The organism is Neobacillus sp. 19, assembly GCF_049463095.1.
Taxonomy (GTDB): domain Bacteria; phylum Bacillota; class Bacilli; order Bacillales; family Cytobacillaceae; genus Neobacillus.
In genome coordinates this window covers 57,672-101,142 of sequence record NZ_JBMPZU010000063.1, presented here as the reverse complement: position 1 = coordinate 101,142, position 43,471 = coordinate 57,672, and the positions used below count along the sequence as shown (strand labels likewise).

Annotated in this window: 38 protein-coding genes and 4 pseudogenes; 15 read left to right on the top strand and 27 right to left on the bottom strand. The window is 37.3% G+C overall.

Annotated features, from left to right (window positions below):
* Positions 1-24: 24 nt before the first annotated feature.
* Complete coding sequence (locus tag ACO1D1_RS21195) at positions 25-204, bottom strand: histidine phosphatase family protein (RefSeq protein WP_423337009.1); 180 nt, start codon at positions 202-204, stop codon at positions 25-27.
* Between ACO1D1_RS21195 and ACO1D1_RS21190 the strand changes: the two genes are divergently transcribed.
* Positions 196-492, top strand: coding sequence for a hypothetical protein (locus ACO1D1_RS21190; protein WP_423336998.1), 297 nt, complete (start codon positions 196-198; stop codon positions 490-492). The genes ACO1D1_RS21195 and ACO1D1_RS21190 overlap by 9 nt on opposite strands.
* A 660-nt stretch (positions 493-1,152) precedes the next feature.
* Here ACO1D1_RS21190 and ACO1D1_RS21185 read toward each other — a convergent pair.
* A pseudogene (locus ACO1D1_RS21185) lies at positions 1,153-1,594 on the bottom strand (VOC family protein).
* 914 nt (positions 1,595-2,508) lie between these two features.
* On the opposite strand from ACO1D1_RS21185, the pseudogene ACO1D1_RS21180 reads away from it, so the two are divergent.
* Positions 2,509-3,990 (top strand): annotated as a pseudogene (locus tag ACO1D1_RS21180) (Lsa family ABC-F type ribosomal protection protein).
* 7 nt (positions 3,991-3,997) lie between these two features.
* Positions 3,998-4,126, top strand: a pseudogene (locus ACO1D1_RS21175) (tRNA-binding protein); the annotation flags it as partial.
* A gap of 89 nt (positions 4,127-4,215) precedes the next feature.
* Here the strand turns inward: ACO1D1_RS21175 and ACO1D1_RS21170 are convergent.
* Complete coding sequence (locus tag ACO1D1_RS21170; RefSeq protein ID WP_423336997.1) at positions 4,216-4,746, bottom strand: hypothetical protein; 531 nt, start codon at positions 4,744-4,746, stop codon at positions 4,216-4,218.
* Positions 4,747-4,958: 212 nt separating this feature from the next.
* On the opposite strand from ACO1D1_RS21170, the gene ACO1D1_RS21165 reads away from it, so the two are divergent.
* Positions 4,959-5,294, top strand: coding sequence for a hypothetical protein (locus tag ACO1D1_RS21165; protein WP_423336996.1), 336 nt, complete (start codon positions 4,959-4,961; stop codon positions 5,292-5,294).
* 121 nt (positions 5,295-5,415) lie between these two features.
* On the opposite strand, the gene ACO1D1_RS21160 is transcribed toward ACO1D1_RS21165, so the two are convergent.
* The 5 genes from ACO1D1_RS21160 to ACO1D1_RS21140 form a co-directional block, all read right to left on the bottom strand.
* A complete protein-coding gene (locus ACO1D1_RS21160; RefSeq protein ID WP_423337008.1) occupies positions 5,416-6,777 on the bottom strand; it encodes an IS1182 family transposase in 1,362 nt (453 codons plus the stop codon).
* Positions 6,778-6,991: 214 nt separating this feature from the next.
* Positions 6,992-7,396, bottom strand: coding sequence for a flavoprotein (locus ACO1D1_RS21155; protein ID WP_423336995.1), 405 nt, complete (start codon positions 7,394-7,396; stop codon positions 6,992-6,994).
* 173 nt (positions 7,397-7,569) lie between these two features.
* Positions 7,570-9,357 carry a beta-N-acetylhexosaminidase gene (nagZ, locus tag ACO1D1_RS21150; RefSeq protein WP_423336994.1) on the bottom strand — a complete coding sequence of 596 codons (1,788 nt, stop codon included), beginning with the start codon at positions 9,355-9,357 and terminating at the stop codon, positions 7,570-7,572.
* Between the two features lie 193 nt (positions 9,358-9,550).
* Positions 9,551-10,792, bottom strand: a complete 1,242-nt coding sequence (locus ACO1D1_RS21145; RefSeq protein ID WP_423336993.1) for an MFS transporter — start codon at positions 10,790-10,792, stop codon at positions 9,551-9,553.
* A 24-nt stretch (positions 10,793-10,816) separates the two neighbouring features.
* Positions 10,817-11,749 carry an ArsR/SmtB family transcription factor gene (locus ACO1D1_RS21140; protein WP_423336992.1) on the bottom strand — a complete coding sequence of 311 codons (933 nt, stop codon included), beginning with the start codon at positions 11,747-11,749 and terminating at the stop codon, positions 10,817-10,819.
* Positions 11,750-11,849: 100 nt separating this feature from the next.
* Between ACO1D1_RS21140 and ACO1D1_RS21135 the strand changes: the two genes are divergently transcribed.
* Positions 11,850-12,071, top strand: coding sequence for a hypothetical protein (locus ACO1D1_RS21135; RefSeq protein WP_423336991.1), 222 nt, complete (start codon positions 11,850-11,852; stop codon positions 12,069-12,071).
* A 990-nt stretch (positions 12,072-13,061) separates the two neighbouring features.
* Here ACO1D1_RS21135 and ACO1D1_RS21130 read toward each other — a convergent pair.
* The 3 genes from ACO1D1_RS21130 to ACO1D1_RS21120 all read right to left on the bottom strand — a co-directional run bounded on the left by ACO1D1_RS21130 (position 13,062) and on the right by ACO1D1_RS21120 (position 16,214).
* The gene (locus ACO1D1_RS21130) at positions 13,062-13,727 is read right to left on the bottom strand and encodes a hypothetical protein (RefSeq protein WP_423336990.1); all 666 of its coding nucleotides are present in this window, start codon (positions 13,725-13,727) and stop codon (positions 13,062-13,064) included.
* A gap of 586 nt (positions 13,728-14,313) precedes the next feature.
* Complete coding sequence (locus ACO1D1_RS21125) at positions 14,314-15,600, bottom strand: IS110 family transposase (protein WP_423336989.1); 1,287 nt, start codon at positions 15,598-15,600, stop codon at positions 14,314-14,316.
* Between the two features lie 251 nt (positions 15,601-15,851).
* Positions 15,852-16,214 (bottom strand): hypothetical protein, encoded by a 363-nt coding sequence (locus ACO1D1_RS21120; protein WP_423336988.1) that lies wholly within the window; start codon positions 16,212-16,214, stop codon positions 15,852-15,854.
* 1,292 nt (positions 16,215-17,506) lie between these two features.
* Here ACO1D1_RS21120 and ACO1D1_RS21115 point away from each other — a divergent pair.
* Positions 17,507-19,327 carry a discoidin domain-containing protein gene (locus ACO1D1_RS21115; protein WP_423336987.1) on the top strand — a complete coding sequence of 607 codons (1,821 nt, stop codon included), beginning with the start codon at positions 17,507-17,509 and terminating at the stop codon, positions 19,325-19,327.
* A 22-nt stretch (positions 19,328-19,349) separates the two neighbouring features.
* A complete protein-coding gene (locus tag ACO1D1_RS21110) occupies positions 19,350-21,503 on the top strand; it encodes a discoidin domain-containing protein (RefSeq protein ID WP_423336986.1) in 2,154 nt (717 codons plus the stop codon).
* Positions 21,504-21,516: 13 nt separating this feature from the next.
* Here the strand turns inward: ACO1D1_RS21110 and ACO1D1_RS21105 are convergent, their stop codons facing one another.
* The 3 genes from ACO1D1_RS21105 to ACO1D1_RS21095 form a co-directional block, all read right to left on the bottom strand.
* Positions 21,517-21,726, bottom strand: a complete 210-nt coding sequence (locus ACO1D1_RS21105; protein ID WP_423336985.1) for a hypothetical protein — start codon at positions 21,724-21,726, stop codon at positions 21,517-21,519.
* A 605-nt stretch (positions 21,727-22,331) separates the two neighbouring features.
* Positions 22,332-23,231: a GNAT family N-acetyltransferase gene (locus tag ACO1D1_RS21100; RefSeq protein WP_423336984.1), complete on the bottom strand. Its 900-nt coding sequence runs from the start codon at positions 23,229-23,231 to the stop codon at positions 22,332-22,334.
* A 269-nt stretch (positions 23,232-23,500) separates the two neighbouring features.
* Positions 23,501-23,890 carry a YybH family protein gene (locus tag ACO1D1_RS21095; protein WP_423337007.1) on the bottom strand — a complete coding sequence of 130 codons (390 nt, stop codon included), beginning with the start codon at positions 23,888-23,890 and terminating at the stop codon, positions 23,501-23,503.
* Positions 23,891-24,239: 349 nt separating this feature from the next.
* On the opposite strand from ACO1D1_RS21095, the gene ACO1D1_RS21090 reads away from it, so the two are divergent.
* The 3 genes from ACO1D1_RS21090 (at position 24,240) to ACO1D1_RS21080 (ending at position 26,683) form a co-directional block, all read left to right on the top strand.
* Positions 24,240-24,338, top strand: coding sequence for a YjcZ family sporulation protein (locus ACO1D1_RS21090; protein WP_149872066.1), 99 nt, complete (start codon positions 24,240-24,242; stop codon positions 24,336-24,338).
* A 393-nt stretch (positions 24,339-24,731) separates the two neighbouring features.
* A complete protein-coding gene (locus tag ACO1D1_RS21085; RefSeq protein WP_423336983.1) occupies positions 24,732-25,010 on the top strand; it encodes a hypothetical protein in 279 nt (92 codons plus the stop codon).
* 317 nt (positions 25,011-25,327) lie between these two features.
* A complete protein-coding gene (locus tag ACO1D1_RS21080) occupies positions 25,328-26,683 on the top strand; it encodes a S8 family peptidase (RefSeq protein WP_423336982.1) in 1,356 nt (451 codons plus the stop codon).
* Between the two features lie 120 nt (positions 26,684-26,803).
* Here the strand turns inward: ACO1D1_RS21080 and ACO1D1_RS21075 are convergent, their stop codons facing one another.
* From ACO1D1_RS21075 to ACO1D1_RS21065, 3 genes are all read right to left on the bottom strand, one after another.
* Positions 26,804-27,100 (bottom strand): hypothetical protein, encoded by a 297-nt coding sequence (locus ACO1D1_RS21075; protein ID WP_423336981.1) that lies wholly within the window; start codon positions 27,098-27,100, stop codon positions 26,804-26,806.
* A gap of 116 nt (positions 27,101-27,216) precedes the next feature.
* A complete protein-coding gene (locus ACO1D1_RS21070) occupies positions 27,217-27,852 on the bottom strand; it encodes a lysozyme inhibitor LprI family protein (RefSeq protein ID WP_423336980.1) in 636 nt (211 codons plus the stop codon).
* Between the two features lie 286 nt (positions 27,853-28,138).
* On the bottom strand, positions 28,139-28,504 hold the full coding sequence (locus tag ACO1D1_RS21065; RefSeq protein ID WP_423336979.1) for a winged helix-turn-helix transcriptional regulator: 366 nt from the start codon (positions 28,502-28,504) through the stop codon (positions 28,139-28,141).
* Between the two features lie 183 nt (positions 28,505-28,687).
* On the opposite strand from ACO1D1_RS21065, the gene hxlA reads away from it, so the two are divergent.
* From hxlA to ACO1D1_RS21050, 3 genes are all read left to right on the top strand, one after another.
* Positions 28,688-29,320 (top strand): 3-hexulose-6-phosphate synthase, encoded by a 633-nt coding sequence (hxlA, locus tag ACO1D1_RS21060; RefSeq protein ID WP_149872072.1) that lies wholly within the window; start codon positions 28,688-28,690, stop codon positions 29,318-29,320.
* Between the two features lie 6 nt (positions 29,321-29,326).
* A complete protein-coding gene (hxlB, locus tag ACO1D1_RS21055) occupies positions 29,327-29,884 on the top strand; it encodes a 6-phospho-3-hexuloisomerase (RefSeq protein ID WP_423336978.1) in 558 nt (185 codons plus the stop codon).
* Between the two features lie 84 nt (positions 29,885-29,968).
* Positions 29,969-30,106, top strand: coding sequence for a hypothetical protein (locus ACO1D1_RS21050; protein WP_423336977.1), 138 nt, complete (start codon positions 29,969-29,971; stop codon positions 30,104-30,106).
* A gap of 39 nt (positions 30,107-30,145) precedes the next feature.
* Here the strand turns inward: ACO1D1_RS21050 and ACO1D1_RS21045 are convergent, their stop codons facing one another.
* From ACO1D1_RS21045 to ACO1D1_RS21035, 3 genes and pseudogenes are all read right to left on the bottom strand, one after another.
* Positions 30,146-30,586 (bottom strand): cell wall hydrolase, encoded by a 441-nt coding sequence (locus tag ACO1D1_RS21045; RefSeq protein ID WP_423336976.1) that lies wholly within the window; start codon positions 30,584-30,586, stop codon positions 30,146-30,148.
* 256 nt (positions 30,587-30,842) lie between these two features.
* Positions 30,843-32,006: a serine hydrolase domain-containing protein gene (locus tag ACO1D1_RS21040; RefSeq protein ID WP_423336975.1), complete on the bottom strand. Its 1,164-nt coding sequence runs from the start codon at positions 32,004-32,006 to the stop codon at positions 30,843-30,845.
* Between the two features lie 759 nt (positions 32,007-32,765).
* Positions 32,766-33,032 (bottom strand): annotated as a pseudogene (locus ACO1D1_RS21035) (arsenate reductase); the annotation flags it as partial.
* 89 nt (positions 33,033-33,121) lie between these two features.
* On the opposite strand from ACO1D1_RS21035, the gene ACO1D1_RS21030 reads away from it, so the two are divergent.
* Positions 33,122-33,340: a spore germination protein gene (locus tag ACO1D1_RS21030; RefSeq protein ID WP_423336974.1), complete on the top strand. Its 219-nt coding sequence runs from the start codon at positions 33,122-33,124 to the stop codon at positions 33,338-33,340.
* Between the two features lie 80 nt (positions 33,341-33,420).
* Here the strand turns inward: ACO1D1_RS21030 and ACO1D1_RS21025 are convergent, their stop codons facing one another.
* The 3 genes from ACO1D1_RS21025 to shc all read right to left on the bottom strand — a co-directional run bounded on the left by ACO1D1_RS21025 (position 33,421) and on the right by shc (position 36,941).
* A complete protein-coding gene (locus ACO1D1_RS21025; RefSeq protein WP_423336973.1) occupies positions 33,421-34,323 on the bottom strand; it encodes a TIGR01777 family oxidoreductase in 903 nt (300 codons plus the stop codon).
* Positions 34,324-34,368: 45 nt separating this feature from the next.
* Positions 34,369-34,971, bottom strand: a complete 603-nt coding sequence (locus ACO1D1_RS21020; protein ID WP_423336972.1) for an HXXEE domain-containing protein — start codon at positions 34,969-34,971, stop codon at positions 34,369-34,371.
* A gap of 65 nt (positions 34,972-35,036) precedes the next feature.
* Positions 35,037-36,941 (bottom strand): squalene--hopene cyclase, encoded by a 1,905-nt coding sequence (gene shc, locus ACO1D1_RS21015; RefSeq protein ID WP_423336971.1) that lies wholly within the window; start codon positions 36,939-36,941, stop codon positions 35,037-35,039.
* Between the two features lie 303 nt (positions 36,942-37,244).
* Between shc and ACO1D1_RS21010 the strand changes: the two genes are divergently transcribed.
* A complete protein-coding gene (locus ACO1D1_RS21010; protein WP_423336970.1) occupies positions 37,245-38,387 on the top strand; it encodes a DUF2515 family protein in 1,143 nt (380 codons plus the stop codon).
* Positions 38,388-38,651: 264 nt separating this feature from the next.
* Here ACO1D1_RS21010 and ACO1D1_RS21005 read toward each other — a convergent pair whose 3' ends face one another.
* From ACO1D1_RS21005 to ACO1D1_RS20990, 4 genes are all read right to left on the bottom strand, one after another.
* The gene (locus ACO1D1_RS21005; RefSeq protein ID WP_423336969.1) at positions 38,652-40,088 is read right to left on the bottom strand and encodes a YfcC family protein; all 1,437 of its coding nucleotides are present in this window, start codon (positions 40,086-40,088) and stop codon (positions 38,652-38,654) included.
* Positions 40,089-40,121: 33 nt separating this feature from the next.
* On the bottom strand, positions 40,122-41,303 hold the full coding sequence (locus ACO1D1_RS21000; protein ID WP_423336968.1) for an amidohydrolase: 1,182 nt from the start codon (positions 41,301-41,303) through the stop codon (positions 40,122-40,124).
* Between the two features lie 568 nt (positions 41,304-41,871).
* Entirely contained in the window at positions 41,872-42,417 is a 546-nt protein-coding gene (gene lepB / locus ACO1D1_RS20995) for a signal peptidase I (protein WP_423336967.1), read from the bottom strand.
* 183 nt (positions 42,418-42,600) lie between these two features.
* Entirely contained in the window at positions 42,601-43,092 is a 492-nt protein-coding gene (locus tag ACO1D1_RS20990) for a DUF6584 family protein (protein WP_423337006.1), read from the bottom strand.
* Positions 43,093-43,471: the final 379 nt, after the last annotated feature.

The window sequence follows — 43,471 nt, the reverse complement described above, 5'->3', positions numbered from 1 at the left end:
GTTAATTTACTATCAATCTCTACCTCAATGTTCCAATCTCTTTGCAAGTGGTTGAATAGATTCAATTGCACGTTTATATGGACTTGAAATAATTCGGTCAATTTTAATATTGGAAAAAAACTCGCATAAACCAATCGCTTGTTTAAGACCTCTATCCGTAAGTTGTGCTTCAGGCGGCTGTCCTGCAGCCTCACAATGCCTAATAACATAAATTCTCCTTCAAAAACGGCTGCAATATTATGTATAAAAGTCTTCTTCCACAGCAAAGCAAATCTGTTAATACCAGCGTATTTGCAAAAGGTTGCTGAATACCTTTTTCATCTGACGGCGTATGAAATTTTACTAGCTCTATCCATGCCTGACCATCTTGCATCCAATCCTACACATGCCGTTTTAACATCATTCAGTCCAACTGTTCTCCATCCAATTCCCATTCCGCTTGCCCTTCAAGTCCTCATTATTAACGCCTTATTCCTCATGATCTGTACGTAGAGGTGAAGCATATAGATTAATAAATAATATGTAAACAGGATACAGAATGACAGACCCATAAATCAGAAGGCTAAATCTCGGAAAAAGTGACTCCTGCATTTATAGGAAAAACAACAGGGAAAAAGGAGAAAAAAAGAATAAAATAGGGTGCCCACAAAAGGTATGACAAATAGCTGTATTTTCTACCTATAGTCCAATTTGTTAAGCAAATGAAGAAAATGGTCGAAAGTAGAAGTCCGAATAACATTAATAACAGCAATTACAAAGTAAACATTATCCCATTACCCCAGCCAGTTAACGTACTAATATGAGATACATTTACTATGAGTTCGATTGCAATATACAACGCTATAGCGTATAAGGCACTGATACGTCTTTAACTTTATTAAAAACTTCATCATAAACCTCCTTAATTAAGAAACAGCAGCACCTATGAGTTCAGTTCTTTATTTCAATTATATTCATTTTTAAAGTAAACTGCCCCTTTTATACATCAAAACAAAGGAGGGCTAACAGCAATCATTCCTGAACCTGCGAACGCCGTTAGTTATATAATAAAAAGCCGCCAATGAAGGCAGCCGGATCTTCCAGTATGGCACCCTTTAAGTTTAAGAAGAAATCTTTAAAGTTGGAGATTGAAATCATTTAAAGTGCCATTCCTTATTTATCGGATTTTTCAGCCAACTCTAAAATAATTCCCTCTGGACCACGAACGTAGCATAACTTATAACTTTCTTCATATTGCTGTATCTCGCTAAAAATTTCCGTGCCCTTCTTTTTCAATTTTGCAACAATAGCTTCAATATCTTCCACAGCAAAGCAAATATGTCGGATACCCAGCGTATTTGCAAAAGGTTGCTGCACACCTTCTTCATCTGACGGCGTATGAAATTTGACTAGCTCTATCGATGCCTGACCATCTGTCATTCGCAATCCTACACATGCCGTTTTAACACCATTTAGCCCAACAATTCTGTCCAGCTGTTCCTCCATCCAATTCCCATTCCGCTTGCACTTCAAGTCCTAAATCAAGAAAAAACGCTTTAGCAGCAGAAAGATCATTTACGTTTATACTCACATGATCTATCCTATTGATTCTCATATCTCATACCTCCTATATTCCTGTTATTTTCAATTGCCCTCTTTCGCTCTATTTCATCATCCCTCACCAAATGTTCCCTATTAGGCGAATGATCATTTTTGGTATAAACATTAAGATGTTCCAAACCACTTCAAATATAAACTCAAATAGGGTATACTTAAAAAAACCGTCTCTATTTCTTTTTTTATTTTTCATCTCATAACTCCCAATTACTGAATCTTCGTTTAACTATTCGGCTTTATTCATCAAACATATAATTAAATTTTTTCATCAGAATAAAGCCTTTAATTTTCATAATTACCAATGTATAGTTACAATCATATCATGATTAGGACTCCGGCCATTTATTTATTGATGACTAAGAAGATCAGAAGTCGTAATTCAATCATGTAAAATGAATTAGATATACCCTACTGTCAGTTCTCCTTTAAGTATCAGTGAGTTGGATATTGTAATCCGTAATAAAAATTGTTAATATGAAAATACAATTATGAGAGGACTGATGAATGAACAATGATTAACTAATCTATATTTTTATTTGAAATGAATAACTTCAAACTACAAAATATAGGATTTAGTCTATCCATTTTTATAAATCAGTTTTCACTTTATTTGTCACGATACAAATGGCAAAAAAGAACTTATTTTATATAAGTGAAAGACTAATCCTTCCAATTACAACTTGGGAGGATTTTTTATTCTTCCATCGATCAGAATGAAGGTATTTAACCTGTAACTTTAATCAAATAAAAAAGGAGCGAGAGAAATGAGCAATTCTGACCCTATTGTTACGCATGTAATACTCCGTATAAGTCGCTAATATCCATCAAACTTATGCGGAGTAATTTAGAATAATGAATGTGCCGACTTTGTATTAAAAGTCAAGAGTATTGATATACAAAGGAGGAATTATTATGTCAATGATACAAGTTCAAGACTTAACTTTTTCCTATCCAGGCAGCTTTGATACGATTTTTGAAGGTGTGAACTTTCAAATAGATACGGATTGGAAGCTTGGATTTATCGGTAGAAATGGACGAGGTAAAACAACATTCTTTCATTTATTATTAGGGAATTATGAGTATAGTGGGAAAATCATTTCTTCGGTAGAATTTAATTATTTTCCTTATCCAGTTTCGGATAAAAACAAGTATACTTATGAAATTCTTGAAGAAATTTGCCCCCAAGCAGAGGATTGGCAATTTCTTCGTGAAATATCCTATCTCAATGTTGATGCCGAAGTCATGTACCGACCATTTAACACATTATCAAATGGAGAACAAACAAAGGTGTTGCTTGCTGCACTTTTTTTGACTGAGGGTCAATTTCTATTAATTGACAAGCCAACCAATCATCTAGACACGGATGCACGAAAGACGGTCTCTGATTATCTAAGGGAAGAAAAAAGGGTTTATTTTAATATCACATGACAGAATTTTTTTAGATGGATGTGTTGACCATATTTTATCTATAAATAGAGCAAATATTGAAGTTCAAAGTGGTAACTTTTCTTCATGGAAGTTAAATTTTGATCGACAGCAGGAATACGAAGAGGCAACAAATCAGCGTCTACAAAAAGACATCGGGAGATTAAAACAGTCTTCAAAGCGTTCATCTGGTTGGTCTAACCAAGTGGAGGCCTCCAAAAATGGGACAACGAATTCAGGCTCTAAGTTGGACAAGGGGTTTGTAGGACATAAAGCGGCAAAGATGATGAAGAGAGCAAAGAACCTTGAATCAAGGCAACAAAAAGCTACTGAGGAAAAGTCAAAATTGCTAAAAAATGTGGAGAAAACCGAGTCATTAAAATTGAAACCACTGGAATTTCAGTCAAATGAATTGATTGTTTTAACTGATGTGTCTGTTAAGTACGATGACCAAATAGTGAATAAGCCAATTAGCTTTAATGTGGAACAAGGCGATCGAATTGTACTTGACGGAAAGAATGGAAGCGGAAAAAGTAGTATCCTCAAATTAATTATTAGGAAATCCGATACAGCATACAGCATGAGTAAATTTAGGCTCAGGTCTCATTATTTCCTATGTCCAACAAGATACTTCACATTTGAAGGGACTGTTATCAGACTTTATTGACATGCATAAGATTGATGAAACGTTATTTAAATCCATCCTGCGTAAGATGAATTTTTGACCGAATACAATTTGAGAAAGATCTATCCCATTATTCTGGTGGACAAAAGAAAAAGCTGCTCATAGCCAAAAGTTTATGCGAGAAACCGCATTTATATATTTGGGATGAACCGTTAAATTTTATTGATATTTATTCGCGCATACAAGTTGAAAAGCTTATTCAAAGTTTTAATCCCACAATGGTTATTGTTGAGCATGATCAGGCATTTCAACAAATAGTTGCAACAAAAACTATATCTATGTAAATAAGGTATAGTCGCAGTTGTAAATTTCCGACCTCGTCGAATTGTTGGATTCAAATCAGAGGTATTAGTAATTGGCGGTGTACCAGAAGAGGTAAAACCAGATGAGCCTGTTAAAAATGGTACACCGATTGCCTAAGTATGGATCGTCAAACGACGGTCTTTTATTATTTTCATCATCAAAAAAAGAACCGGTTCGGTCCTTTTTGTCCTTGCTGGTTAAATTGTTCAATTTCCCGCTCTTAACATATCCGTCAAGCCATTGTCATTCACGTATTGAAATCCCTCTATTTTCCCTTCATCCTTTGTAGAAAAACGGACATCCCCTTCTACATTAGCCGTTTTTTCCTCTTCTCCATTTTTCTGGCAACCGACCTCTGCAATGAAGCTATAACGATTTGAGGTATTCTCACTTTGCTCAATCGTGATATTCTTAAGACTCAGCTTATAGCCACTATCGTTAGCATATGTTGGGTATTGAGTGGCAAATGCAGCTACGAAGGAATCGAGCCCAGATTCTGTAAAGTAAGGTCCGTATACCTTTGCATAATACTTACCTAATTCTTGGATTTCCTCTTTATTATTCAGCTCGATAAACTCCTCATCTGGACCAGTAAACTGATGTTCAAGAACCTTTTTAATCGCTGTCTTATGCTGATCTTCCTCCTCTTTTTGAGAGCACGCAGCTAGTAAGAACCCTGACATGATTAACAGTAAACAAATAAAAAACGATGTTACTTGGTGATTATTTTTAAACATAACTCCACTCCCTTCTTTATATGTCATACGTTTGAAATAATGGAAAGTTTCAACAATTAGGTGTTTTTTTACCATTTAAATTGCGCGTTTAAAATCCTTTCTTAATATCATTGTTGTACAATTAACCCGAAATCAAAATGTAATTATTCTGTCACCTCAATACAGTTGATGTTAAGAATATGAAAGTATAAACTTTACTTACTATTTGAGGAGTGATTAAGCTGAAAACAGTAACCGTGAATGAACTACAATTCAAGAAAAAATTATCTATGATTGAACAATTTACACTCAAAGATTTCCTATTTAAATGGGTGGGTAGACCAACAGAAGGATTAGATGATTTTCTGCCACTTGAGTACATAGAAAGTGTCTTTCCAAGGATGGAGGCAAAAAAGGAAACAACCTTCCTTATTAATGGGGATGAACATTTCAGATATGCGACAATAACAGAAGAAAATCAAATTGTAATAGGTGTTTTAGATTCGAATAAAGAGTTAAAGCATAGAATCATTTCTCTGGATGAGGTATTAATAGGTAAGCACTTGTAAAGTGCTTACCTCAGATTGTCGACAAAAGGCATTCCGAATAAGTCTATTCGGGTGCCTTTTGTCATTTTTAAGTATTTTTTGCTCAATTTTTCTTTGTACAAGACCCCTCCGGGGTCGTTTTTTATGCCATTGTTGGATTAACCCAAGTCCAGTTTGTCATCTTCTTTAAATTCATGGCAGCAAAAGTAAGCATCGCCTGCATAGACAATTTTTTAAGTCCCCTTAAATTTGTCCATCGCATCCCATGCTTCTCTTTCGCGTCTGCAAAAACACGTTCAATCGTTTCCTTGCGTCGTGTGTAGATTATTTTATTTTCGTCTGTATGCCGAAGGTGTTCAGCTTCCTCAAGGTACGCTTCCCAAACATGCCGTTGAATTAGCTTTTGATGGTTTTTACTTTGCGTACATTGGGATAAAAACGGGCATTCTTTACACTGAACCGGATTTGAAAAATACTGCCGGTATCCTTCCTTCGTTGTCGTGCTATATTTCAACTCCTGTCCTCCCGGACAAAGGTAGCAATCATAGTGTTCATCATAAACAAAATCATTCTTTTTCAAATAACCTTCTTTGGTACGAGGGCGTGTATAAGGTAAAGCAGGACGAATCTCATTTCCAATTAAGTATTGAGCAATAGCAGGTGTTTTGTATCCAGCGTCAGCAGCAACAGCAACAGGTTTCCCTGAGTTTCCTATGACTTTTTCAAGAAGAGGCTCCAACATTGTACTATCATGAACATTACCAGGGGTGACAATTGCGCCTAAGACAAAGCCATTTTTATCAGCAGCCGCATGAAAAGAATAGGCAAACTGCTTCGTCCGTTCGTCCTTCACGTAATACCCACTTTCTGGGTCCGTGGTACTTTCCTTGATCTCCTTCGTTTCTTCCTTTTCAAATTTGTCAGGTGGGAAAGGCTTTTTCCCATGTTCTTCACGATCACAATTGATTTCTTGTTGGAGACGTTCTTGATACGCTTTCGTTTCCTTACGAACTACCTTTTTCTCAAATTTACGCTTATTGGCACTTGCCTTCACGTGCGTAGAATCAATAAAAACATGTTCGCTACTTACCAATTTCTTTTCGGCTGCCTGCTTTAGAATTCTGTAAAATATCTGTTCAAATAAGTCTGTATCCTTAAAACGGCGTTCATAGTTTTTACCGAAAGTAGAGAAGTGAGGCACCTTATCATGGAATCCATACCCAAGAAACCAACGATAAGCTAGGTTCGTTTCAATTTCTTCTATCGTTTTTCGCATCGAGCGAATACCGAACATATATTGAATAAATGCCATCTTAATTAATACAACAGGATCGATACTTGGACGTCCTCGTTCAGCAGAGTACATCTCTTGAACAAGAGGATAAATAAATGAAAAATCTATAGCAGCTTCCACTTTTCGGACCAAATGGTTCTCCGGAACTAACTGTTCAAGGGTTATCATTTCTAATTGATCCCGATTCATCTGAGTATTTTTCGTTAGCATTTTCTTCATCACCTTACAAAATTAGTAGTATCTTCATTATACAAAAAAAACTGTAGGCAAATCCCCCAAAAATGGGGGATTTGTCTACAGTCTGAGGTAAGCACTTGTAAAGTGCTTACCTATTAAGTTTTTTACTTAATTCTTCAGTTTAATTATTAAGGCTTCTTCACCATCCTGCTCCATTTTCAAATCATCAGAACCAGGGTCATCATACCTAAACCACTCTCTCCACATAAGGAATTCCTGCTTCTATATAACTTCTTACTAATTTCCAATCATTAATACTATTTTTTTTGAACGTTTGAAATAATAAGTTTGCTGTATCTAATCTCTTACCTTGAATAACCAAAGTAGCTGATATAATAGCCATAGTTTCTGCTTCTCTTAAAGGAAGAATTGAAATTACATCTATATTCCATTGAGCATCATTTTCTTTAGCAAAATCAAAGCCCTGTTCCCATCCAATTATTGATTCTTCATAACCAAAGTCAACTATATCTCCACCTGTTATTTCTCTTGCTTCATAATCTTTTGATATTAATTCTTTCAAGCCCTCTAAAGAGGAAGTTCTCCTAATATCTATATAAGTATCTAAAAACATTGAAAATGAGTTGTCCATCAAAGAACCTCCTAAAAAGATGTTTGTATTTACAATTCTATATAATATGAAATATTCCTTTATTTCCCTAACCTTCCTGTTGGTTGAACAAGAAAAAGAGCCGCAGCTACGACTCTTTGTTTCGCTCAAGCACCGTTCGTATTATAAGGTTAACCACAAACCAATATGAATAATTAATGTAAATAATTGTTCAGAAGATTATTGATTGAGTGATTTATTTCATTTATGTTAGGATTTTCTACTTTCATATCGTTAAGGCTATATTTCCTTTTTAGTTGAATAATTCTCTCTATGCTTTCGTTTAATCTTTGTTCGGAAATTTCCCCATTTTGAACAGCCGTTTTTAAAGAGGAGGTAATCTTAACCACATTATTATAGTCATGCCCGACTAAAATAATATCGCTTCCTGCCTTTACCGATTCCACCGCTGCTTTGCCAATATCAAAATGTTCTGTGATAGCTCCCATTGTCATATCGTCCGTTATGATTACTCCCTTGAAACTAAGTTGTTTTCTAAGAAGATCCGTCATGACAGCTTTGGACATGGACGCCGGATTGGTTTTATCCAATTCAGGCAATAAAATATGGGCGACCATCACGACATCTGCTCCATGATCAATTGCACGTTCAAACGGAATTAGCTCTAGTTCTTTCAGTTGTTTCAGGCTTTTATTGACAACTGGGAGTTCCAGATGGGAATCAACCGATGTATCTCCATGTCCAGGAAAATGCTTAATGGTAGGGATGACGTCTTGCGACTGAATCCCTTTCATCGTTTGAATCCCAAGTTTACTTACGATTTCCGAATTATTCCCAAATGATCGATCCCCAATAACTGGGTTATTGGGATTGCTGTTAATATCAAGAACAGGTGCAAAATCGAGATTTAAACCAAATTCTCTTAATTCATGCCCTATTAGTGTGCCGACTTTATAAGAAAACTCGGGATTATTTACCTGTCCAATCTGTTTATTTGGAGGAAAGTTAACAAGTCCACCCGGTAATCTTGTCACTCGTCCCCCCTCTTGGTCAACGCCTAAAAAAAGTGGTAAACTCGAAACATTTCCAGCTTTCAGTTGATTCACAAGTTGAACGGTTTGTTCAGGGGTTTCAAAATTATTTTTGTAAAAAATAATTCCTCCGACATGGAATTGGCTTATTAATTTCTTTGCGTTTGTATCCATTCTGGTCTCGGAAATCCCAGCTAGAATCATCTGCCCTATTTTATCTTCTAAGCTCATTTTAGAAATTACTTCTGAAATGGTTTGGTTTTCTTGTTGATTCGGCTTTTTTGATTGTTGATTTGGTGTTTTTTCAAGCTGTGTATAGAGTGATATATGGTCAACTTTAGGATTTGGCTCCTGCTCTGTTTTTACTGGTAAAACCCATAATAAATCAGTAGAAGCCATTGCATTATAGACAAGTATCATTTCATCATGGGTTGAATCTTTATAGTATCGAATGGCATCCGGTTCTCCACCAATTTTCTCAATTTCCTTTAAAGAAATATTTTGTAGAGCGGAATCATAAGATCTTATATCAATTACAGTCCGATCTGCATAGCCGATTGTTGCATGATGACTTTCATATTCCTCATACCTCCCTTTAGGAGTTTCCGTAATATGGTCTGATTTTCCCCACTCTTTATTTACTTCATTCCATCCTGATTCACCAGAAACAAAGGAAATGTTCGGAACCTTACCTACCTTGGATAAGGAAAACGTTTCCTCTACTAATTTCTTAAGATTTGAATTCTGATCATTCTTCGAGTCCACTGTATTTTTACCGGAAGGTTTAGTATCGGATGGATTAGTTATAATTGGGCTTTCTTTAATTGGCGTTTGTTCGCTATCAATTTCTTTAATTGCATAATAAACTCCAATGATTAAGGCAAACATTACTAGTAGGATTGTAAAAATACGTAGTTTATTTCGAGAAGCCCTTTTTCTTTTCCTTATCATGTTCCAATTCCCCTTTCTACCTTTTTAGCACTCCTCTAAGTTTCCGTAGTTCATCGTTTATTGGGTTTTGAGGCAGTCCCGATTTTTGGGTTACTTGGTCTATGGTATATTGCAGTCTTTTTTTGCGACCAGTTTCAATCCAAAGCCAAATAGTCTACCATACTGTAAAATATAGCTCTTGATTATCTCATCATTATTGTGTAAAGGTTTGTTTTTGCAAAATGGAAGATAATGCATTTTTATCAAGTTGGTGAAAAACAGGTAATAAAAAAGCGATTATTGCAACAAGAATAATCAATACTCCCGTGACACTAAATAAGAACGCTATTCCGAAATAATCTGCAAAATTCCCACCAAATAGAGCGCCTATTGGGATGCCGATTTGTGATAGTAATATACGAACAGCAAATACTCTACCACGTAAATGGCTTGGAACATATTTTTGGTACAACGTTGTATTATTAACTGAAAATATAATCGAACAAAAACCTACACAGAAGATACAAATCGATAGAATAGAAAAGGACTGGAATATTCCTAACAAACCAATAAAGACTCCTGCAATCATATACGAACTAAGCATGATTATACGGCGGTTGTCCGGTTCCTTCTTTAATCCTGTAATGAGAGAGGCTAATAACATCCCAAATGATAAAAATGAAGTAAATAAACCATACTGAAAAGAGGTACCCCCAATATCTTTAGTGATAAATGGCAAAAACATTGAACTTAGAGCTACAAAGCCCATATTGAATATCATTATTAACAATCCTAATCCTAAAAACACTTTGTTCATTCTATAAAAATGGATACCCTCTGCAAATTGTTTGTACCAATTTACTTTAACTGGCATAGCTTCTGCTTTCAAACTTGTTAACTGTAATAGTAATAAACCGGTTCCACCCATTATTCCAACTAATATATACAAAACTACCTGTGCACCAAAAAATTGTAATATCACTCCAGCAAGTGGAGGTCCCACCAGAATCATGGTTTGCATAGTACCCTCTAGTATGGCATTTGCATTATTCAAACGGTTTTTTGGCAAAATCTCAGCTATATAAATCATACTTGATGGTCTATATAATGGTTCAGCTACTCCAATAATAATCGCTGTAATATATAAATGCCATATATGTAGTGTTTCAAATGCAAACAACACTGTTGGAATAAGAAATGCAAATGCCCGTAACCATTCTGACAATACCATTACTTTCTTCCGGTCCCATCTGTCTAAATAGGGAGCTGTACATAATTGAATGAATATGCCGGTAAACAGCTCAACGGCTAAAATACTGCCTAACATAACTAATGATTCAGTTATTTCGTAAGCCATCCAACTCATGATAAACGTAGCAAATTGACCGCCCAAACCAGAAGCTGCTTGCCCCAGCCATATAAAGACAAATGAACGATTTCTAAATAAATCTGCCATATTTTTTATCCCCATCCATCATTTTCAACCCAACTTTAATTTTTCTAAACCTAAGTAGCTTGTTAAACCACTGTTAAATTTGTTTAGTGCTCCATTTCTCAAACTGTACCTTTCTCTGCCTTGGGAATAAACGTGTACACGGACTAATCCTGCTGATCGAAGAATAACCATATGATAATGAACTGTACTTTTGGCTAACCCTATAAATTGAACAACTTCTGTAAAACTTTTTTCTCCATTAGTTAAATATCGTAGGATTCTTAAACGATTTTCATCCATAAGAGCTCTTGCGATATTTAAAATCGACAATGAAGGTAATTCTGGGTTCATTTGTTCAATCTGTGTTGAATAATAAATAATGGTCAGACCATTAAAGTCACTAGTCAGATTGTATGGACTAATATGATATTGTGGGATCAAAATAACCCGTTTAACCTTATTTATAAATTCTAATCTTAAACCATTTGTTATTTCTTCAATATAATCAACAGGCTTGTAATCCTTCAACAACTCTTTATTTTTCTGAGCATTTTTAGTAAGAGTATTAATGATGGACCGATCTAAGTGTTGATAGTATTCTTCATACCATAAAGATAATAATTGAACCATATTTGAACGCCATTCATTTATATTACGCAAATCATTTGTATCTTCAGGAGCCCAAATAGATACTTGCTCATAAATCTCCCCAACTGAAACATCCCCAATCCACTCTAAAAAATCATGCACACTATCTTTTTTAGGACATGCTAATAAAAGCAAGTTAAGAATGCTCTCCTTTAATTCTGTATTTTCTATAAGTTCCAATGTGGTTTCACTCAGTTTACCTTTTACATTTCTCGCCCAGCTATTTCCTAATTGAATACCTTTATGTAGTGACTTCGTTTTAAAGGCTAATAGGCTAGTAATTAACTCGTTGCTTTCAGAAAATTCAATTTCCAACTTAATATCATTCATTTTGTTCGTCTCCTATCGAACTACTATTTTGTTCTATTATATTCGAACAAAACAAAAGAATCAACTGAACATAAAACGCAAAAAGCCCCAAAATACAAAGATGAATACATCTATGTATTTTGGGGCATATAATGCTTACAGACCATCCCCCAATTATCACTACTTAAAAACAATTACACTTCTTCTTAAAGAAACCTGCTCCGTTACTTCAATAAGAAAAAAGCGACCTTCTGCCTACGGTAAAGATAAATTCGGTAAGAAAAAAGAGGTGTTGCTTTTGAAAGATTTGGGAATGTCTATTTCTTATAGAGGATATTTTTAATAGACGAAGTACAAAAAAGCAAGAATATTGTCGAATAATATATTCGTTAAGTAAAAAGTCCGATCACACTTTATAAACAAGACATCGAGGTAATAAAGACCCCATAAAAGAAGTAAAAAATTAACTATCTTACAAACCAATACAATTTTTCTATCAACCTTCAACTTACACATATATATAGGTTATTGATAATCAAAATACTAAATTTTAAATTTTCGAGGTGCGAATATGTCATTTATTCTTAAAGGTAAACTGTTAGAGAAGAAAAAAAGGAAGGAAATTCTTGTTCGTAGATTGTATTTGCTGTTACAACAAAACAGAAAATTGAAGACTTATGGAGAAGAATCTTAGATTACAATTATCTTGGGCTACATATTCCTCATGTACAAACAAAGCAACGCATCGAATAAGCGTTGCTTTGTCAAATTCTTGTACCCGTTAGTTCAACAAGAAAAGCCACCTCAATGGTAGCTGTAACCTTGAATACACAAATTTACCTTAACAGCATTCCTTTATTTTGGGGACGTGGAGGTTGTGGAGGTTGTGGAAATTCTTCAGGTTTATCGCAACATCGTCCGAAACCGCCACACCGAAATGGACAACAACATCGAATTCCGAATCTAATAGGTATTTTATCTTGATGGCTATCTTGAAACATATGAATAGAATTATCTATTCGATACTCGTCCATTTCTAGCATTTGTAATTCATTTTGTAAGTTTTTCATATATATATACCACCCTTCCCAGTTTTCTAATTAAAGACATATCTATTTAGAGGAAATAAGGAACCATAAGTTATCGCTTGTCCTTTATTCAATAAATTATGTAAGTTTTAGAATATTGTTACGGAAGGAATTGCCTATTTTCTAAGATGGCATATGTAGTAAATAGCATCAAAAATATTTAAACCAAATTTACCTATACAAAATTCTTCGTGTAATTATTCCACTAAGGGTTATAAAATAGAAAGGAATAAAGGAAATAAATCTTATTGATGTTTTTGGCGAAGGGATTTTATTATTTCAAAATATTGTGTATCTCCTAGCCCATAATGTTTAAATTTTTTAAGTAATGCTAACATAAGTTCTTCTTCTGGAACATCTTTATGCTCGTGAATATATATCATAAGATCACTGTCTTTATTAAGGTAATTCAAATATAGCTCAACCCCCTTCTTTAAAGGATCTGGATAGATATTTTCAGGCATCTCTTTATCAATTAACACTTGTTTGTAAATAGCATAATAACCCTTCGCTTTTAAGGAAAAATGACTCATAGGTTCAAATTGATCACCGACTATATAAAGATCAATAGCATCTGTATGCTCTGCTTGGTCTAACCAAGCTAAAAGGGATAGTATATTGATTTGACAAAACATATCAGCATCAAACCATAAAGCTATATGAGTGAATTTTTTACTAAAGAGTGGCACCAATGATTTTAGTATGGTTTCACTATATTGCATTGGAGTTACGTGATGGACCTTAGCACGTATTTCAGTAAACTCATTTGAAAATAAATCATTATACGTTTTTCCATAACACATAGCCTCGTTAAATGGGACCATCAATTCTTGTTCAAGAAAATTTGTCCTTTTAAAAAAATTATACATAGCTTGCCCATTTAGAATATGTAAAGTTCTTTTTCGAATCATCGTTTACACCCCCTGCTTCATTTAATCTAGTTTACTAATTCCTATTATATTTTAAATTTCATACTGTTCCTGAAATAATTAAATATTGGAGTCAATCCTTATTATTCCTTTCCTTATACAAGAATATGGTTCAATTTTTGAACAAAGGTTTTACCTCCTTTTTCAACTATCCTCCCTCTATATAGAAAGGAAAATCTCACGATTTCTCTTGTTTTCTCTAAATTTCGTAGTAGTTTATTTTAGAATCCATTTGAGGATTGGAATTATAGTGTACTAAAGGGTAATTTTGGGGGCAAAGTGAAAAAGAAACTTATAGTTAACCAAACCAACCTAATCCAAAAGTTGGATAACTAGCTAAAGTATGGTTGCACTGGTGGATCTCCACATTTCTCATGGAGGTCAACCCTCCCATATCTCACAGAGTCTTTGCTCCAAAATTCCTTCGTCCAACCTTTCCATGAGGTGGATGTCAGTCATGCTGCCCGACAGGGTCCTTGCCCGTATTTTAGTTGATTTACTGACTAATCCGTGCTTCAAATGTCTAAAACAATAAAACTACTACCCAATGAATTTCACTAAAAGAAATTTAAGCAGCTAACTGTAATTCCGCCATATGAGGAATGTCCCTTAACATACGTTCTTCACTAAATTCACACTGCTTTTTACCGATGGTAAATAGAATTCGTATGAGTTTATTACATATTGCAATTAACGATTGCATTTTCTTCAATGGATTATCTGGGCGTTTTGTAAAATACTCGTGTAATGCTTTAAAAGCAGTATTTTTAGCGACTAAAGGCATTGCTACTCGAAAGAGGAGAGCTCTTAGGGTTTTCCTTCCTCTCTTTGTAATTTTGGTTTGTCCTTTGTGCTTACCAGATGTATTTTCCTTTAGGCTAAGCCCAGCTAATTTGATAATCTGCCTTGGGTGGGTGTAGTTACCTAGGTCTCCTACCTCCGAATAAAAGCCTGCTATCGTATCCTTGCCAATTCCCTTAATAGCCAACATTTGTTTCACACCTGGAATTTGTTCAAGAAGTCTGTCTATGTTAGCTTCCAGTTCTTCGAACTTTTCCTTAATAAGTTCATATTTGTCTATTAACGTGCTTAGCTCTAATTTAGCCATATCCGAACCTTCACGAATGCCGATAGAATTGGTGGCAACCTGCTTTAGTTCTTTTATTTTACTGAGTCCTACTGCACGTTTAACAGCTTTTCGAAGATGTACTAATATCTCTTGTTCTGAAAGGTTGACTAACTCGTGTGGCAATAAATTTAGTTTTAATAATTGGATTGCCGACTTACCTTCCCAATCTTTAAATACCAAAAGGAATTCTGGAAAGTAGCGGTCTATCCAATTATGGACTTGCCCCTGAACTGCTTGAAGGTCAACAGCTAAGAGATCACGTATTTTTCGAGCCACTCGGAGTTCTGCATAAACTCCTTGCGGAATGTTCGGTTCAGCATATCTCCCATCTTTGACCAACTGTGCAATAACTCTTGCATCTTTTACATCATTTTTAGTTGGAGAGTTATCATCTAACTCCTTACTTTTCTTTACATGCATAGGATTTACGACTACAAACTTGATATTTTGCTCCTTAAGGAAGTGTGCTAAATTAAGCCAATAATGACCTGTCGGCTCCATTCCTATGATCACTTTTTCCATTTTGTTTTGGATCATTAACGTTTTAATCCACTCTATTAAACAGTTAAAACTAGCATTTGTATTTTCAAAGTAAAGGGGTGCCGAAAGTTCTAACCCTCTAAAGTCTTGGGCTCTTGCCACATGCTTGTATTTAGCAATATCAACGCCTATAATTAACGTTTGTGAAGTAATTTGAGCAATCTTTTCATTTTGGTTATAATTCATTTAAATAGCCTCCTGGTATTTATGTTTGTGTCCTTTTTGCCTCCAAGCTTTGGACATTCATATTCTACCAAGGGGCTTTTTTATGTTCAAACCTCATATTTCTTCATTACAGGAATGCTGCCCGTTTCTTCAATAAGTAAAAGCATTACCGTTGTTCCAGTAATGCCCCCCTGTAATTTAACAAGCAACTTTTCTTCAATTGCGTTTAGCCAGTGTAGAAACGCAACTAGGCAAAGCTCTAAATTTTTCTATTAATGATATGGGTATGGGTACGGGTATGCGTATGGATAATAGTATGGGTATGGGTAGCCGCCAATGCCTGGACCACCTAAACCAAGTCCTGGATAATAACCAAGTCCAGAGCCTGGTCCACCTAAACCAAGTCCTGGAGCAAAACCAACGCCAGAGCCAGGTGCCCCTATACCTGGACCACCAAAACCAAGACCAGGACTAAAACCAGCACCAGAGCCTGGTCCGCCTAAACCAAGTCCTGGAGCAAAACCAACACCAGAACCAGGTGCACCTATACCCGGACCACCAAAACCATGACCTGGACCTGGACCATGACCAATCCTCTCATATGTTGGACTATAAGCATTATAATTAAGAATCACGTTCATCCTCCTCATTTAATTTACATTAGAGCATATGCATTTTGGAGATAAATTCCTGGGTATTCGTCCTGATTCTTAAAATATTATATGACAAATGCGGATAGGGTAATTATTTAAGCTAACCTGCCCCCTTCATGGAACAAGAAAAGAGTCGCCGTAACGACCCATTGATTAAACATAAGCTACAGTTATTTGAACAACTCCATGTTTTATTTATACTGTTGATAATTTACTCGGGATTAGAGATACCGTTCTTAATCAAAATAGTTGCCCCATCCTTCATATAAGCTTCTTTATTCATATTTGAATGTAGGAGGGCTACTAGGCATACATCCAATCCAGGCTTTGACCCTGATCATAAACTGGTTATATGTCTAATTTCAATAAGGAGTGAACCTCGAATTATGGTATATATAAGACAAAATCCAACCCATGCTCAGAATCCCTGGGGTCTTGAAAATTGTATCTTTCGTTTCACGTATTTGTGGCTTAGAAACGGAGACAAATTCTGGTTTTTTTTGACGACTGTCGGGCATCAAAGAGTTTATGGCTATAGGTTTTTCGGCGGAAGATGGAATCAATATTCTGTTGCTTTAAGAGATATTGTTAACTTCCATTGTTCTCCTCCAACTCCAACCCTATATTAAAACACTGTTCCTGACCTTCGTAATCGTATCGTTCAGTCTTACTTTAGAAGCGTCTGGGCATTCGCATAATCAGAGATCGTTTTATTGAATCTAATACTGGGACCACCAGATATTCGCCACCTGCGTGTTCGCTTCCATCATGAACAGAACGTTAATCATTTAGGTTAGAGTTCTTTATTCTGAAATTAGACTAAATTCCAAAACGAATATAATTTTAATCATTGAGTTGTCCAGTTTACTGCTGTGCTACCGTTAATCTGGATTGCACGACACTGTATATTCAGTTGCCCGACAAAGTTTGAAAATAACCCAAATAAAAATAACGGCAATTAACTTCGCGGAATATTTTGTAAAAATAGGAATTTAGACCCATCAATTTTAATTTGATTAATGGTACACTAGTTCTGATTAGTTCATATGTATCACATGTTACTGATGCGAACAGGCATGGTGGTAAGTAAAAGGAATGCACTTCCTTTTATTTCCCCCATGCCTTTTTATTTTTATGAAAAGGAGGAGAACGCGTTTCAACTGTTTTAATGACCTAATAGATAATTGTCTTATCATTATTGAAAAAGGAAAGAGAGAATTTGAATGGGGTGATTCTCTCCTTTCTAAGAAATCATTTAAGAGGAGGATATCATTTTGAAAAGTTTGTCACAAAGTTTATTTGGAAGGTCGATTAGTGTGCTGCTTACTATTCTATTAATTCTACCATCGTTTTTGACAGGACTTTCGCTGGAAGCTAAAGCGGGCACGGAACCAATCTACACGTCATCAGGATCTGAAACCGCAGCATTTGGTCCGGAAAAAGCGTTTGACGGACATTATAATCGGTTTACGAGTAAGGATTCCAGATGGGCTAGCACAGTAGGATTGGCCTCAAAGGAAAATCCTAAATGGCTTAAAGTGGAGTATCCCGAAGCAAAAACCATTCAAGGATTTAAAATTCATTGGGAACGAAAAAATGTAAATACATACTCCATCCAGGTGTCCAATGATGGGGTAAACTTTAAAAATGTGTATCATTCTACGGATAATAAAAATCAATGGATAGAAACCATTAAGCTGTCTAATGCCGAAACAGCTAAAATAGTTAGATTAGTCATCACGGATTTTGTATCGAATTCCCCGAATGTAGAAAAAGATGTGGATTGGGCAACTGTCTCCGTGTATGAGTTTGAGGTTTTAGAAAGCTTAGAGCCAGTTGTGGTTGAAACTGATAATGTGGCGGTTGGGAAAACTGCAACCGCTTCAAATACGGAAGCGGGAACTCGCTTTGTCGCTGGTAATACTGTAGATGGTGACTACAATACACGTTGGTCCACCGATAAAGCTAACAATGTTCCAAGAACATTAACTATTGACCTCAAAGCCCTGACGCAACTTCAGGCAGTCATCATTGATTGGGAGCGAACCAATATTATTGCCTTTAACCTGACATATTCAGAGGATGGAACGCAGTATTTCCCATTCTATCGACAGACACAAAAGTCCGATCTTCAACGTCAAACAATCAACATATCAAGTCCAGTAAATGCCAGATTTTTAAAACTAGAAATAACCCAATATGATGGCGGCACCATAAACTGGCCGAATATTGGCATCAATGAAGTGGAAGTGTACTCCACTTGGAATAACGAAGCACCATCAGAAATCACTTCACTTGAACAAATCACCTCCCTAACGGTAAATGAAGAAACAAGAACACTTAACATTCCAAAAGCAGCAAATGGAGAAATTGCGGTTGTGGGAAGCAACGCTTTACCTGTTATTGACTTGGAAGGAAACGTATTTACGCCATTAACAGATAAAAGTGTGAAAGTAACCCTGAAATTAACAAAGAAAGATACGAAAACCGAGTCAAAGGAATTTACTGTTTCTGTAGATGGAGCCTATAACGATGAAGGAAAAAATGAAAAGCCGATCGTCATCCCTGCCCTTCAAGAATGGTATGGTTTGGAGGGAACAAAATCAGTTGATGATTCAACTGCCTTAGTGGTACAGGAACCTGCTTTCCAAAAGGCAGCAGAAGTTTTTCAACAGGATTTAATCGACATAGAGGGACTTAAACTATCGATGGGAACAAAAGACACCAATGCGATTATTTTCAAAAAGGATACAGCCGGTGTATACGGTGAAGAAGGCTATGGAATTGAAATTCAGAATAACAATATTGTCGTGACGGCGGAGGAGTATACCGGGGCTTTCTATGCAACCAGGACCCTGCTCCAACTCTTGAAACAAAGCGATTCGAATGCGATCCCAAATGGATTAATTCGCGATTATCCGAAGTATAAAATCCGTGGGTTCATGTTGGATGTTGGTCGTAAATTTACAGATCTTGATTATCTCTATGAGTATGTCAAGAATATGAGCTACTACAAATTGAATGACTTCCAAGTTCATTTAAATGACAATGAATTAGAAATGCATTTATATAACTCAAATCGAAGATGCCATTGAAAATGCTCATGCCGGTTTCAGATTGGAGTCCAATATCGTTGGACAAAATGGTGTTCCGTTAACCTCACAAGATGGTTATTATACAAAGCAGGAATTTAATCAATTCATTTCCGATGCCGAGAATTATGGAGTGGATATTGTTCCCGAGTTTGATACACCGGGACACGCCTTGTCTATGGTAAAGGTAAGGCCCGATCTTTACTATAAAGGTCAAATTCTGAACGGCAAACCACCTGAAGAAGCGGCAGCCATGCTTGATTTATCCCATCCGGATACCTTGCCGTTTATTAAATCCATCTATAATGAGTACTTGGATGGTGAAAATCCAGTATTTAAAAACGTTCCTATCCATATTGGAAGTGATGAGTATTATGGAGGAGCAGAAGCCTATCGTGCCTATGTCGATAATATGTTGAAATTCGTTCGTGACGATAAACAGCGTACTGTACGCCTGTGGGGAAGCCTTTCGAATAAAAGCGGCGCTACACCGGTTACGTCTAAAGATGTACAATTGCAGGTTTGGAATACAGGCTGGGCTAATCCGGGGCAAATGCTGAATCAAGGATACGATATCATTAACATTGATGACGGCCAAGTTTATATGGTGCCAAGAGCAGGTTACTATAGGGATCGCTTGAATCCGCAAACCATTTACAATAGCTATCAGCCAAATAGGTTCTCCAATGGGACAGTTGTCAACGAATCGAACCCGCAATTCTTGGGCGGTATGTTCGCTTTATGGAATGACAAGGTTGGCAAACTTGAAAACGGAATTACTCCATATGATATGTTTGACCGCGTGTTTGAGGCAATACCGGCCATTGCACAAAAGAATTGGGGAAGCGATACGACAAATGTTACTTACGCAAACTTCAATGAGGCTGCAAAGAAGGCAGGGTATGCTCCGAATACGAATCCAAAATTTGATATCAAAACAGTTGATTCAACAGTTATCGATTATGATTTTACTAAAGGGAACAAGGACAATAGTAAAAATGGCTATGACATTGGAGAAAAAGATAATGCAAGTTTAATAGATGGACTGGGCCTACAATTACATGGCGGTAAGAGCTATGCGCAAACTGGTTTATCCAATCTGGGACCGAATGCTGTTATGAATGTCACTTTGACATTGAAGGATAATAACGGCACACAAATCCTAGCAGAAGAAAGCCATGCTGGACCGAATAAAACACATGCCACCATTTATGCCGTAAATAAAGATGGCTATGTAGGTTACGATTATGCAAACCGCTCCTATTCCTTCGATTACAAGTTAGTGAGTGGTAAAAGAACAACGCTCACATTTGTAACAGAATTGGAGAAAACAAGATTATTTGTGAATGGTGAGGAAATACCACTAACAACCGAAACAAGCATGCCTTTCAATACATTAGTATTACCGCTTGAACGAATTGGCAGTGCAACGGATTCGGTTCGTGGGATCATTTCTTCCATACATGTAGAAAAAGGAAAATTTGTGGACCCAACAAGAATCGACCCTAAAACAATGAAGATCACCGCCACAAGTGAAGAAACAGCCCAGGGGGACACGACTGCGGAAGGGCCGATTAAGCTTGCGTTTGATGGGAATGTAAACACTTTTTGGCACTCCAAGTGGAGCAAAAATCCGCCGCTTCCATATGAAGTAAACATGGAGCTTGCTGAAGAAACTGAACTTGGCAAATTTGTTTATACACCTAGACAAAGCGGTGACAACGGACGTATAGTAAAATATCGTTTACAGGTCAGTACGGATGGGGAAAGCTATGAAGATGCAGCTTCTGGAACTTGGAGCAACACCCCGGCCGTTCGAACCATTGATTTAAACGGAGTGAAAGCAAAATTTGTCCGATTTATTATTGAAGATGGCGTGAACGGATTTGCAAGCGCAGCTGAATTCTCATTGCATTCTAAGATACAAGCCCCTAGAGTGACGATAGACGGGTTAGATGAGGAACTAAAAATGGCCTTTTATCTAGGGCTAATCACAAACAAAGGCATTCTTAACAGCCTTCTTGCCAAGGTTGACCAGATTCAAAAAGCTTCTGGAGACGAAAAACAAATCCAAAACGGCGTGAAAGCCTTGGTAAACGAAATTCAGGCTCAATCTGGCAAGCATCTTGACAAAAACTACGCTGCCCAATTGCTCGAGATCATTGCTGAATTAAAGTAATGGTGGAGACCGTTTAAAGCACTGAACCAGAAAGATTTCCACCTTTATTTCTATTTAAAAATGCATCCAATACTTCTTGTTGGATGCATTTTTTTGGGGATATTTTTCTGAATTGCATCCTATCCACCTCATTGGATGCATTTCGTTTGGGATTTTTTTCTGTAATGCATCCTATACCCCTCATTGGATGCATTTTGTTTGGGATTTTTTCTCTGTTTTGCATCCTATACACCTCATTGGATCTATTTCGTTCAGGATTTTTTTCTGAGATGCATCCTATACCCCTCATTGGATGCATTTTGTTTGGGATATTTTTCTGAAATGCATCCTATCCATCTCATTGGATGCATTTCGTTTGGAACTTTTTTCTGAAATGCATCCTATCCACCTCATTGGATGCATTTCGTTCAGGATTTTTTTCTGTAATGCATCCTATACCCCTCATTGGATGCATTTTGTTTGAGATATTTTTCTGAAATGCATCCTATCCACCTCATTGGATGCATTTTGTTTGGGATATTTTTCTGAAATGCATCCTATCCATCTCATTGGATGCATTTCGTTTGGAACTTTTTTCTGAAATGCATCCTATCCACCTCATTGGATGCATTTCGTTCAGGATTTTTTTCTGTAATGCATCCCATACCCCTCATTGGATGCATTTTGTTTGAGATATTTTTCTGAAATGCATCCTATACACCTCATTGGATGCATTTTGTTTGGGATATTTTTCTGAAATGCATCCTATACACCCTATTGGATGCATTTCGTTCACGATTTTCCCCCCTGTATATTTTATTAGATTATTCTAATTGGACTCACGATAATTCATTTAATTAAGTTATACGTGTAACAAATTACACCCTCTGCTTGGATAAAACCTTCTTTAAGATACAAAGCCAATGCCCCTTCATTATCAGCATTCACACATAGTATCGTCCGGTCATATCCTTTATCTTTTGCCATTTGAAGTGCCGCCCGGAGAAGACACCTTCCCAATCCCTTTCCTTGATAATCAGGGTCAATAGCAACCGTCCCAATGTTCATAATTGGCTTTCCATCGTAAGCATCACTTGCCCCCTTAATCACACCTATTGGATGATTAAAGTGATAGAGGACGAGCATACCCCCATCAATATAATCTTTGTCCAAGACCATTTTAGATACCATATCTGGGGTAATCGGCGTTTCGTTTCCCTTTACGGTCGCAAAGCTTTTGTTTCGTACTGAACACCAAGAATCCTCATCAAGCCCTGACCTAAAAGGTCTGATCTGATACCCCTCCGGAAGCTGATAGAACGGTGTCATTTTTTCTTGCCTGACGAGCACGTACGTATAGCGCTCAATTTGAAACCCTAACTCTTCAACTCTACTAACCAGCTGGTTATTTGTGAAAGGTACAAACACAAATACATGATCAATACCTTCCAAATGCGGTTTGAGTGCATTCCAAAGAAGAAGGTATGTTTCCCGGCTATCAACTTCTGAATGGAAGATGCGAAAACGTCCCTTTCTCCCCCTTCGATGGTAATCATCAATAATCAAAGAGACAACGGCAAGGACTTCATTGGCTGGACTATACACTAGATAAGTAGGGTTTTCCGAACTGAACATAAAATGTTCCAAGTCCTGGTCATAAAGAAAAGAATCATCTACCTCATTTCGATGCTTTAAACAATAAGCAACAAAGTCATTAATATTTACCTCATCAAGGCTCTTAAGCTGCACAGCACTTACCTCCTTTTCAACAACAACAAATAATTCCAGGCTTTCTAGGGTTCGCCCATTGAATGGCAAAATTCGCTCATTAAACACTGAAATTCGCCCATTGAAACTGCAAATTCGCTCATTGAACATCATAATCCGCTCATAGACGGGCTAGGCCGTTAGATTAATATGATTGAAGCTATCAAAAATATAATCTTTAATGTCGTACTTGGCTAGCAATAGGAAAAATACAAAAACCAAGATATAATCATTTACAAACTACTATATGACTATTTGATAATTAAATCCGTTCCATACGAGTTGTCTATTGCACAAAGCCACTCGCCTTGTGGGCTTTTCTTAAATACGTATGTTGCTCGTCTATCCATTGAATAGTCACTGTCATTTTTATCGGCTTCGAGAAAGGTTTGGGATATAACTAAGGCAGTGTCGCCAGCTTCTAGTATAATCATTTCCCCTTGTGTTGGGGTAAGGCTGTTATTAAAATATTTTGCAATTTTTATAAATGCTGATTTAATTTCCTCTTTGCCTCGTGCAATCATACCTGGCTTTATAACCAAGATGGCATCATCAGTATAATAATTCATTAGCAAATCAAAATCTTCCTGTTTTATTGCGATATCACATTTCTTAATAACTTCCTTTAATTCGTGTTCCATCATATCCCTCCTAATCTCATTTAACACATATATTCTCCAATTATTACTATTATCCTTTTCAGCTAACCTTCCTGTTAGCACAAACGGAAAAATGACCGCCCCAGCAATCACTTCTATAACTCTTGCACCCTCTAGTTCAATAAGAAATCAGATATGTTTGGATTTTGAAAAAAACGACTGGATGACAGCATGAACTATAACTCTAGGTAACCAACCCAACCGAGCTTTTGCACAATTTGGCCGAACTGCGACAATATTATTTTTTCAGTATAATTCCATGCTTGTCCATATCACTCAAGTTCGAATTATCATAGGATGTACTAACCTTGGATAAAGGAGGTGATACTTTATGTCAGAAGGATATGGACATGGCTCATCGTTTGCTTTAATCGTTGTTCTTTTCATCCTGTTGATTATTGTTGGTACACAATTTATGAGAGGTTACTAAGCTTGTAATAGAATAAGCCGCCAATTCTAAAACTAGTAAGAAAACCTCCTTAAACTGAACGGTATTGAAGCGTGGCCACGCTTCTTTTTTTGTTGAGCCGCAAAAGTTATCAATTTTCAAACTAAATTATTCATTTTTTTCAGGGACTTTTTATAATCCCATTGAGAATAATTACATTAATTTAAAAAAAGGGGAGGTTTAAATGACAAACAGCAATGGCATCCGAAGCATGTTAGGTATAGATGTTTCTTAGGAAAAACGTTGATTTTATCCTTATTAGTGATGTTTGCCCCTTACATAACTTGTCCAGAATTTATATACATATTAGTAATAGCTTGAATAAATAGTTGCTTACTATTTGTTAAGACTGAGCAAGATGGGAGGATAAAAAGCTTGCCTTCAATTATAAAAATAGGAGTTATTTTTGTAAACTCTCCCCAACCCAGTGCAGCAATCAATGTTGGTGAAACGGTTATTAATGGAATGGACGCCAACAGGCAGTATAATCTAAGCATTGGTGGAAGTTATGGTATTAATAATGTCATTACAAATAACACAAATACTATCAATGGAAAAATCAATGGGCAGATCTTTGACCAAGACTTCAAACCATCCATTGGCGGCAGCGGAGTGGTTAAAAGGAGAAGATCTCCTGTATACCGTAATAAATAGGACTTTTCCCCTCTATAGCCGAGGGGTATTTATTTTATAAATTTCGTTGAATCCAACTTTGAAATTTTCTTAGAAAATCTATCTAGGGAAATAGCATGCTAATTTCGACAAAATCTGCATAAATGCCGTCTTTCCTTCCTTGTGAATGGATGATATTTTACTAGTTTCCTCTTATACAGAGGAATATAATGTTATTTTCTTCATCCAAAAGTAATGCTTAGGGATTTTTATCGATTTAACAATGTCGAAAAAAGAAGATGGTTCAACTAATAATTTGAAATATAATGAAAATTAGTAAATATAAAGGAGGCCAATTCATGATAATCAAGAAAGGTTTTTTGGCAGGTGCACTTAGCCTAACGTTATGTGCATCAACTGTTTTTGCAAGTGGTGCAGGGGTAGGACATGCCCAAGCAGTTGAAAAGAAATACATAGTAGTTTTTAAAGATGAAGCTAAACTACCAACTGGTTACGAGGATTTACTAAAAAAAGCTGGTGGACAAGTTCAACAAAGGTTGGAAAAACTCGGGGCTGTTGAGGTATCCTCAAGCAATCCTAATTTCCTAAAAGAAGTTAAAAATTCTTCCATTGTATCTGAAGCAAACGTAGAAAACAAAGTTTATGCTGAGGCACCATCTGTAGAAGCAACGTTCTCCTATGAGGAAGCTGCATCCGTTAAACCAGATTTATACGAACAGAATCAATGGGATATTAAACAAGTAACCAATAATGGAGAATCATGGACTCTTCCTGGTGGCACAGGTAAATCAGTTTCAGGGGAAGATATTGTTGTTGCCGTTATCGATACAGGGATTGATTATACCCATCCAGATTTAAAAGCGAATTATGCCTACGGGAAATCATTTGTTCCTGGCTATTCTGATCCAAAGGACGAAAATGGTCATGGAACACATGTAGCAGGTTCAATCGCAGCAAAAGGAAGAACGTTGGGAGTAGGTCCTGACCTTAAAGTTGCGTCATATCGTGTCTTTGGCCCTACAGGAGAGGCTTCCACTGCAAATATCGCTGAAGCATTAATGACAGCTGCTGACGATAATGTCGATGTGGTAAATATGTCATTAGGCGGCTACGATTGGTTCCAGGACCCAGAATATGCAACGAAAGACGTTGTAGCGGATGTACAAATGTTTAACCGTGCGATTAATTATGCCATCAAAAAAGGCGTTACTGTTGTAGGTTCTGCCGGGAATAATGGCGTTGATATTAGCAGCCCTGGTAAACTTTCTGGTGATGATAAAGGTGCTACACATCGAAGCCCAAGCAATCAGAACTTGATTAGAGTTTCTGCAGGCGGTCAATTGAAGAATCTAGCTTATTACTCAAACTATGGAGTAGGTAAAATTGATGTAATGGCTCCAGGTGGAGATTTAGGCCCTAACTATAATCCTGAAACAAAAGAGGGAAGAGATAATTCTTATTTATGCTTGGCTACAGTTCCAGGCGGTTGGGGTTATAAAGCAGGAACTTCCATGGCTGCTCCAAAAGTTGCAGCACTTGCCGGCGTCATTATTGCCCAACATGGGAAGGATCAATTGAACCCCGCCCAAGTAAAACACATTATTCTGAAATCTGCAGAAGATGTATTCAAACCAGGATCCGATGAAAAGTCCGGTAAGGGATTAATCAATGCCGTTAACGCATTGAAATACTAATGATAAATTAAGCTATCCCATATCATTTAATTGATATTAAAAAGGGCATGCCAACTGACATCAGTTTTGGCAAGCCCTTTTCTGATTTATATAGTCTTATTGATTGCATAAAATACAAATTCACCGAGTTTTGTAATAGTTAGGGATCTTTATCATTCTATTCTTAAAATCAATCTTCGGAGTTAATTCAGATGCGGTTTTTTTTAGTTCGATTACCCCTACATCGGTAATACTAAAACGAGCTATATATTCATCATTATTATTAATAATGACAAATTCATCTTTGTTTATAAATAAAGAAAAATCGAATTGCATGATGAGTTTCCAATTGTGAACTAAATTGTATTTTTCTAAAGGGATGATTTGTTCTTCCACCATTTTTTCTTCTTGTTTATGTTTATTATCATTCCCCGCCAATGACTTCTTCTCCTCTCTTTTCTACTCATTTAGATAAACTATGATTGGTCTTGTCTCCGAGTGTGGATGTTTGTCCCAAAAATACTTAAAAATTCGCGAAGCCCCTATGTTGGAACCTATTCCATATAATCTTCAACCAACTTATAGCATCTTTCTTCTGTAAGATTTGCTAGCACAGCGACATATTCTAAATGTTCCTGTGTACCGCCTTTATATTTTTGGGATGCCTCTAATGCTGTATTATCTCTATAGTTGATCCAATTCCGTTGTTCAATTTTCAATTGGTCCATCTCTTCTGTAGAAAGCTGCTCCTTTAGCACTCCATACACTTCATTCAACAATCCATCCCAAACATCAAATCGATCTCCTTCCACTTTTTTCGCAGCGAATGTTGATGAATCTGTTGGTTTCATTTCATCCATTTCTTTTTTTGTATCATTTAATTTCTTAAGGTACTCATCCTTCAGACTCACTGCAGCATTATGAGTCGACGAGTCTTCATCTTTTGCCGGTACATTGTTTGATGGATCCACTTTTTCGTTTGTGTCATTATTATTGGCGTCGGTATTGGCGGAGCTTTCTATCGAATCATCATTTGAAGAATCGTCCTTTGTTTTTTGAGATAAATGGTTATTTTGTGACTGTTTTTCCAACTTAGCACTTGACTCTTCAGATGATTTTCCACAAGCAGCTAACAAAATGACAAATACCACAGAAATCATTCCTGTTAAAATTTTCCTATTATTTTTCATACTATAGGCCTCCTTTTTATAATGAAAATCCCGTATGTAGTTTTGCAGAATTTCCCCATAATTCCTTCCTTAACTGGCAATATTATCATTATAACAAGTCACACCAATTTGCTGTTCTTGCCACTCTTTAAAATCTACTCCGTTTAAACTAAAAGGCCAACGGGCCCATCATAGCATCGAGATCATATAGGGAAAAATAATAAAAAAGGAAAAAAGCCTTGAGCAGCATCGTGTAAAAATCACTGTTCAAGACTTTTTTATTAGAAAGCATGAAAAGGAATTTTTTCTACTTAACAGCAGATGGATGCTCAGGTTCCTTTTCCATTACATGCTCAATATAATTTTTGCCCCATTCATACATAGCCTCTAAAATTGGCATAAGTTTTCTTCCATACTCAGTCAAGGAGTATTCCACTTTCGGTGGAACGACAGGGTAAACTTCTCGATGCACGATTAAATGATCTTCCAGTTCTCGTAATTGACTTACAAGCATTCTTTGCGTAATACCTGGCATAAGGGATTTTAATTCACCAAATCGTTTCGTTCCTTCCTTGCCTAGATGCCATAAAATTAACATTTTCCACTTACCGCCAATAACGGCAAGCGTTAATTCCTTTTCACAATTAAAAGTTTTCTCTCCTAAATTTGGCATTTACTTCACCTCTCCTTTATTTTACTCCTTAGTATACTTTTTAGCACTATATGCGATTAAAGTGCGTACTTTTAGTTTTATAACATACCTAGTATACTAGACAATGTGCTAGAGAGTAAATAGCTTTTCAAAAGGCTCGTGCCTTTAACACAATATAAAACATTCTATAAGGAGCGAATATATATGAAATTACAATTAGCATTAGATCTTGTCGATATTCCAGGAGCCATTGAAGTAGTGAAAGAGGTAGAAGAGTACATTGATGTAGTAGAAATTGGTACACCCGTGGTAATCAATGAAGGTCTCAAAGCAGTAAAAGAAGTAAAAGCTGCATTTCCTAACTTAACTGTATTAGCTGACTTGAAAATTATGGATGCCGCTGGATATGAAGTAAGCCAAGCATCTGCTGCAGGTGCTGACATTATTACGATTCTTGGAACAGCGGAAGATGAGTCGATTAAAGGCGCAGTGGAAGAAGCGAAAAAACAAGGAAAAGAAATCCTTGTGGATATGATTGCAGTGAAAGACATTGCAGCCCGTGCGAAAGAATTGGACGAACTTGGTGCCGATTATATCTGCGTCCACACAGGTTACGATCTGCAGGCCGTAGGAAAAAACTCCTTTGAAGATCTGCACACGATTAAGAGCGTTGTAAAAAATGCCAAAACGGCGATTGCCGGTGGAATCAAATTAGAAACACTTCCGGAAGTAATCAAAGAACACCCTGATCTCATCATTGTAGGCGGCGGTATCACAAGTAAAGAAGATAAACTAGCTACTGCACGTGAAATGCAGGAATTAATTAAACAAGGGTAATGTCCGATGGAGACTACACAGTATTTAGCCAAAGTTGTTGAAGAATTAAGTCAAACGGTACACTTAATCTCTGACTCAGAAGCAGAGAAATTAGTCAATCAGATTTTAGCATCCAAGAAAATCTTTGTGGCAGGTGCTGGCAGATCTGGATTTATGGGTAAATCTTTTGTGATGCGAATGATGCACATGGGGATTGATGCCTATGTAGTTGGTGAAACTGTAACAGCTAACTTAGAAAAGGGCGATCTATTAATCGTTGGTTCAGGTTCAGGAGAAACCAAAACGTTAGTTGCCATTGCTGAAAAAGCGAAAAGCTTAGGAGGTACAGTCGCAGCGATAACCATTTCACCTGAATCAACCATTGGAAAATTAGCCGATATGATTGTTAAATTACCGGGGGTAACGAAAGACCAGTCTAAAGGTGATTACAAGACTATTCAACCAATGGGATCTCTTTTTGAGCAAACGATGTTGTTATTTTACGATGCCATAATCCTACGCTTCATGGAAAAAAAAGGATTAGATTCCACTAAAATGTATGGTAAACATGCGAATCTCGAATAGAGTAGATATACAGAAAAGGCCACTAACTGGTTCAGTTATTGGGGAGAAAACATTTTATACCACCTATTTAGGGACACAATTCATATGAATGAGTGTCCCTTTTTTGCATTACAGCACGTTCTGTTAGCAGCAAGTTTCCAAGGGGCGATTGTCTATACATTGGCATTCTTAGTATGGGGAATTGGCAGTGGAATCATCTATCATAAAAATTTTTTTGTATAAATATTCTAAATTAAAAAAAAGCTTACTCAAATAGTAAGCTTAACCACTATAAACACTATCACATGTTCCAGCTTTTGGTTCATAAAAACAATGTTCTTTAAATTGACCAGAATGAGGTTGACCGTACCATGTTGGAGGACATGGAGCATGTGGATTAAAATACCATAGTGCAAATTTCGCTGGGTGATCTCTCCAATAATTCAAATTTTGTTTTGCTAATCTTTTTTCGGATGTTCTTGCTCTTTGATAAAAAACATTTCCTTTTTGAACTGCTTCAAAAGAATAATTTCCTCCTTGTACTTGAAATATTACATCATGAATAGTCTTTATATCTTTGAAGTCTAAACAGGTTGCTACACACCGATTCACTATTACATTTCCAACATATAACATTCCTTGTTTTCCTTCACCTTCGGCTTCTGCTCTCATCATCCTTGCCATTTCGTCTACTTCATAACTTCGATAATTTACTCTTGGCATATTATCACCCCAAAATATAGTTATGAAAAAAAGCCTACATTCATGTCATTGTTTATATAATAAGAATGCTTATAGCAAACAGTTTTTAAGTAAAATGAAAACTATTGCATTCTTTTTATATCCCTATTCAACTATGCTGCCCTTAGGTTGAATAAGAAAAAGCTTTACTCTTTATTTAAGTAACGCCCCCGTTAGCTTAAGTACACTCCTTCACAATCTTTTATTCAACAATGGTTTAGTTAAATGCATGATGTAATCAGGCTGAAGAATTTATTAATTTATATAAGATTGTAGCCCACCAGTCCATAACCCCCCACTTTCTTCCAAGACGAATAGCAAGTGTATTGTTTTCTGGACTAACGTATAGAACTTGACCTAATGCCCCTAAAGCAAAATAGTCATTATTCGTTTTGTTATTTAGATGTCCCCACCATAAATATTTATAATATGCTTTATTTTGGTTAAACCACATTTTTCCCCAAGGATGTTTTTGATAATATCGGAAATGGTCACTATTAGATGGCACATTATTTGGACTTACTGATTCTTTAATCCAATCTTGGCTAATAATCCGTTTCCCCTCCCATTCGCCATTTTTTAAGTATAAACTGCCGAACTTAGCTAGATCGATTGCGGTCATTACCAACCCGCTCTCAATCTTTTCAAATGAATACTTTTCACTATCTAATATCATAAAACCCGGAAATTCCATTCCTAACTGACTCCATATCTTCTCATAAAAAAAGTCTGTTACACTTTTACCCGTTGTCCTTTCAAGAATAAGCCCTAATATTAACAAATGATAATCATTATAATGAAAAAAGGTATCATTCGTATCTTCTACAACGGTCAGAGCCAATTCTCTTGCATTCGGATACAAATAAACTTTTGCCTCGTCTCTCCACGGAAAATGACCTTCCTTGAACTTTATTCCTGCGTCCATCTGAAGGAGATGCTTAATTCTGATATTTCTTAGTTTTATTTCGGGTATATAAGAAGAGACGAAATCATCTACACTTTTTATATAACCATCATCAATAGCAATTCCAACAAGAGCAGAAATAAATGATTTTGTAATGGAGAACAACTTTTGAGGAGTCTCTCTTTTATGTCCATTAAAATAATTTTCATAAAGAATAGTATCATTTTTAATAATAAGTAATGCAGTAGTACCTGTGTTTTCCATAAATTGTTTAAAGTCAGCAATTCTTTTTTTCCCTTTATGTAAGTATTCAAGAGTTGAAAATTCCAGTTTATTTGGAGATTCTTTAAAAGAATATGGATTATTATCTAATGGTAGTTTCTTGGCTGAAAAGAATTGATAATCATTGTATGCAACTGTAAACTTATTTCCTAACATATATGATAGATAAGTATGAATATAATTTTTTTTGTCCAATAGATATTTGTTATTTTTCATCCATTTTTCCTCCAAAAACAATATCAAGAATCGATGCTTCCTATATCAATTCTCTTTCGATTCTATTTATCCTTCTTCAACAAACCTGCCACTTAAGTTTATTAAGAAAATCCGCATTATGGTTCTATAAAGTACCTCCCTTTTAGTTCACATTTTATTCGTAAGGCGACACCAAATAATGTTATTGCGAATATAGATTTTAGTTTTTAAACAGACTATTTAAAAACTAAAGGAATGATAAAATGTTACAATTTTGCTTAAAAGTTTCCATGTTTTTAGTTTCTTGGCTATCCGTTGTTTTTTTTCCTGATAAGAAGAAATTGTTCGTTAAATATCTTCCAGTATCTTTGTTTTCATCAATGACCCTTATTTTTGAGATTTTTTACTTTACAGTTCATAAATTATGGAAGGTAAAAGGTAGTCAAAAAAATATGATGCACACTGCCTTCCTTCTAGTATTCGGTCCATACGTTATATTGAATGTATGGTTTCTTCATTTATCAAAAGGAAAATTTCTTTTATACTCATTACTTAATTTAATTGCAGATTTAATATATGCTTTTCCAGTAATAGCTTTATTGAAAAAGCTTAACGTTTTTCAAATTAAGGTTAAATCCATTAATTTCTTTTTGTTAATCTATTTAGATGCATTGCTTAACTTTGCATTCCAAAAGTTTATTGAAAAAATATACCCTCAAACTAATAGCTAGAAATTTACCTAGCTATTTTTTGTGTCAATTACATACAACTCTTCTTCAACTATCCTGCTTCGTTAGCGTAAGTTTGCTTAATCCGTTCACCAATTTCGTCGCGGCCCCGCTGAAATTTGGGCCACTCTTTAACGGCCGGGTCATCGAATCCCCAGTGTTCCCGCCGTCCATGTGGTGGTGTCATTGGGCATTTGTCAGCGGCATCGCCACATAAAGTAACAACTAAATCTGCATTGTTTAATATCTGCGGGTCAATATGTCAGAAGCTTGATTGGAGAATATCAATGCCAGCTTCTTTCATTGCCTTACTACAATTTTCTTATCTGCTCTTCGGTTGAACTATAGGCACCTTTTAAGTTTTCTTGCTTATAATTAATCAAGAGCTAATGGATAGGGGTGTGTTTATTGCCAGCGATTACCGGGCAGGTTCAAATTCTTAATATAGGTGGTGGCATTACACAAGTTGGAGATAGTCTATTTATATCACCAAAAGAAGGTGCAAAGACGTTTGCAGGCTGTGGGGGATTTAACACAGGCGGATTGGTTGTTGCCAATAATGGAATAAGTTCTACCAACACTCTTGACCCTAATATTATAGATCAACCGATTGCAGGAAATAATTAGGGTAGGTAGTCCTAGATAAACAATATACAAAAAGTGAGTGTCAAATTGGCTGTGAATTTGGCACTCATATCTGATTCCTTTTATTTCGTAAGTAAATCTTTTAAGGCTGGGCGGAGTTTTGGGTGCATGAAGGTAAACCCATTTTCGCTTAACACTTTCGGAACAACATGTTGACCCTCAAGAACAAGTTTACTTTTTCGTCCTAGTATGAATCTCATAACGAAAGAAGGAACAGGTAACCAATGTGGACGATGTAAAACAGAACCAATCGTTTTACCAAAAGACTTCATACGAACTGGAGTGGGAGCTGTGACGTTAACCGGTCCACGTAAATTGGGATGATTAATGACAAATTCTATAGCTCGGACAACATCTGTCATATGAACCCAAGATACCCATTGTTCGCCTGTACCCACTGTACCACCAGCAAACAATCTATATGGCAGCACCATAAGGGGAAATGCTCCACCTTCCTTATCAAGCACAACACCGAATCTCATCAGCGCTGTTCGGGTTCCAACTGTTTCTGCTTGTTTAGCTTTGTTTTCCCAGTCATATACAGTCTGACCTAGAAAATCATTTGATGTTTCTAACGAATCTTCCGTATATGTAGCACGTATTGACGCGGGATATATGCCAATCGCACTGGCATTGATCAATACAGCTGGTTTACTAGGTAATAGGGATATGATTCGTACTAATTCATCTGTTGCTGCCATCCGGCTAGTATAAATTTGTTTCTTATGGTTGGTATTCCATCTTCCATTATTTATTGAAACCCCTGCTAAATTAATAAATACATCGGAATCTCTCAATTCATTTTCAGGAGAAGTTCCTTCTTCAAGCCATTGTACATAATGAACATTGCCTGAATTCTTTTTTGCTTTCCTTGTTAAGATAATAATTTTATGGCCCGCCCTTATTAGGTGATCAGTCAATTTCTGTCCTATAAATCCCGAACCGCCAGCAATAACAATCTTCATTCCATCCCTCCCATGCAAAATGATTTCATTTTTTTAAAAATCCAGTTATCGAATAAAATAACGGCCTAAAAGATTGCCAACTAGAAAAACCAGGATCATGATCAGACTAACCGGGAGACTGGTGAATAGCAAGTGCCAGTCCATCTGTCCATATTCGGCTAAAAAATAATAGGTAAGAAGGCAGTAAGGGATAAGGAGGAACAGTGACGTGATAATGCCAGGTGTGTAGCCCCTGAACATGATGGTTTGAACAATATGCATGAATGCCTGCAAAACAAATAAATTGAGAATGGCTGTAAATAATAGAAAACCCCCTCCGTTAGCGGCCATGACTGCAGTGAATGTGATAATCAGTAAAATCCATGCAGCCGAAACAGCAAGCTGGGCAGCGGTCGAACCTAGTTTCTCCCTCAATTTTAATGTTCGTTCGACGAAGTTCGTTTTCGGATATTTGTTTCTGTTTGCAGCCATGGAAGATTCAATCGTTATGATCTCTTCTAAGTCATGGAAAATAAAAATGATGGGAAACAACCAAATGAATGTTTTTAGATCCAAAAATGGATGGAGCGCCCCTAGCATCTTTCCTGCCCCCTTTTCGATGGTAGAATTGCGTTTTATCCAAGACAGCCCGTCTGTTAGTTTGTTCATTTTATGGGACAGAACAGTAAAGTATGCCAAAGGTCACCCAAGAGATTTTTTGAATACACATGCCCTTAATTAACATCCTTGTGTGATACATCCGTTAGGAGCTGACCGCCAGCTAATTTTTGATAATGGGCTAGGGAAAGCAATGGAAAAACATATTCATAACAATGATAATTGAGATAAAAGGATCCTGCCATTCCCCTTCCTTTTGGGTAGGTCGTCGTCCAATCTTTTTCCTTATGATCCACTAAAAAAGCTGCACCATTTTCAATTTCAGGTGTCACTCCAGTTGCGGCCGCGATGAGTGTGTCAAGGGCCCAAGCGGTATGAGTGCGGGAACTTTCGCCCAGCGGCACATAGGAATTTTTCGTATCACTTTTACAGGATTCTCCCCACCCCCCGTCGGGATTCTGAATTTCCCGCAGCCAAGTTAGCGCTTTTTGAATAGCTGGATGATTCGGGGAAACCCCCACTGCAACCATTCCTGTTACAGCCGCCCATGTGCCATAAATATACACACCCCATCGCCCCACCCAGGAACCATCGGATTTTTGCTGTCGCAACAGCCAACGAATCCCACGTTTCACCATGGGATGGTGCTGATCCAAATGGGTATAGTTTCCGAAGAACTCTAAAGTCCTTCCCGTTAGATCAACCGTCGACGGGTCAATCAATAAATCCTTTCCACCCTCTATCGGTAACAAGTTCAACACTTTCTTGTTCACATTCTTTTCGAATGCCGCCCAACCGCCGTCATTGTTTTGCATGGAAATGAGCCAGTTTATTCCCCGATCCCATGCCTGCCGGCAATCCACTTGCTCTTTAGCCAACGTACGAATCGCCCTCAGTGCAGCGGTTGTGTCGTCAATATCTGGGTGGATCGTGTTCAAGTCCGCAAACCCCCAGCCTCCAGGTAACAGGTTCGGTTCATGAATGACCCAATCCCCGTATTTGAGGTGCTGACGGGAGAGAATGTACTGATTGGCCTTTTGAATCGTGTCGGATGAATAGGGAACTCCGGATTCTTGCAGAGCATAATTAATTAAAGTCGTATTCCAGACAGAAGCCGTCGTATACTGGCAGTGAAGTTCTCCGTCAATCCGGCAGGTCATCGCTTTTAAACCTTGCACGGCACGAGTAATCACCGGATGTGTATTCGTATACCCCCTCGCCAGTAAGGCATAAATCATGAGAGAAGTCGTGCTGAAATAATTTAAATAGGTGCCGTCCGGTTCAATTCGGTCCAGCATATATTTTTCGGCGCGATATAAAGTCAACTCGCGGAGGTTTCCATGGTATTTCAAGCCCTGAATCCCCTTTTTAATCAATTTGACCAACGAACGGGCCTCTTCTGTTTGATCCTTTGTAAAAAAACGAACTTCTTTTTTTTGAAACAAATCGGAGAGATCAGGTGATCGCTCTGTTCTCCTGCGAAAATTCGTATTGGCGAGAATCAAAAAAGGGATAATGTTCGCTCTTCCGTACACGGAGAGGTCAAAAAGGTTGATTGGAAAGGAGTCTGGTAAAAGCATCACTTCAATATTAATGGGAAAATGCGGCCACGGACATTGTCCTGTTATGGCCAACATGAGCTTCAAAAACATATGGACTTCCGAGGCCCCTCCGTTTGCCATAATAAACCTTCTAGCTGCCCGGATTTCCTGGTCCTTCAGGTTCCGGTAACCAGAATAAAGAAGGGCATAATAGGCTTCCACAGTGGCTGTCAGATTCCCTTTTTCCTCATCATGAAATAGCTTCCATGATCCATCTTCCTGTTGTTTTCCAGCGATACGTTTCACCAATTCTTTTATGAACTCCTCGTCACGTATCTCCAATGTCCGTAATAAGATAATCATACTGCAGTCTGTCGCAATCCCGGTCTCGAAAGGATAATTCCAGGCCCCGTCCTCTGATTGGTCTCGGGCGAACTGATCGGCAATTCTGTTCATCTCCTTATATACCCGATGCCTCATAGTACCCATCCTCTCCCCAAAATTCTTCTTTGTATTCATATTCCGTGAGCAATATGAATATGCATTCCTTTGACGGGGAGGCCGAGACAGTAAGAAAAGCGCAAGCGCCCTGGTCAGCGGCGTATGGCCTGGAGCACTCCAACTGAGATAAAGGAAACACGAAGAGCCGGAGGCGATTCGATGTTGACTTATCGTAGGGCGGAGTGCGAAGGACACTAGCCGTTAGGGCGCTGGAGCTGGACAATTCTCAAAGTTGAAATATTATTCTTTCATTTCTTTCAATATAAACTTTGATAAAGGGTGATGCCGTTTTTGCTAGACTCTTTCTCAGATGTCAAAAAAGAATTGAAAAAAAGGATGAAAAAGAAATCTTCCGGCCAATTGCCCTGGTTATCAGAAAAAGATAAACAACGCATTCACCTTATAAGAGAACAGACGAGACAACTTAACCAAAACAATGTAGCACGGACGCAAGCTTATTTTCAGTTTTACCTTAAGCACCCTGAAATACATTGGGCCCTTCTCGGACATATGGTATCGCGAAACGTCGGTTGGAACATGACGGATTTAAAAGGGGAATTACTGACAAAACTTCTGCCTGAAAGAGACCAGATGGCCTTTTTTTCCTTTTTGGAACGCGGCAGCTGGTTGATTTTTCAAGATGTGTATCCTCAATTTTTGGTTTATGACCTGAGTGTGAGGTCCAGCCAAGAGATGTTCCACCTTTTACCTCATCTTTCCACTTCCACCTTCATGGAGACGTTGTGGCGTTATTTTTGGCACAGTGGAGATAGCTATACGTTGGCGATTGCGACGGTGATCAATGAACAAAGCTATTTGGAAAAAAGATTGATTCAAAATAATCATTTCAAAAATACCGTAACTGGTACGGTCAGCCTCAAAATGTATGATTTTTTGCGACTCAATAATATTCTTTTTCCCTACTATGAAGGGGAAAAAAGGGAGAAACCTTCACTTGCCGGAGCCACCTCACGGCATTTCACTTCGCTCCACGAAAGAATTTTATTCGGAAAACAATTGTATTCCCTGCTTTTTCAGCGGGAAGAGATTCTGGCGGGAGTCTTGAATTGGGCGCATAAACGCCCTCACACAGGCTCACGGAAAGATTATTGGCCTGATTTGTTTAATGATGTAAACGAATCTTTTCCCCGTTCCCTTTATAAACGACGGGTGAAAAATTGCATGTTGAGAAAGGGCGCCGAGCGGCTGTACAGCCCGCCTTTAAAATACGCCTGGCCGAATACGCCTCATGAAGACGTGGAGAGCGGAGATTGGTTTGAAGATTGGCATGTTCTGGAATATATTGATAAAGAAGTCAGTATGAATGGCGAGATTTTAACTAATTATTGCAAAACCCTTGAAACAATTGAACTTGCGATTATGGCGAAGGAAGCCCTTCTGTTACGAGAAGAAGAAGAATCATAAGCCAAGAAGGATACTTGGTTTAACCCTTTGTAAATGGCCCTTTTAAAGGTCTTTTACAAAGGGTTAATCTTTTTCGCCCTTCAAAGGCTTGGGCCATACCTTCTAAAAGGCTTCCCCTCGCTTCATTGTTAAATCGCCCCCGGCACTTCACTAACCAATACAAAAAATCAATTCCACAAAACCTTTTCGATCAATGAACACATTAAAAGACGAAAAAACTGGATGGTACAAACATCCAGTTAGGGAACTTAGAATAGAAAACCTTTATGGGCCGTAATTAATAGCTACAGCAATGATGACAAATATGACTTCAAGGGCTAATATGCAAAGGAATAGCGGCCACAAAAATTTATACCAGCGGTCGATGGGGACACAGGCGATCCCGCAAACAACGGCAACCGTATGAGGCCATAACATACTGGCAAACCCATCTCCAAACTGAAAAGCAAGTACGGCAATTTGGCGATTGAGATCAAGAAGATCAGAAAGTGGGACCATAATTGGCATGGACGTAGCAGCCTGGGCACTTCCGGAAGCAATAAAAAAGTTGATTCCTGTCTGTAAGAAGACCATGGATGAGCCAGCTGCTGCAGGTGATAAATCCTTCACACCTGAAGCCATAGAATGAACAATGGTATCAATGATATGACCATCTTGTAAAATAACTAAAATCGCGTTTGCCATCCCAATAATAAGGGCACCGAATATCACGTTTTTACATGCTTCAATAAAAACTTCGGATATTTGGCCAAATTTCATCCCATTCACAAGTCCAATCACAATCATCATCATAACCAACACACTGGATAATTCCCCCAGGTACCACTCAAATTTAACTGTTCCCGTTACAAGCGTAACAATCGTAAGTACAAACAAGACTAAGCTAATTTTATGCCGGGTTGAAAATTTGGTCGTGACGATATCCGATTGGTTAATATCTGTGAGAAAAGGAAACTTTATATCTTTGACAATACTTTTTTCTGGATTGGCTTTTACTTGTCTTGCATAGCGCATCACAAAAAATATCGAGAGAGCCATAAAGCAGATAAAGGCGATGATTCGAAATCCGATTCCGGAGAACATGGGAATTTCTGCAATACTTTGCGCAATCCCAATCGTAAATGGATTCGTGATCGCTGCTGAAAAACCTGTAGCTACTCCGACATAGACAATCGCAAGTCCAACAAACGCATCATACCCGAGAGCAACCGTAATACCCATCATTAACGGAATGTAGCCATAACTCTCCTCATACATACCGAACGTAGCACCCATTAATCCAAAAATTAGCATGAATACCGGAATAAACAAAAATTCCTTTCCTTTTGTTTTACGGACGAGCGCACCCACTCCACTGTTAAAGGCACCTGTTTTCGTCAGCATAAAAACAAATCCGTAGGCAATAAACACATAAAAAATGATTGGTGCGGCATTGACCATTCCTTTATGAATACTCATGAACATATCAAAAGGATTAACGGGAGATTGTTCAAGCGAATGGTACGATCCGGGAACAACGACAGAGTTCCCCGTTCCTGGGTCTTCCACCCTTTCAAATTCACCAGCCGGAATAATATACGTTAAAATTGTCGCAAAAATAATAATCATGCCCATAAAAACATAGCTATGCGGCATGGTTAGTTTTAATCGTTTTTTCTCTTTAAGCGGAACCACTTGCGGCTCCCTTTCTAGATTTTGCATGAAGTCCTCCTTAAAAAATCCATCGTCGTTTCGTTACTTTTCATCATCCAAGTATTCAATCGTTGCTGCTGCTAATACTTTGGATGCAACAAGGATGGCACGTTCGTCAATCTTAAATTTGGGGTGATGATAGGGATAGACTGATTCGTCCTCAGGATTCGCCGAACCAGTAAAGAAATAAGTACCAGGAATCTTTTGGGTGTAATACGCAAAGTCTTCTGCCCCCATCATCGGTTCTACTTCGATCATATTATGTACATCGGTTACTTGTTTAGCAGAGTCTACTAGTAGATTAGTAATGTCCGGGTGATTATAAGTAGCTGGATAACCTCGTAGATATGTATAGTTGTACGTTGACCTTGCCCCTAGGCATGTGGCAGAAGTAATTTCTTCAATTATTTTTTCTACATCTGTGCGGATTTCTTCTTCAAAGGCCCGAACTTCTCCTGTTATCTTTGCTTCCCCATTAACAATATTCGTAGCCGTTCCGGAATGAAAAGTTCCAATAGAAACAACGGCCGATTTTAAAGGATTGACACGCCTCGATACAATATGCTGTAAATTACAAACAAGCTGTGCCCCAACCACTAAAGCATCTTTCGTATGATGAGGTGCTTGTGCATGGCCCCCTTGCCCTAGGACATCAATATAAAATTCATCTGCGCAGGACATGATATATCCGCTCCGATAGGCGATCGTTCCAACAGGATAATCATTCTCCATATGGGTCGCGAAGATCACATCGACCCCGTCTAAGCAGCCATCTTCGATCATGGCGATTGCACCGCCGGGAAGGACTTCTTCCGCATGCTGATGGATAAACACGATGTTTCCTTTTAGTTGAGCTCTGTTTTCAGAAAATACTTTTGCAAGACCTAATACAATCGCAGTATGGGCATCATGACCACATGCATGCATGACACCTGGGACTTTGGACTGGAAGGGCAAATCCGTCTCCTCATGAATAGGCAGCGCATCGAAATCGGCTCTAATTGCAACTGTCTTTCCCGGCTGACCACCCGTTAATTTGGCAACAACCCCTCTTCCGCCAACCTCAGTCTTCACCTCTAACCCTAATTCACGCAAAAATCCGGCAATAAATGCAGGTGTGTGAACCTCCTGAAAGGACAGCTCCGGATTCATATGCAGTTCCCTGCGGATTTCTACCATTTCAGGAAAGATCCCTTCTAAGCGGTTAAATAGTGTTTGTAGCATGTTCATCACCCTTAAAAAAGTAGTAGGTATCAAAATACCATATACAAATATTTGTGTCAATTCATACCAATCGAAATTTTCTGATTAAATAAAATGCATCATTTTGAAGGGCAAAAATGAATGAGAAATTTGATAAAGAGAAAGAACTTTGGAATCAAATTCACCTGCTTCGTGAAGAAATGGTTCGAACTCACTCAGTAACAACGACCTAATATGAATCATAATTTGTTGATGAGAGTACACGTTGTCTCTCTATTCGTAGGATTTGGATGCGGAGGTTGTTTTGGCTTTAGTTGTTTTAGACTTGGTATCGGTTTTATATAATAAGAATGTATCCCTGCTGATCTTCGCAGGGGAATTCCTATATTCTCTATGAAAGTTAATGTTTCTTTTTCAACTAATCTCCCTTTACTTCAATAAAAAAAGCGTCTCCACCTTATTGTAGAAACGCACCCTTGCTGCCGTTTGGTTAATAAAGAATTCAAAAAAAAAAGGGGGGTCACCCTTCTTGGATCAACGCACACTATGGTTGAAGAAGAAACCAGTCCAACTTTTGCATATGCAGAAATTAGTTATTTATGATTTTAATTTCTTTTATCGGATAAAAAACAACATTTGTTGTTCCTATTACCTTTTCCATTGGAATCGCACCAATATGACGGCTGTCTGTACTATGCCTTCTGTTATCTCCCATTACAAACAAACAACCTTTAGGAACAGTATCACTACCTACTGCGGTCTCCTTTAAAGTGAAAGAGTCCGTTAATGTTCCTTCATTTATTCCTTTCTTATACTTTTCTAAGTAAATTTCGTTATATACCTTCCCATTTATATATAAAACATCATTTTTATACTCTATTCTGTCACCTGGGAGCCCGATTACGCGTTTAATGTAATCCTTGCCATCTGGGGCGTGAAACACAACAATATCAAATCTTTTCGGTTCCCCAATTTTTGTTACAATCATACGGTCTTCGTCCTGGAGAGTGGGGTTCATTGAAGCACCGTCAACAACAATGGGGGTAAAGAAAAAAGTTCGAATAATAAATATTAAAACAAGTGCACCCATTATTGATTTAACCCATTCATACGTTTCATTTTTCTTCTTTGTCATCACTCAACCTCCGCCTAAATTTATACCCTTATTTTACCATGTGTAATTAAATATTTCTTATTTTTCTACAGCTATCCTGCCAGTTACTTGAAATAAGAACATAACCTATTTCTCATCTCCCCTTAAATCTTTAAGTTCTTTATGCATCGATAGCAGCTGGTCCTTGACTATCAGCACCCTATGTTAAAATATCCATCTAAAAATAGTGATAATCCCTATTAATGTAAAGAAAAAAGTTAATACTAAAATAGAGATACATCCAATGGTCACTAACTTATCACCTAATGTTTCAGTAGGTTCTTCCACTAATTTTTCTTTAACTTTATCCTGAATAGGAGAGTACCCCTGAACTAATTGCAATTTTTGTATTATTTCAGGATTACCTTTAAATTTTAAAGCTCTTGATATTCTATATGGATCATTCCCCTCAGATTGTTCGAACGCAGCACACGCGTTTATCATTTCAAGGGTCTTATTCTCTTCTAGATACCAGTATCGACCAGCCATTGTAGGATATCTTAATTCGAAATAAATGTCTCCCAATTTTTTACGGAGGTCTAATTCATTAGGATAGGTTGATATTAACCCGTGTAGCCTATCCCTCGCTTTTCCTAAATCATTTTTTTTAATGTCTTCCTCAATTTTTTTAAGCGTCTTTACAGGTATCTTTTCTATAAAAAACACCTCATTTTTATCTTTACTCTTCTACATTTTTATTTCTCGATAGTTTCTATTAATTCCTTCTTTCACTAACCTGATCCTTTACTTCAATAAGAAAAAAGAACCGCAGAATTTACGATTCTTCTTAAACTCTTGCAACCGTTAGCATAAGTACATTTCTTCACAATCTAGCCCAATTCTTGAAAATTTTTTCGAAATTAAGCTGGTATTGATAAACAAAAAAAGATAATTTAGACGGTTATCAGTTAATATGGTCATTTTTTCTCATATTGTAATCTATAACAAAAAATGTGATAGAAGTAACAATTATAAAGATTGTATTTAGCTTATTGGAAATTAACGCATACTGTGCTAGTAATAAGGAGGATAATAT

Coding starts and splice junctions, on each gene's coding strand:
- ACO1D1_RS21190 (WP_423336998.1), top strand. CDS start 196: ATGCCTAATAACATAAATTCTCCTTCAAAAACGGCTGCAATATTATGT.
- ACO1D1_RS21045 (WP_423336976.1), bottom strand. CDS start 30,586: ATGCCAAGAGTAAATTATCGAAGTTATGAAGTAGACGAAATGGCAAGG.
- ACO1D1_RS21135 (WP_423336991.1), top strand. CDS start 11,850: ATGAATACATCTATGTATTTTGGGGCATATAATGCTTACAGACCATCC.
- ACO1D1_RS21040 (WP_423336975.1), bottom strand. CDS start 32,006: ATGAAAAATAACAAATATCTATTGGACAAAAAAAATTATATTCATACT.
- ACO1D1_RS21025 (WP_423336973.1), bottom strand. CDS start 34,323: ATGAAGATTGTTATTGCTGGCGGTTCGGGATTTATAGGACAGAAATTG.
- ACO1D1_RS21095 (WP_423337007.1), bottom strand. CDS start 23,890: ATGGAACACGAATTAAAGGAAGTTATTAAGAAATGTGATATCGCAATA.
- ACO1D1_RS21140 (WP_423336992.1), bottom strand. CDS start 11,749: ATGAATGATATTAAGTTGGAAATTGAATTTTCTGAAAGCAACGAGTTA.
- ACO1D1_RS21160 (WP_423337008.1), bottom strand. CDS start 6,777: ATGCTAACGAAAAATACTCAGATGAATCGGGATCAATTAGAAATGATA.
- ACO1D1_RS21010 (WP_423336970.1), top strand. CDS start 37,245: ATGCCGTTTTTGCTAGACTCTTTCTCAGATGTCAAAAAAGAATTGAAA.
- nagZ (WP_423336994.1), bottom strand. CDS start 9,357: ATGATAAGGAAAAGAAAAAGGGCTTCTCGAAATAAACTACGTATTTTT.
- ACO1D1_RS21065 (WP_423336979.1), bottom strand. CDS start 28,504: ATGCCAAATTTAGGAGAGAAAACTTTTAATTGTGAAAAGGAATTAACG.
- ACO1D1_RS21080 (WP_423336982.1), top strand. CDS start 25,328: ATGATAATCAAGAAAGGTTTTTTGGCAGGTGCACTTAGCCTAACGTTA.
- ACO1D1_RS21050 (WP_423336977.1), top strand. CDS start 29,969: ATGAATGAGTGTCCCTTTTTTGCATTACAGCACGTTCTGTTAGCAGCA.
- ACO1D1_RS21105 (WP_423336985.1), bottom strand. CDS start 21,726: ATGCAAAACAGAGAAAAAATCCCAAACAAAATGCATCCAATGAGGGGT.
- ACO1D1_RS21130 (WP_423336990.1), bottom strand. CDS start 13,727: ATGATTCGAAAAAGAACTTTACATATTCTAAATGGGCAAGCTATGTAT.
- ACO1D1_RS21170 (WP_423336997.1), bottom strand. CDS start 4,746: ATGTTTAAAAATAATCACCAAGTAACATCGTTTTTTATTTGTTTACTG.
- ACO1D1_RS21145 (WP_423336993.1), bottom strand. CDS start 10,792: ATGGCAGATTTATTTAGAAATCGTTCATTTGTCTTTATATGGCTGGGG.
- ACO1D1_RS21005 (WP_423336969.1), bottom strand. CDS start 40,088: ATGCAAAATCTAGAAAGGGAGCCGCAAGTGGTTCCGCTTAAAGAGAAA.
- shc (WP_423336971.1), bottom strand. CDS start 36,941: ATGAGGCATCGGGTATATAAGGAGATGAACAGAATTGCCGATCAGTTC.
- lepB (WP_423336967.1), bottom strand. CDS start 42,417: ATGACAAAGAAGAAAAATGAAACGTATGAATGGGTTAAATCAATAATG.
- ACO1D1_RS21155 (WP_423336995.1), bottom strand. CDS start 7,396: ATGGACAACTCATTTTCAATGTTTTTAGATACTTATATAGATATTAGG.
- ACO1D1_RS21020 (WP_423336972.1), bottom strand. CDS start 34,971: ATGAACAAACTAACAGACGGGCTGTCTTGGATAAAACGCAATTCTACC.
- ACO1D1_RS21070 (WP_423336980.1), bottom strand. CDS start 27,852: ATGAAAAATAATAGGAAAATTTTAACAGGAATGATTTCTGTGGTATTT.
- ACO1D1_RS21000 (WP_423336968.1), bottom strand. CDS start 41,303: ATGCTACAAACACTATTTAACCGCTTAGAAGGGATCTTTCCTGAAATG.
- hxlA (WP_149872072.1), top strand. CDS start 28,688: ATGAAATTACAATTAGCATTAGATCTTGTCGATATTCCAGGAGCCATT.
- ACO1D1_RS21090 (WP_149872066.1), top strand. CDS start 24,240: ATGTCAGAAGGATATGGACATGGCTCATCGTTTGCTTTAATCGTTGTT.
- ACO1D1_RS21125 (WP_423336989.1), bottom strand. CDS start 15,600: ATGAATTATAACCAAAATGAAAAGATTGCTCAAATTACTTCACAAACG.
- hxlB (WP_423336978.1), top strand. CDS start 29,327: ATGGAGACTACACAGTATTTAGCCAAAGTTGTTGAAGAATTAAGTCAA.